This is a genomic window from Bacillus sp. BB081 (assembly GCF_008368895.1).
Classification (GTDB): Bacteria; Bacillota; Bacilli; order Bacillales; family Bacillaceae_G; genus Bacillus_A; species Bacillus_A wiedmannii.
Genome location: NZ_QOZX01000021.1, coordinates 1 through 57,671, shown reverse-complemented (window position 1 = coordinate 57,671; position 57,671 = coordinate 1). Strand labels below are relative to the sequence as shown.

At 35.2% G+C, this 57,671-nt stretch carries 51 protein-coding genes, 3 pseudogenes, 4 riboswitches and 1 other annotated feature (1 of these 59 running past the window's edge); of the genes and pseudogenes, 37 read left to right on the top strand and 17 right to left on the bottom strand.

The features are described 5' to 3' along the window. On the top strand, positions 1 to 565 hold the 3' portion of the coding sequence (locus DN394_RS12095; protein ID WP_060486889.1) for an L-fuculose-phosphate aldolase. Its footprint begins 77 nt before the window's first position; the window shows 565 of its 642 coding nt (coding positions 78-642); its start codon lies off the left edge, out of view; the stop codon is at positions 563 to 565. 46 nt (positions 566 to 611) lie between these two features. On the opposite strand, the gene DN394_RS12090 is transcribed toward DN394_RS12095, so the two are convergent. Genes DN394_RS12090 through DN394_RS12080 form a run of 3 tightly spaced genes read right to left on the bottom strand, consistent with a single transcriptional unit; the run spans position 612 to position 3,622 of the window. Then, complete coding sequence (locus DN394_RS12090; protein WP_046953737.1) at positions 612 to 1,619, bottom strand: FecCD family ABC transporter permease; 1,008 nt, start codon at positions 1,617 to 1,619, stop codon at positions 612 to 614. Beyond that, complete coding sequence (locus tag DN394_RS12085) at positions 1,616 to 2,656, bottom strand: FecCD family ABC transporter permease (RefSeq protein WP_002096896.1); 1,041 nt, start codon at positions 2,654 to 2,656, stop codon at positions 1,616 to 1,618. Before DN394_RS12085 ends, DN394_RS12090 begins: the two co-directional genes overlap by 4 nt. A gap of 48 nt (positions 2,657 to 2,704) precedes the next feature. After that, the gene (locus tag DN394_RS12080; protein ID WP_098705545.1) at positions 2,705 to 3,622 is read right to left on the bottom strand and encodes an iron-hydroxamate ABC transporter substrate-binding protein; all 918 of its coding nucleotides are present in this window, start codon (positions 3,620 to 3,622) and stop codon (positions 2,705 to 2,707) included. Between the two features lie 331 nt (positions 3,623 to 3,953). On the opposite strand from DN394_RS12080, the gene DN394_RS12070 reads away from it, so the two are divergent. Beyond that, a complete protein-coding gene (locus tag DN394_RS12070) occupies positions 3,954 to 5,003 on the top strand; it encodes an NAD(P)/FAD-dependent oxidoreductase (RefSeq protein ID WP_046958876.1) in 1,050 nt (349 codons plus the stop codon). 260 nt (positions 5,004 to 5,263) lie between these two features. Here the strand turns inward: DN394_RS12070 and DN394_RS12060 are convergent, their stop codons facing one another. After that, the gene (locus tag DN394_RS12060; RefSeq protein WP_046953739.1) at positions 5,264 to 5,632 is read right to left on the bottom strand and encodes a hypothetical protein; all 369 of its coding nucleotides are present in this window, start codon (positions 5,630 to 5,632) and stop codon (positions 5,264 to 5,266) included. A 180-nt stretch (positions 5,633 to 5,812) separates the two neighbouring features. Here DN394_RS12060 and DN394_RS12055 point away from each other — a divergent pair, with 180 nt between their 5' ends. From DN394_RS12055 to DN394_RS12025, 7 genes and pseudogenes are all read left to right on the top strand, one after another. Beyond that, positions 5,813 to 6,052 carry a helix-turn-helix domain-containing protein gene (locus DN394_RS12055; protein ID WP_002006755.1) on the top strand — a complete coding sequence of 80 codons (240 nt, stop codon included), beginning with the start codon at positions 5,813 to 5,815 and terminating at the stop codon, positions 6,050 to 6,052. A 235-nt stretch (positions 6,053 to 6,287) separates the two neighbouring features. Continuing rightward, the gene (locus DN394_RS12050; protein ID WP_097907552.1) at positions 6,288 to 6,809 is read left to right on the top strand and encodes a spore coat protein; all 522 of its coding nucleotides are present in this window, start codon (positions 6,288 to 6,290) and stop codon (positions 6,807 to 6,809) included. A 20-nt stretch (positions 6,810 to 6,829) separates the two neighbouring features. Beyond that, positions 6,830 to 7,279 carry a hypothetical protein gene (locus tag DN394_RS12045; protein ID WP_060486893.1) on the top strand — a complete coding sequence of 150 codons (450 nt, stop codon included), beginning with the start codon at positions 6,830 to 6,832 and terminating at the stop codon, positions 7,277 to 7,279. 163 nt (positions 7,280 to 7,442) lie between these two features. Further along, positions 7,443 to 8,111, top strand: a complete 669-nt coding sequence (locus tag DN394_RS12040; protein WP_149293824.1) for an LSm family protein — start codon at positions 7,443 to 7,445, stop codon at positions 8,109 to 8,111. A 237-nt stretch (positions 8,112 to 8,348) separates the two neighbouring features. Beyond that, the gene (locus tag DN394_RS12035) at positions 8,349 to 9,614 is read left to right on the top strand and encodes an S-adenosylmethionine decarboxylase related protein (RefSeq protein WP_149293823.1); all 1,266 of its coding nucleotides are present in this window, start codon (positions 8,349 to 8,351) and stop codon (positions 9,612 to 9,614) included. 209 nt (positions 9,615 to 9,823) lie between these two features. Then, positions 9,824 to 9,985: pseudogene (locus DN394_RS12030) on the top strand (ATP-binding protein); the annotation flags it as partial. Between the two features lie 224 nt (positions 9,986 to 10,209). Next, positions 10,210 to 10,590, top strand: a complete 381-nt coding sequence (locus tag DN394_RS12025) for a hypothetical protein (RefSeq protein WP_097917472.1) — start codon at positions 10,210 to 10,212, stop codon at positions 10,588 to 10,590. A gap of 27 nt (positions 10,591 to 10,617) precedes the next feature. Here DN394_RS12025 and DN394_RS12020 read toward each other — a convergent pair whose 3' ends face one another. After that, positions 10,618 to 11,250: a cyclase family protein gene (locus DN394_RS12020; RefSeq protein WP_046953743.1), complete on the bottom strand. Its 633-nt coding sequence runs from the start codon at positions 11,248 to 11,250 to the stop codon at positions 10,618 to 10,620. An 84-nt stretch (positions 11,251 to 11,334) separates the two neighbouring features. Beyond that, positions 11,335 to 11,447: riboswitch (SAM riboswitch) on the bottom strand. A 149-nt stretch (positions 11,448 to 11,596) separates the two neighbouring features. Here DN394_RS12020 and DN394_RS12015 point away from each other — a divergent pair. Both DN394_RS12015 and DN394_RS12010 read left to right on the top strand, forming a co-directional pair. Further along, positions 11,597 to 12,706, top strand: a complete 1,110-nt coding sequence (locus tag DN394_RS12015; protein ID WP_149293822.1) for a PRK06851 family protein — start codon at positions 11,597 to 11,599, stop codon at positions 12,704 to 12,706. Between the two features lie 121 nt (positions 12,707 to 12,827). Then, positions 12,828 to 13,610, top strand: coding sequence for a nucleotidyltransferase domain-containing protein (locus DN394_RS12010; RefSeq protein WP_149293821.1), 783 nt, complete (start codon positions 12,828 to 12,830; stop codon positions 13,608 to 13,610). 15 nt (positions 13,611 to 13,625) lie between these two features. Here the strand turns inward: DN394_RS12010 and DN394_RS12005 are convergent, their stop codons facing one another. Beyond that, positions 13,626 to 14,927 (bottom strand): MFS transporter, encoded by a 1,302-nt coding sequence (locus DN394_RS12005; RefSeq protein WP_149293820.1) that lies wholly within the window; start codon positions 14,925 to 14,927, stop codon positions 13,626 to 13,628. Positions 14,928 to 15,105: 178 nt separating this feature from the next. Then, positions 15,106 to 16,632 (bottom strand): FAD-dependent oxidoreductase, encoded by a 1,527-nt coding sequence (locus tag DN394_RS12000; RefSeq protein ID WP_149293819.1) that lies wholly within the window; start codon positions 16,630 to 16,632, stop codon positions 15,106 to 15,108. A 582-nt stretch (positions 16,633 to 17,214) separates the two neighbouring features. Between DN394_RS12000 and desB the strand changes: the two genes are divergently transcribed. Then, positions 17,215 to 18,300, top strand: coding sequence for a Delta(10) desaturase DesB (gene desB, locus DN394_RS11995; RefSeq protein ID WP_098110029.1), 1,086 nt, complete (start codon positions 17,215 to 17,217; stop codon positions 18,298 to 18,300). 52 nt (positions 18,301 to 18,352) lie between these two features. Here the strand turns inward: desB and DN394_RS11990 are convergent, their stop codons facing one another. From DN394_RS11990 to DN394_RS11980, 3 genes are all read right to left on the bottom strand, one after another. Continuing rightward, positions 18,353 to 19,045 (bottom strand): amino acid ABC transporter permease, encoded by a 693-nt coding sequence (locus DN394_RS11990; RefSeq protein WP_000461606.1) that lies wholly within the window; start codon positions 19,043 to 19,045, stop codon positions 18,353 to 18,355. 93 nt (positions 19,046 to 19,138) lie between these two features. Beyond that, complete coding sequence (locus DN394_RS11985; protein ID WP_000823733.1) at positions 19,139 to 19,933, bottom strand: ABC transporter substrate-binding protein; 795 nt, start codon at positions 19,931 to 19,933, stop codon at positions 19,139 to 19,141. A gap of 121 nt (positions 19,934 to 20,054) precedes the next feature. Continuing rightward, positions 20,055 to 20,777, bottom strand: a complete 723-nt coding sequence (locus DN394_RS11980) for an amino acid ABC transporter ATP-binding protein (protein ID WP_060486899.1) — start codon at positions 20,775 to 20,777, stop codon at positions 20,055 to 20,057. Between the two features lie 180 nt (positions 20,778 to 20,957). On the opposite strand from DN394_RS11980, the pseudogene DN394_RS29975 reads away from it, so the two are divergent. After that, positions 20,958 to 21,338: pseudogene (locus DN394_RS29975) on the top strand (HAMP domain-containing protein); the annotation flags it as partial. A gap of 369 nt (positions 21,339 to 21,707) precedes the next feature. Next, positions 21,708 to 22,280, top strand: a pseudogene (locus DN394_RS29970) (methyl-accepting chemotaxis protein); the annotation flags it as partial. Between the two features lie 31 nt (positions 22,281 to 22,311). Here the strand turns inward: DN394_RS29970 and DN394_RS11970 are convergent. Beyond that, positions 22,312 to 23,646 carry an FAD-binding oxidoreductase gene (locus tag DN394_RS11970; protein WP_149293817.1) on the bottom strand — a complete coding sequence of 445 codons (1,335 nt, stop codon included), beginning with the start codon at positions 23,644 to 23,646 and terminating at the stop codon, positions 22,312 to 22,314. Positions 23,647 to 23,889: 243 nt separating this feature from the next. Here DN394_RS11970 and DN394_RS11965 point away from each other — a divergent pair, with 243 nt between their 5' ends. The 4 genes from DN394_RS11965 to DN394_RS11950 all read left to right on the top strand — a co-directional run bounded on the left by DN394_RS11965 (position 23,890) and on the right by DN394_RS11950 (position 31,475). Next, the gene (locus DN394_RS11965) at positions 23,890 to 25,554 is read left to right on the top strand and encodes a glycoside hydrolase family 13 protein (RefSeq protein WP_046953754.1); all 1,665 of its coding nucleotides are present in this window, start codon (positions 23,890 to 23,892) and stop codon (positions 25,552 to 25,554) included. Between the two features lie 205 nt (positions 25,555 to 25,759). Further along, complete coding sequence (locus DN394_RS11960; RefSeq protein WP_149293816.1) at positions 25,760 to 27,397, top strand: PTS transporter subunit IIBC; 1,638 nt, start codon at positions 25,760 to 25,762, stop codon at positions 27,395 to 27,397. A gap of 4 nt (positions 27,398 to 27,401) precedes the next feature. Continuing rightward, positions 27,402 to 28,193 (top strand): endonuclease/exonuclease/phosphatase family protein, encoded by a 792-nt coding sequence (locus DN394_RS11955; protein ID WP_149293815.1) that lies wholly within the window; start codon positions 27,402 to 27,404, stop codon positions 28,191 to 28,193. 306 nt (positions 28,194 to 28,499) lie between these two features. Then, the gene (locus DN394_RS11950) at positions 28,500 to 31,475 is read left to right on the top strand and encodes a YhgE/Pip domain-containing protein (RefSeq protein ID WP_098110034.1); all 2,976 of its coding nucleotides are present in this window, start codon (positions 28,500 to 28,502) and stop codon (positions 31,473 to 31,475) included. 41 nt (positions 31,476 to 31,516) lie between these two features. Here DN394_RS11950 and topB read toward each other — a convergent pair whose 3' ends face one another. After that, positions 31,517 to 33,706, bottom strand: coding sequence for a DNA topoisomerase III (gene topB / locus DN394_RS11945; protein ID WP_149293814.1), 2,190 nt, complete (start codon positions 33,704 to 33,706; stop codon positions 31,517 to 31,519). Between the two features lie 428 nt (positions 33,707 to 34,134). Continuing rightward, positions 34,135 to 34,244, top strand: a riboswitch (TPP riboswitch). A 72-nt stretch (positions 34,245 to 34,316) separates the two neighbouring features. Here topB and thiM point away from each other — a divergent pair. The 3 genes from thiM to DN394_RS11930 all read left to right on the top strand — a co-directional run bounded on the left by thiM (position 34,317) and on the right by DN394_RS11930 (position 36,806). Then, positions 34,317 to 35,123 (top strand): hydroxyethylthiazole kinase, encoded by an 807-nt coding sequence (thiM, locus tag DN394_RS11940; protein ID WP_097917461.1) that lies wholly within the window; start codon positions 34,317 to 34,319, stop codon positions 35,121 to 35,123. 16 nt (positions 35,124 to 35,139) lie between these two features. Beyond that, a complete protein-coding gene (gene thiE, locus DN394_RS11935; RefSeq protein ID WP_149293813.1) occupies positions 35,140 to 35,799 on the top strand; it encodes a thiamine phosphate synthase in 660 nt (219 codons plus the stop codon). A gap of 71 nt (positions 35,800 to 35,870) precedes the next feature. Beyond that, the gene (locus DN394_RS11930; RefSeq protein WP_149293812.1) at positions 35,871 to 36,806 is read left to right on the top strand and encodes a DUF3089 domain-containing protein; all 936 of its coding nucleotides are present in this window, start codon (positions 35,871 to 35,873) and stop codon (positions 36,804 to 36,806) included. Positions 36,807 to 36,864: 58 nt separating this feature from the next. Here DN394_RS11930 and DN394_RS11925 read toward each other — a convergent pair whose 3' ends face one another. Continuing rightward, positions 36,865 to 38,178, bottom strand: coding sequence for an anaerobic C4-dicarboxylate transporter family protein (locus DN394_RS11925; protein WP_149293811.1), 1,314 nt, complete (start codon positions 38,176 to 38,178; stop codon positions 36,865 to 36,867). 283 nt (positions 38,179 to 38,461) lie between these two features. Continuing rightward, positions 38,462 to 38,546: riboswitch (cyclic di-GMP riboswitch) on the top strand. A 142-nt stretch (positions 38,547 to 38,688) separates the two neighbouring features. On the opposite strand from DN394_RS11925, the gene DN394_RS11920 reads away from it, so the two are divergent. The 6 genes from DN394_RS11920 to DN394_RS11895 all read left to right on the top strand — a co-directional run bounded on the left by DN394_RS11920 (position 38,689) and on the right by DN394_RS11895 (position 45,432). Continuing rightward, the gene (locus DN394_RS11920; protein ID WP_149293810.1) at positions 38,689 to 40,428 is read left to right on the top strand and encodes a methyl-accepting chemotaxis protein; all 1,740 of its coding nucleotides are present in this window, start codon (positions 38,689 to 38,691) and stop codon (positions 40,426 to 40,428) included. A 61-nt stretch (positions 40,429 to 40,489) separates the two neighbouring features. After that, positions 40,490 to 40,591, top strand: a riboswitch (TPP riboswitch). Positions 40,592 to 40,691: 100 nt separating this feature from the next. Further along, complete coding sequence (locus tag DN394_RS11915; protein ID WP_149293809.1) at positions 40,692 to 41,012, top strand: MTH1187 family thiamine-binding protein; 321 nt, start codon at positions 40,692 to 40,694, stop codon at positions 41,010 to 41,012. Next, positions 40,984 to 41,757 (top strand): ABC transporter permease, encoded by a 774-nt coding sequence (locus DN394_RS11910; RefSeq protein WP_001057159.1) that lies wholly within the window; start codon positions 40,984 to 40,986, stop codon positions 41,755 to 41,757. Before DN394_RS11915 ends, DN394_RS11910 begins: the two co-directional genes overlap by 29 nt. Then, positions 41,754 to 42,752, top strand: a complete 999-nt coding sequence (locus DN394_RS11905) for an ABC transporter substrate-binding protein (protein WP_098953933.1) — start codon at positions 41,754 to 41,756, stop codon at positions 42,750 to 42,752. The genes DN394_RS11910 and DN394_RS11905 overlap by 4 nt, the downstream gene beginning before the upstream one ends. Next, entirely contained in the window at positions 42,749 to 43,498 is a 750-nt protein-coding gene (locus DN394_RS11900; protein WP_098953934.1) for an ABC transporter ATP-binding protein, read from the top strand. Before DN394_RS11905 ends, DN394_RS11900 begins: the two co-directional genes overlap by 4 nt. 395 nt (positions 43,499 to 43,893) lie before the next feature. After that, positions 43,894 to 45,432 carry an ABC-F family ATP-binding cassette domain-containing protein gene (locus DN394_RS11895; RefSeq protein WP_097994454.1) on the top strand — a complete coding sequence of 513 codons (1,539 nt, stop codon included), beginning with the start codon at positions 43,894 to 43,896 and terminating at the stop codon, positions 45,430 to 45,432. Between the two features lie 452 nt (positions 45,433 to 45,884). Here the strand turns inward: DN394_RS11895 and DN394_RS11890 are convergent, their stop codons facing one another. Continuing rightward, positions 45,885 to 47,909, bottom strand: coding sequence for a glycosyl hydrolase family 18 protein (locus tag DN394_RS11890; RefSeq protein WP_149293808.1), 2,025 nt, complete (start codon positions 47,907 to 47,909; stop codon positions 45,885 to 45,887). Between the two features lie 522 nt (positions 47,910 to 48,431). Between DN394_RS11890 and DN394_RS11885 the strand changes: the two genes are divergently transcribed. The 8 genes from DN394_RS11885 (at position 48,432) to DN394_RS11850 (ending at position 52,336) form a co-directional block, all read left to right on the top strand. Beyond that, positions 48,432 to 48,803 (top strand): DnaJ family domain-containing protein, encoded by a 372-nt coding sequence (locus tag DN394_RS11885; RefSeq protein ID WP_046958849.1) that lies wholly within the window; start codon positions 48,432 to 48,434, stop codon positions 48,801 to 48,803. Positions 48,804 to 48,813: 10 nt separating this feature from the next. Then, entirely contained in the window at positions 48,814 to 49,128 is a 315-nt protein-coding gene (locus DN394_RS11880; RefSeq protein WP_001091335.1) for a thioredoxin family protein, read from the top strand. A gap of 13 nt (positions 49,129 to 49,141) precedes the next feature. Beyond that, on the top strand, positions 49,142 to 49,393 hold the full coding sequence (locus DN394_RS11875; protein ID WP_000394367.1) for a hypothetical protein: 252 nt from the start codon (positions 49,142 to 49,144) through the stop codon (positions 49,391 to 49,393). A 125-nt stretch (positions 49,394 to 49,518) separates the two neighbouring features. Next, positions 49,519 to 49,662 (top strand): hypothetical protein, encoded by a 144-nt coding sequence (locus DN394_RS11870; RefSeq protein WP_000817984.1) that lies wholly within the window; start codon positions 49,519 to 49,521, stop codon positions 49,660 to 49,662. A gap of 80 nt (positions 49,663 to 49,742) precedes the next feature. After that, a complete protein-coding gene (locus tag DN394_RS11865; RefSeq protein ID WP_001254436.1) occupies positions 49,743 to 50,324 on the top strand; it encodes a TetR/AcrR family transcriptional regulator in 582 nt (193 codons plus the stop codon). Positions 50,325 to 50,390: 66 nt separating this feature from the next. Beyond that, a complete protein-coding gene (locus tag DN394_RS11860; RefSeq protein ID WP_149293807.1) occupies positions 50,391 to 51,623 on the top strand; it encodes an MFS transporter in 1,233 nt (410 codons plus the stop codon). Between the two features lie 56 nt (positions 51,624 to 51,679). Continuing rightward, a complete protein-coding gene (locus DN394_RS11855) occupies positions 51,680 to 51,931 on the top strand; it encodes a helix-turn-helix transcriptional regulator (protein WP_074651450.1) in 252 nt (83 codons plus the stop codon). Positions 51,932 to 51,943: 12 nt separating this feature from the next. Continuing rightward, the gene (locus DN394_RS11850) at positions 51,944 to 52,336 is read left to right on the top strand and encodes a hypothetical protein (RefSeq protein ID WP_075311917.1); all 393 of its coding nucleotides are present in this window, start codon (positions 51,944 to 51,946) and stop codon (positions 52,334 to 52,336) included. A gap of 44 nt (positions 52,337 to 52,380) precedes the next feature. Here DN394_RS11850 and DN394_RS11845 read toward each other — a convergent pair whose 3' ends face one another. Further along, positions 52,381 to 53,664 carry an MFS transporter gene (locus DN394_RS11845; RefSeq protein WP_000738835.1) on the bottom strand — a complete coding sequence of 428 codons (1,284 nt, stop codon included), beginning with the start codon at positions 53,662 to 53,664 and terminating at the stop codon, positions 52,381 to 52,383. A 107-nt stretch (positions 53,665 to 53,771) separates the two neighbouring features. Next, positions 53,772 to 55,085: an alkaline phosphatase family protein gene (locus DN394_RS11840; protein WP_097994455.1), complete on the bottom strand. Its 1,314-nt coding sequence runs from the start codon at positions 55,083 to 55,085 to the stop codon at positions 53,772 to 53,774. Positions 55,086 to 55,239: 154 nt separating this feature from the next. Here DN394_RS11840 and DN394_RS11835 point away from each other — a divergent pair, with 154 nt between their 5' ends. Further along, positions 55,240 to 55,533 (top strand): YesK-like family protein, encoded by a 294-nt coding sequence (locus DN394_RS11835; RefSeq protein ID WP_000383868.1) that lies wholly within the window; start codon positions 55,240 to 55,242, stop codon positions 55,531 to 55,533. A gap of 93 nt (positions 55,534 to 55,626) precedes the next feature. Beyond that, positions 55,627 to 55,833: a binding site (T-box leader), on the top strand. A gap of 47 nt (positions 55,834 to 55,880) precedes the next feature. Continuing rightward, positions 55,881 to 57,311: a proline--tRNA ligase gene (gene proS / locus DN394_RS11830; RefSeq protein ID WP_046958843.1), complete on the top strand. Its 1,431-nt coding sequence runs from the start codon at positions 55,881 to 55,883 to the stop codon at positions 57,309 to 57,311. Between the two features lie 115 nt (positions 57,312 to 57,426). Here the strand turns inward: proS and DN394_RS11825 are convergent. Beyond that, on the bottom strand, positions 57,427 to 57,671 hold a 245-nt coding region (locus DN394_RS11825; RefSeq protein WP_142331012.1), incomplete at its 5' end, for an LPXTG cell wall anchor domain-containing protein.

Sequence of the window (57,671 nt, the reverse complement as noted above, 5' to 3'; positions counted from 1 at the left end):
TGGGGGTAATATTAGTATCTTCGATCGTGAACGAGGTCTTGTTGCGATTAGCCCAAGTGGTTTAGAGTATTATGAAACAAAACCTGAAGATGTAGTTATATTAAACTTAGATGGTGAAGTGGTAGAGGGAGAGAGAAAACCGTCAAGCGAGCTCGATATGCACCTTATTTATTATAGAAATCGTGAAGATATAAATGCGCTTGTGCATACACATTCACCTTATGCGAAGACGATTGCATCATTAGGGTGGGAGCTTCCTGCTGTATCATATTTAATTGCTTTCGCAGGCCCGAATGTTCGCTGTGCACCGTATGAAACATTTGGTACGAAGCAACTAGCAGATGCTGCTTTTGAAGGAATGATTGATCGCCGTGCCGTTTTACTTGAGAACCACGGTTTAATTGCAGGTGCAAATAACATAAAAATGGCGTTTACTGTTGCAGAAGAAATTGAGTTTTGTGCGCAAATTTATTATCAAACGAAAAGCGTCGGAGAGCCGAAGCTATTGCCAGAAGATGAGATGGCGAATTTGGCGAAGAAGTTTGAAGGGTATGGACAGCAGTAGAATGAAATAAAACCCCCCTCAAGAAAAAATCTTGAGGGGGGTTTCTTTACGCCTTCTTAAGCAACAAATACATAAAGTAAGGGGCACCAATTAAAGCAACGACAATACCTGCTGGGATGCCATTAGGTTCAACGATGTTTCTTCCGATTGTGTCAGCAAGTAGCAATAGCCATCCGCCGATTAAAAGGGCGATAGGCATGAAAATTTGATGTCTTGGACCTACTAAAGATTTCGCGATATGAGGAGCCATTAGTCCGATAAAGCTAATTCCTCCTGTTACGGAAACAGCTGCAGCTGCAAGCGCGACGGCTGCAACTAATAAGTATCTGCGTTCTTTTTCAATTTCAATTCCAACACCGATTGCGACTGGTTCGTTTAATGCTAGAATGTTTAATCGATTTGCTTTATAGAAAACGAACGGAATTAATACGATTAACCATGGGAGCATTGCTAAAACGAAGATCCAGTCATCTCCCCAAATATTTCCGGCAATCCATTTTGAAATAAAGTCTACTTTCATACGATCTGCGGATGAAATAAGGACAATCATCGTTCCAGATAGTGCAAATGCAAAACCGATACCGGTTAATGTTAATCGCACCGGCTGAAGTCCAGTTGATTTACTATATGAAAATACGTAGATTAGAACAGCTGTCAGAAATGCCCCGATAAATCCAACGACAGGTAGTAAGTAAAGAAATGAACCTACATCTATTGGAAAGTATAAAAAGAAAATAGCAACAGCAACACCGGCCCCAGAGTTGATTCCGAGAATACCAGGTTCAGCTAAATCATTTCGAGTAATTCCTTGCAGAATAGCCCCTGATAAAGCGAGAGCCATACCAGCTAATAATGTAATAACAATTCTAGGTAGTCTTAAAGAGTATAAAACAAACTCCTCTTTAAAAGTCCCTTGTCCCATTAATGTTGGGAGTAGTCGATCATAGGATAAAGATGCTGAACCAAGTCCCATTCCAACTACAATGGTGGTGATGGTCAGTATTAGTAAAGCGAGTATAATAAGACGTTGTTTTCTTAGAATAGATTGCATCATGAGAATGTTTTTCCTCCTTTACGTACGACGAATAGGAAGAATGGTAGCCCTACAATTGCGACAATAGCGGCAACTGGTGTTTCGTATGGAGCGTTAATAGTACGTCCGATTGTATCTGCAAGTAGCATAAAGGAAGCTCCAGCAATTGCTGACATCGGTATAACAAATCGGTAATCTGGACCGACAATTGGGCGTACCATGTGAGGTACCATTAAACCGATAAATGCCATATTTCCGACAAGCGCTACAGAAGCACCAGCAAGTAAGATAATAATGATAAATAGAATGGTTTTAATAACAATAATTTTTTGACCTAGTCCAATAGCCACTTCTTCACTAAAACTAAGAACTGTCAATTTTTTTGCTAGTAAGATAGCGATAAAGATACTAATTGAAATGACTGGAATAATAATTTTCAATTGGCTCCAAGTAGTTCCAATTACGCCCCCAGCAGTCCAAAGCGATACATCTTGTGAAATTTTGAAGTAAATGCCGACTCCTTCTGAAATTGCGAGTAGAAATGCTGAAACGGCAGCACCGGCTAATACAATTCGAAGAGGGGATAGCCCGCCTTTTTTCACCATACCAATTCCAAATACCATAATTGCGCCAATTGCAGCACCAATAAAGCAAGCAAATGTTAAGTAAAGATAGCTGATGGAAGGATTGAAAGCAAGTGTCAGTGCAAGCGCAGCATTTGCTCCACCAGATAGCCCTAATAATCCAGGATCTGCAAGTGGATTTCGTGTTAATCCTTGCATAATTGCTCCAGAAACAGCAAGTCCAGCTCCTACAAAAATAGCAGCAACTTCACGTGGCAAACGTATTTCGCGAATAATAGATATTTTGTCCCCTTTAGCGGAGGAAGTAAGTGCTAACCATACGTCTTTTATTGAAGTATCTGCAGCACCTAATACCATTGCTACCATAAAAATAAGAAAGAATGCAATTATACTCAAAATTAGTTTGTATGTAAAAGCTATAGAACGTGGATTGTCGTGATCTTTTGTCATTCGTTTCACATCTTTTCTGTTCATAGAATAAAGGAAGAGGAATTCTTAAATTAAGAATTCCTCATGTTTGTATTATTTACCAAGAAAGCTCTTCTTGAAGAAGTCTAGTTGGAAATCTAATGTAAGTGGATCATTGAAATAGAATTCCATCATGTTTGCTTCGTATACGCGATTATTTTTTACTGCTGGGATGTTTTTATATGATTCTGTCTCTTGGAATGAGTTATCAGTATCTTTGTTTTTACTTACGATTAAGTAATCACCAGCAAATTCAGGTAATACTTCAGTAGATAATGCGTAGTAACCTTCTTTTAATGCTTTTTCTTTTACTTTTTCAGGCATTTTTAATTTCATTTCTTGGTACAGAATTTCTGTTCCACGGCCCCAGTTCTCGCCGTATACATAAAGCTGTTTGTTGAAGTTTTCTACAACAGAAACTGTTGCATCTTCACCGATTTTTGCTTTAATTTCTTTACCAGCGTCTTGTGCACGTTTCTTGAAGTCATCAATCCAAGTTTTTGCTTCTTTTTCTTTGTTTAATAATTTACCGATTTCTAAATGCTGAGTTAAGTAATCAACTTTTCCGTAAGTGTACGTTACAGTAGGAGCGATCTTCTTTAACTTATCAACATTTTTAATATTTGATAAACCAATGATTAAATCTGGATTTAGTTCAGCGATTTTTTCAACATTTTCATCTGATACTTCAGCAACATCTTTCAGTTTGCTATCAAAGCGTGGGTTTTGTTTAGACCATGAATCTACCCCAACAAGATTTACATTTAATGACATTACGTTACCAGCGAATGATGATAAAACAACAACACGTTTTGGATTTGCAGGAACTTCTACTTTACCATTTTCAGATTGGTATGTAATTGTTTCTGATTTACTACCTTTTGCATCGTTCTTTTTGTCTGTAGAGCCATTGCTACAAGCGCTCATAACAAGAACGAAAAGAACTGTTAGTGAAATAAATAACTTTTTCATTGTTTTTCTCCTTTAACATAGATGATATGTGTATATAACAATTTGTTTAACTGCAATCTGTTTGAAAGAGTAGTGGTAATACAAAATACTTATTAAAAATCTTGAATATGAGATTTTACAATATAGTATTAACCATATTAGTGAAAGAAGATGTAATCTCAAATTTGCTAATTATTAACAAAATGATAATGATTATCACTATTGATTCTTTAAATAATATAATTTTATATAGATGTATTGTCAATAGTAATTTTGATTGTAAATTTTGCGGAAACAGGTTATATTTTATTGAGAATGATAATCAATGACTAGTAGCTGAGGAGTGACACGAATGAATCAAGAAGAATTGTTTGATGTAACTGTGATAGGCGGAGGACCTGCAGGGCTTTATTCAGCTTTTTATAGTGGACTCAGAGAGATGAAAACGAAAATAATAGAATTTCAACCACAGTTAGGTGGAAAAATACATGTTTATCCAGAGAAGATGATTTGGGATGTAGGAGGGCTGCTGCCAGTTACAGGTGATAAATTAATTGAACAACTTGTACAGCAAGGGCTAACATTTAAGCCAGAAGTGGTATTAAGTACAAAAGTAGAATCGATTATTCGTAACGAAGATGGCACTTTTACGTTAAAAGCAAGCACTGGAGAAGAACATTTTTCAAAAACAGTTATCGTCGCAACTGGAAGTGGTATATTGAAACCTCAAAAGTTATCAATTGAAGGTGCTGAGCGATTTGAAGTATCTAATTTAAATTATACAGTGAAATCTTTAAAGCGTTTCAAAGGTAAGACGGTCATTATTTCCGGCGGAGGAAATTCTGCTGTTGATTGGGCAAATGAATTAGAACCAATTGCGAAAAAAGTGTATGTAACATATAGAAAAGAAGAATTATCTGGTCATGAAGCACAAGTAAAACAACTGCTGAACAGCTCGGCGGAGTGTTTCTTTAATACATCGATTACAAAACTCATTGCTGGTGATAATCATGAAGCGATCGAATATGTAGAATTAACGAATCATGAAACAAGTGAAATTTCACATTTACCTATTGATGAAGTGATTATTAACCATGGATATGAACGTGACATTACGTTATTAGAAAATAGTGAGTTAGACGTTGCAATTATAGATAATTATTATATTGCAGGTAATGCGAATAGTGAGTCCTCTGTAGATGGATTATATGCTGCGGGAGATATTTTAAAGCACGAAGGGAAATTACACTTAATTGCGGGAGCATTCCAAGATGCTGGAAATGCTGTAAATAAAGCGAAACAATTTATTCAACCTGATGCAAGTGAGTACGGAATGGTTTCTTCGCATAATGAAGTATTTAAGAAGAGAAATCGTGAATTGATCAAGCAGATGATGAAATAATAAAGTGAAACTGTAATCAGTGGGGCCATTCTCCGCTGATTATGGCTACGCACTAATATAGCGGGATAAAGAAACAAGTAACCCCCATTTACTTCTCTTTTCGAGTGACGAGAGAGGTAAATGGGGGTTTTCCTGTTTACTATATTTTCAATCATTGTAATGACACCGGTTTCATCAGTTCATGTGATATGAACGTTTTATTTATAAATCTTCCTAGAAAACAATGAAGCTATGTTTTGCTGCCGCAGAACAGTATTACATTATGCTGTCCCTTTAGCTCGTTCGTTAGGAAATGGCATATTTAATATAGAAGCAATGTACTGTTTTCCATGCATTCGAGCTAATGATTCTAATATTTGACGGACGCGTTTTGTAAGATGTCCTTGTTCCTTTATAGCTTCACAATATGCGTCATAGAAAGCGTATTTAGCCCAAAGGAAATCATCTTGTTGGAATAAAAAATGATTTTTGTACCATTCCCCAATTGTATGGTAACAATTGTTTTCATGTATTGCTGCGCTTTGAGAAAGAATACGATCAGATAAAGATGTAGTTAAATGAGAAATTGTGTTTTCTGTTTCAAATTGTAATGTTTTTTCTAACATTGTAATGATGTGACGAGTAGCCATATGTTAACTCTCCTTTGTGTAAATGGGTAATACCATTCTATATTTAAAAAATCCTTACTATATTATTATACAATATATGGAATGCATCCACCTTCTTTTTAAATTGCATTTACAAAATCTTTTTTATTTGTTTACAAAAATAAAGTAAGATACAGTATATATGAAAAAAATAATAAAGGAATGAACGCGTTGTATATAACAGTAGAAGAAGCTGCGGAGTATTTGAATTTACCAAAGTCGTATATTGAAGAGCTAATTCAGCAAAAGAAAATTCGTGCACTATTTGATGGAGAGCAATATTTATTAAATAAAGAACAATTCAATACACATTTAGAACAAATGGAGAAATATAAGCAATTAGTGGAAGATATATTGAACGAACCAATTCCAGAAGATATGGATGTTAAAGACGAAGATTAAACTATGGGAGATCCCGTATGAAGATATGCAGAAATGTATCTTCATACGGGATTTTTTGTTTAAAGATATCAAAAGCCTAAGGAGCGTTTAGCATTTCTTCGAATTTTGATAGGTAGTAGTCTACCATGTTAAAAGCATATTTTTTTCTAGCTAGGACAAACATAGAGAACGTAACCTGTACAGATACATATACTATCAGTGCAAAAGCTTATAAATTAATGGAAGGGGTTTTCTCGTGAGTTTATTTCATTGTGATTTTTTGAAAGACTTAATTGGATCTTATGTGAGAGTAAACAGGGGTGGTCCAGAATCTCAAAAAGGAACAATAATATCAGTATGTCCGGACTACTTCGTATTGCAGAATGAAAAAGGTGAGCTTTATTACTATCAACTTAGTCATCTAAAAAGTATTACAAAAAATGCGAAAGACTGTGGATCAAGTGATTGCGATTGGGAAGATTGCGCATGTGCAGAAGACTTTGAAGCACTACTTCAAAGCTTCAAATATTGCTGGGTGAAAATTAATCGCGGTGGTCCAGAGAAAGTAGAAGGCATCTTACAAGATGTTTCGTGTGATTTCGTGACATTGATCGTAAAAGAAGAAATTATATTAGTTGCAATAAAGCATATTAAAAGCGTTAACTATAATGCATTAGCATGCGGAGAGAGCGATGAGAGCGACGATAGTAGTAAGGAAAGTAGTAGTAATAATTCAGGTCGCGCTCGTGCACAAAGACAATCAAGTAGAGGAAGATAATAAGAAAGGGGGATACGAAATTGGAGAGCGTATTATGCTGTGAGCAAATTAAGTGTTTAGTCGGTGAGACTGTAAAAGTAAATCTTCGTGGACCAGAGAGTCGAGTGGGGGTACTTGTATCGTTAGGAAGAGATTACCTTACATTACAACTTCCTCTTGGTGAATTAGTATATTACCAACTAAAGCATGTGAAGAGTCTAGTTAAGAAAGTGAAAGAAAGTAAATGTGGCGATTGCTATAGCTCATGTTTCTGCTCTGATGAGGATACTTTTTTGGATATATTAAAAGACTTGAAGTATAAGTGGGTAAAGATTAATCGTGGCGGTCCAGAATGTGTAGAAGGTTTGTTAAGTGAGGTACACCATGACTGTATTACACTAGTAAACGGCGATGAAGTTATTTATGTAATTAAGTCTCATATTAAGAGTGTGAGCCAAGTAGTGAAATGTAAAAAGAATGAAGAAGAATAATGTTTGATAAATAAGAGGGGCATTATGGTTGAAGGTGAAGAACGATTTCTTATTTCGGATAGTATGAAAAGGAAGTCCTTACTCTTAAGACGGAACATTGCCCCTGATTATTTTTTGGAATGGAGAATAGGAAAGCAAAAAATTTATAGGAAGGAGGATATAGATGAATGAGTTAAACAAAAATATTGGAGAAAATATATATGTTAAACTAATCGGTGAAAAAAGATTTAAAGGTGTATTAATAGACGTAGGAAATGATATTGTTGTTCTTTACAATGGACAAGACTACGTATATATATCTTTATACCATGTACAATATTATAAATTTTTAAGACCATATGATGAGGAAATATCAAAACCAGATGTTGATTCTGTAATTAAGAGGGAATCGCCTTCTATTTCTTTGAGAAAAGTATTAAGCACTTCTAAAGGGATTTTTACAGAGGTTTATGTAGCAGGAAATGCTCCAATACATGGTTATGTTACAAGTGTAATGAACGATTATATTGTTTTTTATAGTCCAGTTTACAAAACAGTATATATATCTTTAAAGCATTTGAAATGGTTAATTCCGTATAAAGAAAATCAAGTCCCGTACGCCCTCAATAAAAATGAACTCCCCGTGAATCCATTAAATATTACGTTAGCTAGAACATTTGAAGAACAGCTTATTAAAATGTCCGGCAAAATCATGGTGTTCGATTTAGGTGAGGAATCTAATAAAATCGGAAAGATGGCAAAGATTGATGAAGGGCATATTGAAATATTAAAAGCACGTGATGCAAAAATGTATGTGAATATTCAACATGTGAAATCTGTCCATTGTCCGTAATCTAGTTGAAAGGGCTGGCTTTTTCTTTTATATGTAGAAGAAAAGGTCGAGCCTATTTGTTTAGCTCGATTTGAATATGAGAGGGAAAATGAATTGAATATAAATGTGTTAGTGTGACCTTTGAAGAGGAAATCTTGTGCAAAATTATAAAAAATATGTACGAGCCATTTTTTTATATATTCAATTTATTTTTTTGTGGGAGAACTGCTCAACTAATATATTAAAGGGGTTTTGTTTGTGGAGCAGTTTCCAAATTCGTTATCGATTACATTACTTGGTAGTGCTGGTGGAGCAGCAAAAGCAGTTTTAGCAATTTTAAATCAAGCGATAGCAAATGAAAAAGACCCGATTTATGAAGCGATAAAGAATGTTACATTTCATTTGGTTGATATAAAACAAAAAGATAGGGCTTATTATGGTGAGTTGTTTCCAAATTTGAAAGATCAATTGTTTTTATATGAAATCGACCTTCAAGATGTAGTGAAATTCAAACAACATTTGAAAGAAAAAAGTACGGGTGTTGTTATTGATGTTTCGGGTGCAGATACGATCAGAGTCTTAAGCTGTTGTAATGAACTTGGAATTTTTTATATTAATTCAGCTTTGGAAAATGAGGCAGTAGATCAGGACGATAGTTTAATCGGCTTTCAGCTTACGGAAAGATATACGAGGTTTGAGAAGGAGAAAGAGAAATTTACAAATACAAAAGCAATTATAGGCTCAGGTATGAATCCAGGTGTTGTTCAATGGATGGTCGTTGAACTTATGAAGGAACGTCCACAGGAGAAGCCAAGAGCATGCTATATAGTAGAACATGATACGTCATTTTTGAATGATACAGCACTGATAAAGCCTCATACACTTTATGCTTCATGGGCAGTAGAGCGATTTCTAGATGAAGCGATATGGAGTTATCCGATGTATATGAGTCATCATCGTCCCCTTTATTTTTATGAAGATGTATATGCTTCAGAGTATAAAGTAAAGTTAGGAGAGAAAGAGTTTTATGGTTGTTTAATGCCACATGAGGAAGTTTTAATTTTAGGAAAAAACTTCAATATGGAAGTGGGTTTTCTTTACCGAATTAATGAGTATACGACTAATGTAATTAGACAGAACTTAGATCAAGTAGAAGATTTATGGAGTTGGAATCGTAAAGTATTTAATCCAGCCGAAGAAGAGATTGCGGGCGAGGATCTAGTAGGTGTACTACTCGTTTATGAAAATAGTGAGACATATATGTATAACGTGATGAATAGCAGTCAAGTTTTTCATAAATATAAAACGAATGCGACTTACTTCCAAGTAGGATGCGGAATTTATGCTGGTTTGTGTAGTTTACTTTTCGATAACTTTAAACAAGGTGCCTATTATGTAGAGGAATTATTATTAAATACAGAAAGTAAGTATGGAGAATATTTAAATTTATATATGAAGAATTTTGTAGTAGGGGGAAATGATTTTACGGATGGATTGCTACATGATCGGGTAAGATGGATATAAGTTGTGACGAAAAGGAAGGGGAAATCTCCTTCCTTTTCGTATGATAAGGTTACATCTTACCCTGAAAGCAATTTCATACTTATAATTTAAGGAGATAATATGTAGGGCTTTTGTATTGAGTATGAGGAGTATTTATATGAACAAATTTAAAAGCTTGATATATGAGGAAAGAGAAGCTTTTAAAGTATTTAAAAAAATTAACGGATTTGTTAGAGAAAATCGATAAAGCTTTTTACAAAACAAAGGAGAATGGTACGGGACTGGGGTTAATGATTACATATAAAATCATTGAGGAACATCAAGGAAGTATCGCGATTCAAAGTAGCATGGGAATAGGAACGAAAGTGGAAATTTTTTTACCGACAGCATAATGTGCTAGAGAAAAATATTTTTCAGAAAAGTGTTCTTGTTGTGTAAATATAAACATTTTATAAAATGTTTCAAGAAGGGTTTTTTTTATAAAATACTTCGTTTATAATGGAGGAAAATATCGACATGAGATTTGTTATTCATGTAACGGTTCGGTAGTGTTAGGGAAAGAAGGGGTGCACGCGCATCCTTTTTTCTATGCAGATATTATGAAAGAGGTGGTATGATGGAATTAACATTAAATTCGACTGTATGTTTACACACGATTCAATTTCGAAAAGAGCAAAAGAATTATATTGTAAAAGATACAATTACAGGAGAAAAATATGAAATGCCGCCACTTTGGATTGATGCATTGGCAATGATGCGTGACGGTTTTTTATTGGGGGAAATTGAGGAGAAATTAAAAGAAGAGTATCCAGACGAAGAAATAAATATGTTAGTATTTACGAGGCAACTGTTAGAGCTAGAGCTTGTCGGAATGGTAGATGGGGAAGAAATAGCTTGTACAAAGAAGAAAGAGAAAGATTATTTAGCTTGGTTACGTCCTCGTGTTGAGCAATTCTTTCTTAGTTTAAATAAAAAAAATAGAAGCAAAGGTCAATGATGATCTTTGCTTTTTTGTATAGTTTGTTTAAAAAATTACAGCGAATGCTCTTGCAAAAGCACCGTCGCTATCTTTAATTTTTAAAGGTGCCGCTGAGAAAAAGAAACGTTTCGTGTGAATGGCATCTAAGTTTGTTAAGTTTTCGATTAAATAAATATTATTCCCAAGTAGTATGTGATGAATTGGCGATGTTTCTGTCGTTACCTCATCAGGAGAGATGAAATCTAAACCGACAGATTTTACTTTTAATTGAACTAGTTCTTCAGCTAATTCTTCAGAAAGATAAAAAGCTTCTTTCTCATATGCTTCTGTATTCCATTTCGTAGATAGATTGGAATGGAAAATGACAATATCACCTTCTTTTATGTCAGCGTTGTGTAATACTTCTTTAGGTAGTTTTCGTTCTTGTACATGAGTTACATCAATAAGAACAGCTTCGCCTACAAATTGATCTAGGGGTAATTGATCAATAGTCGTTGCGCCTGAAATGAAATGAGCAGGAGCATCACAATGCGTGCCAACATGAACGACAGAATGAAAATCTGTAACTTGATAGCCTGTCTCTTCAACGCTTGTAATGGCTCCTAAATTGATTTTTGGTGTTCCAGGGAATTGGGACATATTGTTTTCAAATGTTTGTGATAGGTCAATTACTTTCATTTTTAATACCTCCAATATATGTTTTGAAATAAAAAAACTCACCTTTCATAATCAAGAAAGATGAGTTTTGCACACAATAGTTACGTTTTATCTTTCAAAATGCAATGCATTTTGCAGGAATTAGCACCTATTCAGTTTGTATAAACTGAGGTTGCTGGGCGTCAAAGGGCCGGTCCCTCTGCCTCTCTTGATAAAGACATATTAAGTTTTTGTTTCTGAATATTCACTACTCTTAAATTGTAATTCATTTCCTTTTTTCGTGCAATACAAAATAGGTATTCACCCAAATAAAGTTGCTCGCATATTGTAGCTTATGTAAATAGAATGCTGCGAAGGAGTGAGTGCAGTGACAGGGAATGTATTGAATTATTACGCTGGTGGAAATACAGCTAGAGGATTTCATAATTTATACGACGAGAATTTAAAAGGGCTAAACAGGTTATTTATTTTAAAGGGTGGTCCTGGAACCGGGAAATCTTCTTTAATCAAAGCAATAGGTCGTGAGTGGGTTGAAAAAGGATATGATATTGAATTTTTACACTGCTCTTCTGATAATAAATCGGTTGATGGTGTAATTATCCCGAAGTTAAAAGTAGGAATTGTTGATGGAACATCACCGCATGTTATTGAGCCGAAAATGCCAGGAGTTGTTGAGGAGTATATTAATTTAGGGGGTGCTTGGGACTCAAATAAATTAAGAAAGCAGAAGGTGGAAATTGAACGATTTGTTTCAGAAGCAAGCAAGGCTTTTCAAACTGCTTACGCATGTTTTAACGAGGCACTAGTTATACATGATGAGTGGGAGAAAATATATATTAATAATATTGATTTTAATAAAGCAAATGAACTAACCGATCAGCTGATTCAGAAGTTATTTACAGATAAAGGCGGGAAACAATCGCTTGTGAAACATCGGTTTTTAGGGGCAGCTACACCGAAAGGAGCAGTTGATTTTGTTCCTAATTTAACAGAGGGATTACCACATCGTTATTTTATAAAAGGACGCCCAGGATCTGGGAAATCAACAATGCTTAAAAAATTAGCTAAGGCAGCAGAAGAAAAAGGATTTGAAGTTGAAGTATATCATTGTGGATTTGATCCAAATAGTCTTGATATGGTTATCGTAAGAGAATTAGGGTTTGCAATTTTTGATAGTACCGCACCACATGAATATTTTCCGAGCCGCGAAGGTGATGAAATTATAGATATGTATGCCTTGATTGTGACACCAGGGACAGATGAGAAGTATGCGACAGAAATTCGTGACGTGTCGATTCAATATAAAGCAAAAATGAATGAGGCGATGTCTTTCCTAGCGAAAGCGAAATCAGTTCGTGATAAATTAGAACGAATATATATTGCTGCTATGGATTTTTCAAAAGTAGATGCATATAAAGAGGAGATTCAAAAAGAGTTTGAACGAATTGCGGTTAGTGTAACAGAAAAGAACAAGTAAAAAATAAAGGATTTTAGTAGGCTGTCGGGAATTTTCTGACAGCTATTTTAGTATGTAGTAAAATTAGTAGTATATTTGTCGAATTTCCAAGGAAATAATCAAAAAATGGAGAGGGTATGAAATGAGAGAGAAAATTAGAGTGGAGTTAGCAAGAATTGAACAAGAGAATGATGTGAAAATTTTATTTGCAGTGGAATCAGGGAGTCGTGCTTGGGGATTTCCATCGAAAGATAGTGATTATGATGTTAGATTTGTCTATATGCATCCGGTAGAGTGGTATTTATCAATTCATGATAAACGAGATGTAATTGAGTATCCGATTAGTGATGATTTAGATATAAGCGGATGGGATATTAAAAAGGCATTACAGTTATTCGCAAAGTCAAACCCAGCTTTACTCGAATGGATTCGATCACCGATATTCTATTCGAAAAACTCTCATTTTCCAGAACAGCTTCAGCAAATGAGTGATAAGCACTTTGATCCAAAAGCAACGATATATCATTACTTACATATGGCTTCAAAAAATTATCGTGAATTTTTGCAAGGTGAGAACGTAAAATTGAAAAAATACTTTTATGTATTGCGTCCTATTTTAGCTTGTAAGTGGCTAGAGGAGAAAACAACTTTACCACCTGTAGAATTCGATCGATTGATGACAGAATTATCGTTAGAACGTAGCGTATTAGATGAAATTGAACAGTTGTTAATAAAGAAAAAGGCAGGTACTGAATTAGATGTTGGATTAAAAATTGAGGTGTTGAATCAATTTTTAGAAGAACAAATTCATTACTATCAGCAATATGTAAAAGGAATTGAAAAGGGATCAGGAATCGATATTGAGAGTTTAAATACATTGTTTCGAGATATGTTGTTTGAAGTATACGAAAAAGAGCACAAGTGAGTTTGTGCTCTTTTTTTATTTTGTAGGAATAAAGAAAACAGATATAGCTGCAAGAAGACCCGCGAATGAGAATAAGTAAAAATTCCATGCTAAGTCATATTGCATTGTCATAATAATACCGACAAGAATAGGACCAGCAATCGCACCAACTCGGCCAAGTCCAAGTCCCCAGCCTAAGGAGGTAGCTCGGATATGGGATGGGAAGTATTGTGTTACATATGCATTTAATATTTGAGTAATACCGACTGATCCAATTCCAGCAAGGCCGATTAAAAGATAAATGATTGTAACAGATGGTTTAATTGTTAATAGTCCAATACATATAGCTGCCATAAGATAGGAGATGCTAATAACAATTTTAGCCCCTATACGATCCGCGATTGCTCCAGCAAATAATGCACCGATTGCGGCAGTAATATTTAGCATAAGTAAAAATGATAGACTAGATCCAAGAGGGTATCCTGCTTGGCGCATCATCTGCGGTAACCAAGTGTTTAAACCGTATATTAAAAACATTCCCATTATATAAGTAATCCAAAAAAGCAGCGTCGCTTTTATGTACTCTTTTGAGAATAACGTAAGAAAGCCATTTTTTTTTCTTATATTAGGTGGGGCTTGATGAGTTTCCTCTTTTGCATTGATTTCAATTTGAAAACGATTAAGGATTTGGTCCACTTCTTCTTGGCGATTACGTGATAACAAAAATTGAATGGATTCAGGTAAATAACGAATGATGAAAGGAATGAGGAGTAGCGGAATCATTCCGATGCCAAACATAATTCTCCATCCGAAATCTTCTAACATAAACATAGACAAAATAGCACCTAACACGATACCTAAAGGATAGCCAGTAAACATAAGAGCATAAATAAAAGATTGTCGCTTTTTTGGTGAATATTCAACAGTAAGTGCTGAAGCTGTTGGAATAACACCGCCTAATCCGATTCCGCCGATAAATCGAGATAAACCAAATAATTCAGGGGAAGGAGCAAGTGCAGCAAGGCCCATTGTGATGGAGAAAAGTGCTAAACAGCATATAAGCGTCCATTTTCGTCCAATTAGATCTGTAATGGTTCCAACTAGAATAGCGCCAATAAACATCCCAAATAAAGCATAGCTAGCAATTGTACCAGCGTGTGCCGGTGAAAGTGCCCAGCTTTTGTCTTCTAGGAGCTTTGGCAGAACGGCACCGTAAATACCTAAATCATATCCATCAGCTAGAATGGCTAGCCAACAAATAAAAACAACAAGTTTTGTAATAGAGCTTGAAAAGATAGTTTTTGTAGATTCTAGATGAGGTGGAGCTGAAGTTTGCATAATATTCCCTCCTTTTATTTATAGATAAATATATTATTTTATTTGATGTTAATATTTCCCTTCTTATGTCGAAGTTTATCTGAAAAGGTTTTATAACAAATAAAGAAGTTCAACAGGAATCCTGTTGAACTTCTTTATTTATTTCAACATTATCAATTTGTTGAACTTCTTTATTTGTTTACTCATTATCAACTTGTTTTAACGGTTGATCTGCTGGACCTTCCATAACATCTCCCTCAATTGAAAAGCGGGAACCATGGCAAGGGCAGTCCCAAGTACAATCACCATTATTCCATTCAACTTCGCAGCCGAGATGTGTACAAGTTGTATCGACAATATGTAATTTACCATCTTTGTCCTTATAAGCACCTGCTCGTTTCCCATTAACATGTACGACAGATCCTTCACCAACTTCGAGATCTTCTGGCTTACGTAATGCGGTTTCAATCTTTCCTTCAATTAAATGTTTCGCAACATCAATGTTCTGGGAGAGGAATGTTTTTATATCTGGATTTGCATGGAAGCGTGATGGCGCATACAGTTCCTTATAGGGATTGTGGACTTTTAGAATGGAGTCCTTCAGTAAATGAGCGGCAGCAGTTCCAGTTGTCATTCCCCATTTACGATATCCAGTTGCAACAAATATATTTGGATTTCTTTCGTTAATATGTCCGATATAAGGAAGCTTATCTAGCGTGATTAAATCTTGTGCTGACCATCTATAGGGAACTTCATCTACTCCAAACGTTGCTTCCGCAAAAGAATACAGTGCTTCGTAATGAAGCATCGTGTTTATTCCTTGTCCTGTTTTATGACTTTCTCCGCCAATTAAAATTAATTGTTCTCCATTATTTGTTGTATAGCGTAAGGAGCGTTTTGGATCATCAATACTTAAATACATGCCACCTGGATAATCTGTTTTTGCTTTAATGGCAAGAGCATAAGAGCGTTCTGCGTACATTCGGGTAAAGAAAAAGCTATTCGCATCATAAAAAGGAAAATGTGAACAAGAGACAACATATTCACAAGTGATGCGATGTCCGCCCTTTGTAATGACTTGTGGATAATCACCTTTTTCCACATCAATAGCTGTTGTTTGTTCATAAACTTTTCCGCCCATCTCCACAAACTTTTCTAAAAGTGTTTTCAAATAAAGGAGGGGATGGAATTGTGCTTGGTTTTTCATGACAAGTGCAGATTGTACTGGAATCGGAATCGATAGAGATTGAACATAGTCACAAGGTATATTTAATTTTTGATAGGCTTCATATTCTTTCGATAAACTTCTTAATCCATTATCAGTAGTTGTATATAAATATGAATCTTCATTTGAGAAATTACAGTCGATTTTATATGTTTGCACAGTTTCATTTATGAATTGTAGAGCATGATTATTTGATTCATAGTAAAGCCTCGCTTTTTCCAAACCGAAATGATTTATTAGTTCATCATAAATAAGATCGTGCTGTGCTGTTACCTTTGCTGTTGTATGCCCAGTTGTTCCGTTTAAAATAAGGCCAGAATCAATTAGAACAACATCGATGCCTTCTTTCGCAAGTAAATAGGCAGTAGTAATACCTGTAATACCAGCACCGATAACAGCAACTTTCGTCTTTATATTTTCGGATAAAGGGGGAAAAGCAGGGATTTGAGTAGATTCAATCCAATAAGATAATGGGAATTGTGGAAATGTATCGCTTATCATTATAGAAACCTCCCGATTTTAGAACAATTTTCCTTTTAATATTTCCATAAGATATGAAATTCATGTGTGCTGTTTTAGAGAGAGTCTATTTTTATTAAAAGAAAGATAAAATTATTTCGATATAATTATTTGGTATTGTCGGTATGAAGAGATAGGAGTTGTGTAAAGATAGATTCAGGTGAGTTTATTTGTTGTTTACACAGAGATTTCTTGAATAAGGTAGAGTCTATAGTATGTCAGCATATGTATATGCATAATGGGTAAAACCTTATAAAATCTATGTTTTTTCTTTAGTGGAATAAAGTATGATTATAAAAATATAACCAACTTTTATTACTAGGTCATAAAAGTTGTTGACAATATGGAAATTCTATTGATATGATTCATCATGTGGAAAGGTTGATAGAGAGTAAAAAGAGAAATGTTTTTCATTGATAATAAAAGCGAAAAGATAAGTGACGATAGAGTGAGTATATTTTCCTTATACATAGATGCTTTTTAATCAGCTAGTAAAATCAATCTGGAAGCAAGAATTGATATATGTAAGTTGCGCAAGACGCGGCATAAGAAAGGGGCAAAAGGATGAAGGAGCTTCATACGTTTGGGTGGTATGCAGCACGTGTATCACCACATTTGCCGAAAAAAGCATTTAAACCAGTTCCTACACGTTTATTTGGTGGACTGGCTTATTTGCTTGTGGCATTGGCGGGGTTAATATCGATTGGTATATTTGAATTGAATGTGTGGGCGAATCTAGGAATTGCGATTGTTCTTGGATTATGTTTTGCTTCACTTGGATTTTTAGGACATGAAATTTTACATGGAACTGTTGTAAGAAAAGCATGGCTTCGTGATTTTTTAGGCGCGATAGCATTTATGCCATTATCAACTGGCCCGAAGCTTTGGAGAAAGTGGCATAATGCAACGCATCATGTTCATACACAACATGAAGAAAATGATCCAGATGCATGGCCTACACTTGAGAAACTGAAAAAGAGTAAGTTTTTAAGCTGGGTATATCACATGCCTCTTCATGTTCGTTCATTCTTTAGTTTTCTGTCACTAACCATTCAATTTACGTTACATTCGACTCGAATGTTCTTTCATTTTATAAAGGATTTTAAGTCATCCAATCAAAAATCTGTATGGCTTCAACTTCTTTTGCCTTGGACTGTTTGGATTAGTTTATTGTTTATTATGGGACCTGGAAAATGGTTATTTGCATATGTAATTCCATTGTTAATTGCTAACTTTATTGTAATGGCATATATCGCAACAAATCATCGCTTAAATCCAATTGTTCCAGTAAATGATCCGTTAGCGAACTGTTTATCAGTAACAGTGCCGCGCTGGGTAGACGTTTTACATTTCAATTTCTCATATCATACAGAACACCATTTGTTCCCTGCTATGAGCTCTAAATACTATCCGTTAGTAAAAGAGAAAATTAAAGAAATGTGGCCGGAACGCTATCATGAGATGCCAATGACAAAAGCTTTGGCAGCGCTATGGAATACACCACGTGTGTATTATCAAGGAAGTGAATTAGTGGATCCGCATAGAGAGCATTTCTATGGTTCTTTAGGAAATGGACTAGATCCTCATAATATTTCATATCGTGAGGAACATATAGAGGAAGAAGAGAGTATTAAAAAAGTAAATCAGTAAAAATTGATATATTTTGCAGTGAAAAAGCAAGCCATTTCAGGCTTGCTTTTTTTTATAAAGAGACTTCTTTTTTATTCTTTTTGCTAAATTGAACTGAATTTGTTTCTTTTCGTTGTAATCGTTTTTCTAAAAGATTAACAAAATAAGTAAATAGAAGAACAAGTACGAGGTAATATAAACCAACGATTATGTATGTATCTAATTGTTGGAAGTTACTTGCAGCAATTGATAAACCTGATCCCCATAATTCGGACAATCCTACATATGCAACGAGAGAGGAGTCCTTTAATCCAATAATAAACTGATTTCCTAAAGGAGGAAGAGATTGACGAAATGCTTGCGGTAATACAATACGGCGCATTGCTAAAGGGTAAGGCATACCTAAAGAACGAGCAGCTTCCAATTGTCCACGGTCGACAGATTGAATGGAACCGCGGAAAATTTCAGTAATATATGCACCGTTATGGATTGCTAAAGCAATTGCTCCTGCCCAAAAAGGAGTGAAGACAATAATCGATGTAATACCAAAATAGAGAATGGCAATTTGAACAATTAAAGGTGTACCACGAATAATGGCGATATATACATGAGCAATACTATTTAAAATCTTATTGTTAGAGATCCGAAAAAAAGCGAATAGTAATCCAATTAGTGAACCAAGTAATAGGGATGTTAGTGTTAATTGTAATGTGACAATAGTAGCCTTTAAGAGTGTGGGATAAGTAGACATAAAAATTTCAAACATATGTGTCACCTCATATTGAATGGATTTTGGTAGGGAATGAAATACCCCACATAAAAAGTGGGGCATAATGTATGAAACATTTGACTAGCTAATTTACTTCGTTTTTTCCTCTTCACCGAGAATATTACGCCCAAACCATTTTTTACTGATCTTTTCATACGTACCATCTTTAATGATTTCATCTAAAGCTTTATTTACTTTCTTAACCATTTCTTTATCATCTTTACGAATAGCAATTCCCATTTCATCAAGATTTAATGGTTTTCCAGCTTCTTTTATATTTGATTTACCTTCTTTGATCATACGTAAACCGACCATTTGATCAGTGATTACTGCATCAATACGTCCAGGCTCTAAGTCCATAAGTGCAGTAATATCGCTATCATATTCTGTGATTTGATCTGTATGTTTTGCAACAAGGTCTTTAAAGGTACTAGCTTTTACAACACCAATTTTCTTACCTTTCAAATCTTCTGGAGAAGAGATAGATGTATTCTTTTTAGCCACAAAAATTTGGGCACCAGAACGATAATAAGGATTGGAGAAACTAACAGCTTTTAAGCGTTCTTCTGTAATTGCCATACTGCCCAATATAGCATCATATTTTTTCGATTGTAGACCTTGAATTAGCGTTTCCCATGGATTTGTAATAGGGGTGGGTTTCATATTCATTTTTTTCGCAAGTGCCTCACCAATTTCCACATCAAAACCGGCAAGCTTTCCGTCATTTTCTTTATAGTTAAAAGGTTTATATAAGCCACTCATCGCATAACGAAATTCTTTTTCACCATTTGAAGAAGTAGTAGCACTTTCCTTACTACAGGCTCCTAGTATGAAGGATGTACATAATGTAATACTCGCAACAATGGTTAATAGTTTTCTTTTCATAAAACCCCTCCTATATATTGATCATACGGATGGTTTTAAGTATGTTACTGAGATATTTTATTTGGATAATTAGTTGTGCACCGTATGAATGTATTTCTTTTCATTTGAAACAGAAGTTACATTATAAAACGTTGCGTAAAAATTGTTTTGCTCGTTCATGTGATGGAGCTGAAAAGAATTGTGCTGGCGGAGCATCCTCTACAATCTTTCCGTCATCCATAAATATGACGCGATCAGCTACATCTCTTGCGAAATTCATTTCATGAGTAACAATAATCATGGTCATTCCTTCTTCAGCAAGTTCTTTCATAACTTGCAATACTTCTCCAACAAGTTCAGGGTCTAAGGCTGAGGTAGGTTCATCAAATAGCATAATTTTAGGATTCATAGCAAGAGCTCGTGCAATGGCAATGCGCTGCTTTTGACCACCCGACAGGAGGTGGGGAGTTACATCTGCTTTATCTTGTAGACCGACTTTTTGCAAAAGCTGATTTCCAATCTCTTTTGCATTTGCTGTTTCTAATTTCTTTACATGAATAGGTGCTTCTATGATGTTTTCTAGTGAGGTCATATGGGGAAAGAGGTTAAAGTGTTGAAAAACCATACCGACATTTTCACGGACTTTGTTTAAATTTGAATGCTGTGGATCAATTCGTTCACCTTGTAAGTGAATTTCACCTTCATCGTACATTTCTAAAAAGTTAAGACAGCGAAGTAATGTACTTTTACCGGAACCACTGGCACCAATTAAAACAACAACTTCTTTTTCTTTTACTTCTAAATCAATTCCTTTTAAAACATCAAGTGAGCCAAATGATTTTACTAGATTTTGAACCTGAATCATACAAACCCCCCCAGTCAAAATATATTTTACAAATGTTGCCCCTTATTTCTGTTATTAGTCATAAATTGTCAGAATCCTTTATTTTTTTCGGGTAATTTGATATTCAAAGAAATAATGATTTTAAAAATCCCTATATCTTTCTATAACGAAAATATGGATAATAATATATAGGTAGTACTTATGTTGCTTATAAAAAGGGGGAAAGAAGAGATGGAAAAAGAAAGGAAGACATTTTCCTTTGGCTTACGTACACAACTTATGCTATTTACTACAGTTTTAGCTTTTATTACATATTCAACAAGTATATTTTTTATTTACGTGATATACGATTATTTTCAAAGTTATGTAAGTCAAACTGTTTATAATATTATCGTTATGCTATTAGGTGTAGTATGGTCTGGAATTTTAGCGTATGGAGCAGCAATCTTTTTAATTAAACCACTTCGGAAGTTAGAGGAGGCGGCAAGGAAAGCGGCTGAGGGTGATATTCGTGAAGATGTTCCATTACCGAAGGCAGATGATGAGATTAAATCTTTAAGTGTTGCATTTAATATGATGCTAGGGAACTTAAGAGGTATGGTAAAAAATATTGATACTACATTTTCGTATACAAATAATCAAGTTCAGCAAATTAGAAGGCAAACGGGGGAAGCGACAAAGCAAGCACGAGGTGTGTCTGAAACCCTTGCAGAGATTTCTTCTGGCGCCGAGCAATCAGCAGCTTCCATTCAGGCGATTGTTTCTGCTGTTGATACAACAACTTCTATTGCGAGTGAAGTAGAAGAAAAAGCAAAACAGTCTGACGAGTTGTCTTTAGAAATGGTTCAAGCTTTAGGGCAAAGTACACGAGTCTTTACTTCTTTAATTCAAGGTATTCAAACATTGGCAAAAGAAAATGAAAATTCGATGCAAAATGTACAGAAGTTAGAAGAACGAATGAAACAAGTAGAACATATTGTTTCTGTTGTGAGCGAGATTGCTAGTCAAACGAATTTATTAGCACTGAATGCTTCTATTGAGGCAGCTCGTGCTGGAGAGCATGGAAGGGGCTTTGCAGTTGTAGCTGAAGAAGTACGTAAACTTGCTGATGAAAGCGATCATTCTGCAAGAAATATATCGCAGTTATTACGGAATATGCAAGAAGAGGTGCAACAAGTCGCATTGAAAATGACAGAGCAAGTGAACACAGCTAAAGAAGAGGCGAAACGTGGGGAAGCTACTGAATTAATTTTAAAAGAAATGTCATCAAGTATTATGGAAGTTGCTGATGCAACGAAGCAAATTAGTGGCTATATGAACGAACAAGTGAGTCATATTCATCAAACAGGAGCACAGACGAAGGCTGTAGCAGCAATTGCTGAGGAAACATCAGCTGGTTCACAAGAAGTAGCACGTGTGACGTTGCAACAATCTAAAAATATGATAGTAATCGATCAATTGTTAAAGGATTTAGAAAAGCAAGCAACGGACTTAAAACAAACAATTGAACGATTTTCAATGTAAAAAGGAAGAACAGCATTCTGTTCTTCCTTTTTTACGTATGAAAAGGAGGGATACTTTGTTGAAAACGAAAAACATTGCAAGGGTCATATATGGTTTTCACTTTACGCAATCTTTGAAAGTTAGGACCATAATAACTAGTTTGCCAATTTTTAATGTCGATATCGGGCCAATTGACATAGTCACCTAGTGTATAAGGATCTAAGCTTTCTCGTAAATCTTTAACCCAGTGTATATTGCGATTTTCTTCATCATCGCATTTCCAAGAGGTAATGTATTCTTGCGCAATAATTGCTTTACGATGGAAATAAGCTGTTTCAGTAGGGGGAATATTTTCAACAGCACCTACGAGCGATTGGTGCCAAATACTCGCATCTTTATTTGGAGCATGTGAAAGAAAATGTTGCATGATTTGAATTCCTTTAAGGGAAATAGGTTTATATACATAGGAACCGGAGCGTTTGAAGTTTTCAGGGATGTTACCACTATTAAAAAATTCAACAGCCTTTATATAAGGAACTTCATCTATAAAGAGAGAGGGGGTACCAGTTTCAAGAAGAGGAAATAATAAGGAATGGAGTTCAGAGGGAGAGCCAACAAATTCACCTTTTACTTCAATTTTATTTCGTTGCTTTGCGAATAATTCAATTGATGAAGTGAGTCGTTCGTCTATATAAGGCGCCCAGTTTTGCCACGCTTGAAATGCAACGATAAAATCTTCCCATTTCCATGTAATTGAGAAGATTGATACATTTTTTATAGGGTGCACTCGAAAAGTTAAAGAAGTAACAATTCCGAAGTTTCCACCACCACCACCGCGGCACGCCCAAAACAAGTTATGGTTTTCATGTTCGTTTGCGCGAATGATTTTTGCTCCAAATTTACCACACGCTTGTACTATTTCAACTTCTACTAATTGATCACATGTTAATCCAAATAAGCGTGAAAGCATACCGATGCCACCGCCAAGAGCTAATCCAACAATTCCAACGCTTGCACTTGTACCAGCCGGTATTGTCACACCAAAATTCCAAAGTTCTTTATAAACCGTGCCAAGATTTGCACCAGCTTCAATTGTTGCTGTTAATTTATCTGTATTAACAGTAATACGATGCATTTCACTCACATCAATAATAAGTCCTCTATTTAAAAGAGAAAAATTTTCATAGCTATGACGTCCGCTTCTTAAGCGAAATGGTACATGACGTTCACGTGCCCATTTTAAGGCGTTACACACATCATTTTTATTTTGGCAAAAAACAATAATACAAGGGAGTTTTGGAATGCTTAAATTTAAATTCATTCGGGCTACGTCATAGTCCGGGTCTGAAGGAACGACGATACGACCTGTTAATTTTGTTTGTTTCAATTTATCACTCCTTTCTAAAACAAGCAGTGCTTTTTATTAATATATGAAAAGTGTATGTAACGTGCGTGGACAAGAGCAGGTGAGGAATGAGATTTGCTTTTGTGAGAAATAAATAAAGCATAAGAATAAGGAATCTACATAGAGTTCAATGAAAACAGTTGCAAACTATTCATATTTTGTTATGATAGTGTTACGAAAACGTTTGCATAAAATTCTGATGGGATGCAAAAGGAGAGAATGACTATGAAAAAGACATGGTGGAAAGAAGCGGTTGCGTATCAAATTTATCCGCGTAGCTTTATGGATTCAAATGGTGATGGTATTGGAGATTTACAAGGTATTATTGCAAAACTGGATTATTTAAAAGATTTAGGTATAGATGTAATTTGGATTTGTCCAATGTATAAGTCACCTAATGATGATAATGGCTATGACATTAGTGATTATCAAGATATTATGGATGAATTTGGTACGATGGAAGACTTTGATGCTTTACTAGATGAAGTTCATAAGCGTGATATGAAGCTTATTATTGATTTAGTTATTAATCATACGAGTGATGAACATCCATGGTTTATTGAGTCACGTTCATCTAAAGACAATCCGAAGCGTGATTGGTATATTTGGCATGATGGTAAAGATGGTGCGGAACCAAACAACTGGGAAAGTATTTTTAATGGTTCGGCATGGGAATATGATGAAGTAACAGGACAATATTATTTACACTTATTCTCGCGTAAACAACCAGATTTAAACTGGGAGAATAAAGAAGTTCGCGAAGTGTTATACGATACAGTTAATTGGTGGCTTGATAAAGGAATTGATGGTTTCCGAGTGGATGCAATCAGCCATATTAAAAAAGAAGATGGTTTCAAAGATATGCCAAATCCAAAAGAACTAAAGTATGTACCATCTTTTGACAAACATATGAATGTGGATGGTATTCAACCTTTATTAGAAGAGTTAAAAGAAAATACGTTTTCTAAGTATGATATTATGACTGTTGGTGAAGCGAATGGCGTTAAGATTGAAGATGCTGAGCTTTGGGTTGGAGAAGAGCAAGGTAAGTTCAATATGGTATTCCAATTCGAACATTTAAGTTTATGGGATGCAGAAAAGAAGAAAGATCTTGATGTTGTAGGTTTGAAAAAGGTATTAACGAAATGGCAAAAAGGGTTAGAAAATAAAGGATGGAATGCTTTATATATTGAGAATCACGATAAGCCACGTATCGTTTCAACTTGGGGAGACGATAAACAATATTGGCGTGAAAGTGCAACAGCTCTTGGAGCAATGTATTTCTTTATGCACGGTACACCGTTTATTTATCAAGGACAAGAAATTGGGATGACGAACGTTCAATTCCCAAATATTGAAGATTATGATGATGTAGCAATTAAAAATTTATATCGAGAGAAAATTGCAGAGGGCGTATCACATCAAGATATGATGGAAATTATATGGGCTTCTTGCCGCGATAATTCACGTACACCTATGCAGTGGAACGATGAGATGAATGCTGGCTTTACAACAGGTGCATCTTGGTTTGGTATGAATCCAAACTATAAAGAAATTAATGTTGAAAAGCAAAAGAATGAAGAGAACTCTATTTTCAATTTCTATAAGAAAATGATTGCCTTGAAAAAAGAGCACGATGTACTGAATTACGGTACGTATGATTTACTTTTAGAAGATGATCCACAAATTTATGCATATACTCGTACATTAAACGATGAAAAAATTGTTGTAATTAGTAATATCTCAAAAGAGGTAGCTGTGTATAATGAGGGTTTATTTGCACTAGAACGCAAACGTTTGCTTTTAAATAACTATGAAGTTGTAGAAAATGAACAAGTAACTTCAATCACGTTAAAACCTTATGAAACAAGGGTTTATCGCATTTCATAATAAAAAAGGATGCTCTTAGAGCATCTTTTTTTATGAAAAAAAATAAATTTCTATTGCAAAGTGAAAACGCTTTTATTAAAATAGATTTATGAAAACGGTTGCGTAAAGATAAAAATAAAGTAGCATAAGGAATCGTTTTCATAATAGAAACAGAAATTATAATTTAAATCATTATGTTGTTATAAATAAAGGGGAGGAAGAACAGATGAAAATTACGTCTTTTGATTTTTGGCAAAAGTTCGGGAAAGCATTATTAGTTGTTGTAGCTGTAATGCCAGCAGCGGGTTTAATGATTTCTATCGGTAAGTTAATTGGGATGTCTGCTGGGGATATTAACGCAGTTCATACAATCGCTCGCGTAATGGAAGACATAGGTTGGGCAATTATTACAAATCTACACATCTTATTCGCAGTAGCAATTGGGGGATCTTGGGCGAAAGATCGTGCAGGTGGTGCATTTGCAGCGCTATTAGCATTCGTCTTAACAAACAGAATTACAGGAGCTATATTTGGCGTAAACGCTGAAATGTTAATGGATTCAAAAGCTACAGTTTCTTCAGTATTAGCAGGAGATTTAGTTGTAAAAGATTACTTCACTTCTGTACTTGGTGCACCAGCATTAAACATGGGAGTTTTCGTAGGGATTATCACAGGTTTCTTAGGAGCTAATTTATATAACAAATATTATAACTATAACAAACTGCCACAGGCATTAGCATTCTTTAACGGAAAAAGATTCGTACCATTCGTTGTAATTGTTTGGTCTACAGTCACTGCAATTGTATTATCACTTTTATGGCCGTTCATCCAAAGTGGATTAAATGAATTCGGTCGCTGGATTGCAGCATCTAAAGATAGTGCACCAGTTGTTGCACCATTTGTATATGGAACGTTAGAGCGTTTACTATTACCATTCGGTTTACATCATATGTTAACGATTCCGATGAACTACACAGAGCTAGGCGGAACATATACGATGTTAACTGGTTCAAAAGTTGGACAAATTGTAGCAGGACAAGATCCTTTATGGCTTGCATGGATTACAGACTTAAATAATTTACTAGCAAATGGAGATACGAAAGCATATAACGATTTATTAAATAACGTTGTACCAGCTCGTTTCAAAGCTGGACAAGTTATTGGCTCAACAGCAGCGTTAATGGGTATTGCTTTCGCGATGTTCCGTAATGTTGATAAAGAAAAACGTGCAAAATATAAACCAATGTTCTTATCGGCTGCATTAGCAGTATTCTTAACAGGTGTAACAGAACCAATTGAATTCATGTTCATGTTTATTGCTCCAGTATTATATGTTGTATATGCAATTACAACAGGACTTGCATTCGCATTAGCAGATTTAATTAACTTACGTGTTCACGCATTTGGATTTATTGAATTAATTACTCGTACACCGATGATGGTTAATGCAGGACTAACAAGAGATTTAATCAATTTCGTTATCGTTTCATTAGTGTTCTTCGGTCTGAACTTTACATTATTCAATTTCTTAATTAAAAAATTCAACTTACCAACACCAGGACGTGCAGGTAACTATATTGATAATGAAGATGAGTCATCAGAAGGAACAGGAAATGTACAAGATGGTTCATTAGCAACAAAAGTTATTGATTTATTAGGTGGTAAAGAAAATATTGCTGACGTAGATGCTTGTATGACGCGTTTACGTGTAACAGTAAAAGATTTAGATGTTGTTGCACCAGAAGCACAGTGGAAACAAAATGGTGCTTTAGGACTTATCGTAAAGGATAAAGGTGTACAAGCAGTATATGGTCCGAAAGCTGACGTATTAAAGTCAGACATTCAAGATATGTTAGGTGCGTAATAAGATGAAATTGCTAACTTTAAACTGTCACTCTTGGCAAGAAGAGAATCAAATGGAAAAGATAAAATATCTTGCTAAAGTCATTCGAGAAGAAGAGTACGATGTCATCGCATTGCAAGAAGTAAGTCAGTCGATACAAGCTGGAAATGTATGCGGTAACAAGAAAGAAGATAATTTTGGACTTTTACTATTAGAAGAGTTAAAAGCGTTACATGTAAAAGATTACAATATTACTTGGGATTTCTCTCATATTGGTTATGATGTGTATGAAGAAGGGTTAGCGATTATAACGAAGCATAATGTTGTAAAGGAAGATACGTTCTTTATTTCAGAAAATAAGGATACAACGTATTGGAAAACACGCAAAATTGTAAGTGCGACAATTGCTTATAATGATAAGAACATAACGTTTTACTCCTGCCACCTCGGTTGGTGGAATGATGAAGAAGAATCATTCAAAGATCAAGTTAATCGTTTGATGGGGCGTGTAGATAGTAATGAACTTTCCTTTTTAATGGGTGATTTTAATAATAACGCCCGTTTACAAGGTGAAGGTTATGAATATATGATGCAAAAAGGTTTGTATGACACATATGAACTAGCAATAGAGAAGGATGAAGGAACAACTGTCCAAGGTGAGATTGCTGGTTGGGATGAAAATAAACATAATTTACGAATCGATCTAATATTGTGTAACCAAAGTGAAAAAGTTCGTTCTTCAAAAGTCATTTTTAATGGTACGAACAGAAATGTAATTTCAGATCATTTCGGTGTAGAAGTACAAGTAGATATATAATAGAAGAAATCCTCACAGATGATGAAAAGCTGTGAGGATTTTTTTGAGGAATACAAGTATTGCCAAGAGAAAATACTTGTATTTTTTATGACATTTCCTATATATTTGTTATTATTGAATGTAAAACTAATTTGGTCATTTTGTATGCATACTTTTTTTACTTCGTTATATAATGAAGTAAGTGAAATATTTAATGGGAAAAATAGTGTATTTTCGTTTAATCCACGATGTAGAAAGTGATATAATTGCAAAATGTATGTATCATTTTCTAAAGAAGGAAAAATATATAATTAGGTGATAAATTCTATGAAACAAATTTGGCGTATTTATAAGACAGATTTACGGAATGTAGCTAAACATTGGGCTGCAATTGTTATTGTTTTAGGGTTAATGATTTTACCATCGTTATATGCATGGTTTAACATTAAAGCTTCTTGGGATCCTTATGGAAATACAAAAGAGGTTCCCATTGCCGTTTCTAACCAAGATGCAGGCTCTAATTTAAGAGGGAAAGATATCAATATCGGGGACGAGATTGTAGATTCTCTAAAGAAAAACAAGAATCTTGGTTGGAAATTTGTAGACCAAAAGCAGGCGATTTACGGAGTTGAGCGTGGGGATTATTATGCAAGTATTACAATCCCAAAAGACTTCTCTGAAAAAATTGCAACTGTTCTGGATGAAAATCCACAAAAGCCAGAACTTGATTACTATGTAAATGAAAAAGTAAATGCGATTGCACCGAAAATTACAGCAAAAGGTGCATCAGGTATTACGGAAGAAATTAGTAAAAACTTCGTTAAAACAGCAAACGGTGAGATTTTTAAAATCTTCAATGACCTTGGAATCGATTTAGAAACAAACTTACCAAGTATCGAGAAAGTAAAAGACCTTGTCTTTAAGTTAGAAGCGCAGTTCCCAGAAATGAATACATTAATGGATAAGGCGTTAGATGATGCAACTCGAGCAGAGGATATTGTGAAAGTAGCGCAAAAAGAGTTGCCGGTTGTAGAAAGTGTTATGAATGATGGGCAGGAAGCATTAGGGAATTTAGATAGGTTCTTTGCGAGAAATAATGAAACATTGAATCGTGCTCCGGGAACTATTAAGAATAATTTAATTGTAACGAAGCAGGGATTGGATGCTGCAGCGAAAATTACGGATTACTTAAAAAATCCTTCATTTGATTTTAATCTGACACTTCCAGATCCAGCTAAATTACCAGTGTTACCTAATATAACTCTTCCACAAATACCGCAAATACCAGAAATTCCAGCGTTACCGCAAGTGAATGGTGATGGGTATAAGAATATTGCTAAAAATATTGATCAAACTGTAAATAATGTTTTCAGCTCAATACGTGTTGGAACAACTTACGCACAAGGTGTTATAAACGGGTTACAAAATGGTAATTTTGATCCGGAAAAAGCGAAACAAGATCTTAATAATGTTTCTGAAACGCTGCAAGGACGTGCGGATAGTGTTTCATATGTAATTGATGTCTTTACTAAATTTAAAGAGTCGGCATCAACTGATTTTGGAAAAGAATTCTTCCAAAAGAGAATAGAAAGATTAACAAACCTTAAATCAGCTATTGAAAATGCAAATGGTGGCGTTAAAGATATTGCCAATATTATTGGTACAGGGCAAGAAGTGAAACAAGATGTAAGAGATGCTACTAATAAAAAGTTAGATTCAATAAATAACTTGGTAAATCAAGCAGAAGCAGATTATAATGCAACATTCGTAACTGATTTTGAAAAAGCAGTAAGTACAGCCGAGCAATTGAAAGATAAGGCTGAAGGTGTAAAAGAAGATGCGCAACAACTTAGAGGTAATTTAAATCAAGATATAAAAAAAGCGAATGAGTTAGTAAATCAAACCAATGAGGCATTAGACAATGGTAGAGAAAAGTACGATAAGGCTGTAAGTGATTACAGCAGATTAAAAACAGAACTTGGAAAAGCAAGAGAAGACTTAAGCAACGCAGGTGTTAATGGATTAGACTCTACAAAAGTAGCCTTAAATGATTTAAATGGACAGTTCAAAGCAGCATGGAATTTATTTAACGACATGATTCCAGTTCTGGAAAGTACAAATAAAGTTTTAGCAGATGTAAATAGTGATAAGAACACGAATAACACGATTTCTAAATTGAATAAAGTAAAAGATGGTCTTCAAAAAGGAATCGATTTAACTGATAAAGGAATTGACTCTATTAATAAAGGGCAAAAACCAGCAGCAGATGTGATTGAAAGTATTAATGAAGTATCTAAAAGTGTTTCGGGCCAAATTGGTGACATTTTAGCTAAATATGACTCAGAAATCACTCCAAATTTCAATGCAGCTATTGCTCGTACAAAAGAGATGTCTAAAAACACATCTCAAATTTTAAAAGAAGCAGACAAAAAGCTTCCAGATGTTAAAAAGTTACTAGAAGATTCATCAAAAGGCTTAGTAGACGGTAAAAAGAAATTAACAGACATTAAGGCTGACATGCCGGAAACTGAGAAAAAGATTAAAGACTTAGCAAATAAAATTCGTGATTTTGAATCTGAAGAGGATATAAAAGACATCATACGCTTATTGAAAAACGATGTTGAAAAGCAAAGTGATTACTTTGCGAATCCAGTCAATTTAAAAGAGAATAAATTATTTGCGATGCCGAACTACGGTTCAGCGATGTCACCATTCTATACAGTGCTTGCACTATGGGTAGGCGCATTATTAATGGTTTCATTATTAACGGTAGAAGTGCATGAAGAAGGCGCGAATTATAAGAGTCATGAAGTTTACTTCGGACGTTTATTAACATTCTTAACGATAGGTCTTTCACAAGCGTTTATCGTATCAATGGGAGATATATTCTTACTCGGTACGTACGTAGTCGATAAATTCTGGTTTGTGTTATTTAGTTTATTTATTGGCGGAGTTTTCGTTTGTATCGTATACTCACTCGTTTCTATTTTCGGAAACGTTGGGAAATCGATGGCGATCATTTTACTTGTACTGCAAGTAGCGGGATCGGGCGGAACATTCCCAATTCAAATGACACCAGCGTTCTTCCAAGCACTTTATCCGTTCTTACCATTCACATACGCAATTAGTGCAATTCGTGAAACAGTGGGTGGAATGCTTTGGGATATAGTAACTAGAGATTTACTTGTGTTAAGTGCTTTCGTAGTAGTTATGATTGTTGCTGCATTATTACTGAAAACACCAATTAACAAATCAAGTGAAAAGTTTGTTGAGAACGCAAAAGGAAGTAAAATTATTCATTAAAAATAAAAGGTTCCTACCGATAGTGGTAGGAACCTTTTTGTTTAATCAAATTTTAATTTCTTTAATGCTTCTGCGAACGGATTGTTTAATGGTTCTTCTTCTTTGTTCTGCTGTTTCATATATTTTTGAACGTCGCGTTTATCAGCTTTGCTTCCAGATTCCTTTTTACGTCTTTCTTGGAATGTGGATAATTTCTCGCGATAGCCACATTTACATGCAAAGATTTGTCCTGCACCTTCACCACGTAATTCTAACTTCTTCTTACATTGCGGACAACGAGCGTTTGTTGTACGAGATACATTTTTACGATGACCACATTCACGGTCTTGGCATACAAGCATTTTTCCTTTTTTGCCGTTTACCTCTAGCATTGGTTTACCGCAATCTGGACAAGACTTTGTTGAAATGTTGTCATGTTTATATTTTTTATCACTCGATTTTATTTCAGAAACAATTTCTTTCGTATAGTTCTTCATTTCTGAAATGAATACTTCTTTTTTCAGTTTACCCTTTGCGATTGCTTCGAGTTTTTGCTCCCATTCACCAGTTAGTGTAGGAGATTTCAGTTCTTCTGGCACTAAATCAAGTAACTGACGGCCTTTTGAAGTAATGTGAATATCTTTACCACGTTTTTCAAGTAAGAACGAATTGAATAACTTGTCGATAATATCAGCTCGTGTCGCTACAGTACCTAATCCACCAGTTGACTTTAACGTTTCAGCAAGTTGTTTGTTTTGCGTATCCATATATTTTGTAGGATTTTCCATTGCTGAAAGTAAAGTTGCCTCGTTAAAACGTGCAGGTGCCTTCGTTTGACCTGATGTTTGCATAATTAACTTTACAGTTAATGTATCGCCTTTTTCAATGTGAGGTAGAAGTTGTTCTTTTACGTCATCAGTTATATCATCATCTTCAAAGCGATTTTCATATACTTCTTTCCAACCGGCATGTAGAATAGTTTTTCCACGTGCGATGAACGTTTCATTGCCAACTTTTGTGCGTAACGTTAGTTGCTCGTATTCGAATGCTGGGAATAAAACGGCTAAGAAACGTTTTACAACTAAATCATAAATTTTACGTTCTTTATCTGTGAAGGCTGAGAAGTTAACGTATCCTTCTGTCGGAATAATTGCGTGATGATCACTTACTTTACTATCATCAACAAATGACTTATTAGACTTGATAGGCTTTTGTAGTACTTTATGTGCTAAAGGACGGTACTCTCCAACGCCACATGCTTTTAGACGCTCTGGAAGTGTTCCAACGATATCAGATGAAATATAGCGTGAATCTGTACGAGGGTACGTTAGCACTTTATGTTGTTCATACAATTTCTGCATAATGTTTAATGTTTCTTTCGCAGAGTAACCGAACTTTTTATTTGCATCACGTTGTAATTCAGTTAAATCGTAAAGGCCAGGGGAGAATGACTTCTTCTGTTTTTTATCAATTTCCACAACAGTGGCATTTTGTTTATCTAGATTTTTTACAATACCATCAATTTTTTCTTTATTAAAACTACGGCTATTACCGTTTGCATCTTGCCAAGTTAGTTTTAACTTATCAGTTGTTTGCGCTTCGATACCGTAGTAAGTTTGAGCTTTGAAGTTTTTTATTTCATCTTCACGACTAGCGATCATAGCGACAGTAGGTGTTTGTACACGGCCGCAATTCAGCTGGGCATTAAAGCGAGTCGTTAAAGCGCGAGTCGCGTTAAGACCGATGTACCAGTCAGCTTCTGAACGTGCGACAGCCGAAGCGTATAAATTGTCATATGCTTTACCTGGTTTTAAATTTGCGAAGCCATCTTTAATTGCTTTGTCAGTAACAGATGAAATCCATAAACGCTTAATAGGCTTCTGTATTTTAACTTTATCGATAATCCAACGTGCGACTAATTCGCCTTCACGTCCAGCATCTGTCGCTACAATAATTTCATTTACATCTTTTCTAAGAAGCTGACTCTTCACAGCATTAAATTGTTTACCAGTTTGTTTAATAACCGTTAATTTCAAACGCTCGGGTAGCATCGGTAAATCTTCTAAATTCCACTGTTTATATTTCACATCATAGCTTTCTGGATCAGCTAATGTAACGAGATGACCTAAAGCCCAAGTTACAATATATTTACTACCTTCAAGGTAGCCATTTCCTTTTTTATCGCACTTAAGTACACGCGCAATATCACGTGCAACGGAAGGCTTTTCAGCGATTACAACGCTTTTTACCATATTTAAAACATCCTTTCAAATTTCCATACGTTAACTATAGCATACATCTTCTTGAGATTCAGTTTCGCTCCAGATTTGAACGTTTTTTAGTGGTATGAACAAAAATTGTTTGAAATCAAATGATGGTGATAGAACATAATCTACACGATGATGAGACTATGAAAAAAAGATACTTATTTATCCCGCATTAACGGGCAGTAAGACCCCTACCTCAAAATTCAGCGGAAGCCAAGAAGTTAGATAGGGGATCAACTGCCCATAAAAGCCCGATTGGTTCAACTAATAATCAGTGGGGGGTGAACAAAACCCCCACTGATTAAAGTTTCACTTTATTATGCGTATTGTTTTATCAGTTGCTTCTATATGAAATAGAAAGGTAAAGAACTTGTTATTTTACTAGAATAAGAGTAGACTTTGAAGTAGATGAATAATAAGCACATGGGAGTTTGTGGATACAAACTGAGAGTATGACCAATCCGTCATTGACCATTTGAACCTGTTGGATAATGCCAGCGTAGGGAGAGTGTAAAAGCACATGTTCAGGCACTTTGCGTACGCGCAAAGTGTCTTTTTGTGTATCTCCCATCACTATAGTTAGGAGATGAAAAGGATGAATATGAAAGAAATTAGCAAAGTAGTGGATTTGGTGAGAGAGTCTAATCCACTCGTTCATAATATTACAAATGTTGTTGTAACAAATTTTACAGCTAATGGTTTGTTAGCGTTAGGAGCATCGCCTGTAATGGCATATGCAAAAGAAGAAGTGGCAGAAATGGCCAGCATTGCTGGAGCGTTAGTATTAAATATGGGGACACTTCGTCCTGAGGAAGTAGAAGCGATGTTACTTGCGGGTAAATCAGCAAATGTGAACAATGTACCAGTACTGTTTGATCCAGTTGGTGCAGGAGCAACATCGTATCGAACAGAAGTTGCGAGACATATTCCGGCCGAAATCGATTTAGCAATTATTCGCGGAAATGCAGCTGAAATAGCAAACGTTATTAATGAGAAATGGGAAATTAAAGGGGTAGACGCCGGTTCTGGAAATGGCAATGTCGTAAGTATTGCAAAACAGGCAGCAGATGAATTAAATACAGTTGCGGTGATTACTGGAGAAGAAGATGTTGTTACAGATGGAGAGCGAACTATTGTTATTCGAAATGGACATCCTATTTTAACGAAAGTTACTGGAACAGGTTGTTTACTAACTTCTGTAATAGGAGCATTTGTAGCAGTAGAAAAGGATTATGTAAAGGCAGCTGTAGCGGCATTAACGTTTTATGGTGTAGCCGCGGAACTGGCAGCTGCTAAGACAGTGGAAAAGGGACCTGGTAGTTTCCAAATTGAATTTTTAAATCAGTTAGCGAATACCACTTCGGGTGATATTGAGAAGTATGGGAAGATTGAGCTTATATAGTAAGGAGGGGAACTAGATGTCGCGTATTACAAAGGCTGAAATGTCTAGATTATTATCAGTATATTTTATTATGGGAAGTAACAATTGTGCGAAGGAGCCACTACAAGTATTGAGAGATGCACTTGAAGGCGGTATAACAATTTTTCAATTCCGTGAAAAGGGGGAAGGGGCTTTAACGGGAGAGAAACGTATTTGTTTCGCGAAAGAACTACAAGCAGTTTGTAAGGAGTACGGTGTACCATTCATCGTAAATGATGATGTGGAACTAGCTATGGAGTTAGATGCAGATGGCGTGCATGTTGGCCAAGATGATGAAGGAATTACTTCTGTTCGTGAAAAAATGGGTGATAAAATTGTTGGTGTATCTACACATACAATTGAAGAAGCACGCTGGGCAATTGAAAACGGAGCTGATTATTTAGGTGTTGGCCCTATTTTCCCAACGAGTACAAAAAAAGATACGAAAGCAGTTCAAGGAACGAAAGGTTTAGCTCATTTTAGAGAACAAGAAATTACAATACCGATCGTTGGGATTGGTGGCATTACAATTGAAAATACCGCGTCAGTTATAGAAGCAGGTGCGGACGGTGTTTCTGTTATTTCCGCGATTAGTTTAGCTGAATCTCCGTATGAAAGTACGAAGAAATTAGTAGAGGAAGTAAGTAAGAGTTTGTAGAAAAAAGCTATGTAGTATTAAAATGCTACATAGCTTTTTTGATATTAGTAATTAGAAATAGGGGGGATTATTTGAAACGAGAAAGGTTTGTAGTGTTGCAAAATGAGTTGTTTCGTTTATTTGGAAAAGGGGAATTTGATGCCATTTATAGATGTATAGATGAAACGGAAAGAGAATTTCCTGAAAGAATAGATAAAACGAGTTTTTGGAAAGCCTGTGCGTATTCAGTAGAAGGCAAGGGTGAAGAGGCGATTGCTATTTTAAATGGAGCTATGCAAAAAGGGGTTTGGTGGAATCCCCATACACTTATGTATGATGAAGACTTAAAGGCGCTACAAGATAAAGCGGATTTTAAAGTAATAGTAAAAAAGTGTGAAGAAATATTTAAAAAACAGCAGTTAACAGCTGACCCGAAGTTATTTACTTATGGAAATGAAAAAGCGAAGGCTGGTCTATTCTCTTTACATTGGAGAGGATCAAATATAAATGGTTTTGCACCATATTGGTGTGAAGAAGAAATACTAAGTGAGTATATGTTAGGTTTTTCTCAATCCTCACAAATATATGGAATGAACTCTTATAGCTGGGATAATCATGAAATAGCTATAAAAGACGTTATGAAAACTTTTAATGATTTTGTAAATAAATATAACTTGGAGGACATCATCATAGCGGGAGCTTCTCAAGGGGGAAATATAGCGATAGAGTTAGCGTTAAAGAATATGTTAGCGACTCAAAAATTTATTGCAGTTATACCTGCTATTCGAGATGTTAAGGCGATTGAAAGTATAGTTGTATCAAATGATATAACGAATGTAGAAGGATGTATTGTTACAGGAGACAAAGATCTATTTTACGAAAACACACTTCAATTAATGTCAATGTTCGAGGAATATAATGTGAACTGTAAATTAATTGTGAGAGAAGGCTTAGGTCACCTTTTCCCAGAGGACTTCACACAACTATTAAAGAACATAATGGAGGAATGGACGGCCAAAAGTATTTAAACAAACGTTTGATTAAAAAAGCACAAACCCTTTAAAAATGTAGGTTTGTGCTTTTTCTTTAAAACATAATTGATATTAAGAGCATTCCAATTCCGATAGAAGTGAATGTTGCGATTAGGCCTGGAATCATAAAGCTATGATTTAAAACATATTTACCAATGCCTGTTGTACCAGTGCGATCAAAGTTAATCGCAGCAACGATTGTTCCATAGTTTGGAATGAAGAAGTATCCATTTACTGCAGGGAACATAGCGATTAGTAGTGCTGGTGGAATACCGAGTGATAATCCAAGAGGCATTAAAGCGCGTACTGTTGCTGCTTGGCTATATAGTAAAATAGATAGAATGAATAATGCGATGGCAAATAGCCATGGTGCACTTGTTACTAGGTGCTGAATTGATCCTTGAATCATATTTAAGTTTCCGTTAAAGAAAGTATCTCCCATCCAAGCGATCCCCAAAATAGCAACAACTGCTGTTGCACCCGCTTTAAAGACGTTACCAGACACGATGCTTTCTACATTTGGTTTACAGAAAATAATAATAAGAGCTGCGATCGTTAACATAACCATTTCAATTGTGTTTGGCATGGAAAGACGGGCTAACTTCCCATCAACTATCCATCCTGGACGAAGTGCTTCAAATGAACCGAGAAGTACGACAAGGAAAGTTCCTAATAGGAAAAGGATAACTGATAATTTAGCGCCTTTTACACCGACAAATTCTTTTTTCTCTTCAATCTTAGGGATCATTCCTTCTTTTAATCGTTTCAAGTATTCAGGGTCTTCCTTTAATTCTTTCCCCATTTTGCTAGCAACAAATGCAGCTACCATACAAGCGATGAAAGTAGAAGGGATACTTACTTTTAAAATATCTAATAAGGTGATTTTATAGTCAGCTAACATTGCTAGAAGTGCAACTGTTGCAGCTGATATAGGGCTAGCTGTAATTGCTTGTTGGGAAGCGATTACGGCAATTGACATTGGTCGTTCCGGTCTAATCCCAGATTCGCGAGAGACTTCTGCGATAACAGGAAGTACAGAATAAGCAACGTGACCAGTTCCTGCGCACAGTGTAAATAAATAAGTAACAATTGGAGCAAAGAATGTAATACGCTTTGGATTTTTTCGTAATGCTTTCTCAGCCAAATGAACAAGATAGTCCATTCCTCCAGCGGCTTGCAAAGCACCGGCAGCTGTAATTACTGCTAAAATCATAAGCATTACATCAATAGGAGGAGCTGTAGGTTGTAAGTGGAAGACGAAAACAAGTATTGCCATACCAACGCCACCCATTACTCCTAGACCAACTCCGCCTAGGCGTGCGCCAATAAAAATGCAGAGTAGTAACGTAAGAAATTGTAGCCAAAACATGATAAACTACCTCCGAAATTCATTAGTTAAGATATATTCGAATAATTTAATTTAAATGAAAATTGAAATAAATAATCGAAACAATCCTTGTATTATATACATTTTTTATTATATAACACAAGAAATGTAACATTCACGTACTTTGTTAAATTATTTCGAAAAAATAATACATCCAAATTTTACATGTGTATCTCTAAATAGGTAGACATTTTAATTTTTATGTTGTAATCTTTGATAGAGAATAATGTAATTCTCATAGAACTCCCATATCGTTCAACTCGTTCAGCGAGAAAGGCAAACTGATGGAAACATTAGGACGCAAAACTACAGGAGCTAAGGCCGAAAGGCTACGCTAGCCAGTTACCGGACGGATAGGGTTGGTCTTGACCAATGCTTTTTCATTGGTCTTTTTTTTATTTACAAACAAATGAGAACTGTTATCAATTGTTAATAAGGTTTATATTTTAATAGTTTTTCTTTATATTAAGTTAATTAAGAAAGGTGATGTTAATGAAAAAATATTGGCATAAGTTATCATTTCTCCAAAAAAATGTATTGTTAACTGTGTTAGTTATTTTGACGCTTGTTGGTACTATGGGAGCGTTAAGTTTTAACATGTTTCAAAATAGCATGATGTCTATATTTGAAAGGCATTCTTTTGAAACAGGAGATACGGTATTACATAAATTAGACGAACAAATAGTGAGAGATGTTACAAAAGACCCAGTGGCACAAAGAGAAAAGAGAGAGAAGTTAACAGAGAAATTAGATGAAGCAACGGAAGAATTGAATAGTGTTGGACAAACGTATATTGTTGGAGCAAAAGAAAATGAAAAAGGTGAGTTACTAATCGTCGATTTGTCTACAGACTTAGCAAATGTTGTTGAAGTAAGGCCGGGAGAATATTATAAACAACCAGATCTTTGGATGAAAGCATACGATAAGGTAATGAGCACGAAAAAAGCAAACATGACAGTAGTATATGAAGATCTATTAGGGTCATGGGTAACGATATTAGAGCCAATTAAAGATGGAGACGGAAATATTGTGGCAATTGTTGCAGCGGATGTAGATGCCTCTATTGTTCCTAGTACAAAGAAAAAATTCATTATACAAGGTTTAATGTTTATTTGTATTTCTGTTTTAATTGCAACTGTTATTCAATTCTTAATTGTACGTAACGCACTTGCCCCATTGCGAGATTTACGTGAAGGATTACGTAAAGTCGGTGAAGGTGATTTAAGTATTAAGTTAGAGGAAAGACCAGATGATATTGGTATTATTAATGCGTATTTTAATAATACCATCAAGAAGTTTAAAGGAATTGTAGATAAAGTGAAGCAGACAGCAGAACAGGTTTCCTCATCTTCACAAGAGTTGTCAGTGAGTACGAAAGAGAATAGCATGGCAGTCCAAGGAATCGCAAGTTCTATAGTTGAGTTAAGGGCTGGCGTTCAATCACAAGAAACTTCAGTACCAAAGTATTTAGGTATTGTATATGAAATGGAAGATAAGATGGAAGAGATAACTAATATTGCAAAACAAATGGCGAAAGAGTCTGAAGGTACGAAGCATCATTCAGTAAAAGGAAATGGTGTTATTGAACAGACGATTAATCAAATGAATATAATACAAAATGCAGTACAAGATTTATCTTCTATCATTCATTCTTTGGAAACAAGATCAAAAGAAATTAGTGATATTGTAAATGTAATTACAGGTATTTCAAATCAAACGAATTCGCTAGCTTTAAATGCTTCTATTGAAGCTTCACGTGCTGAGGCAACCGGAAAGGGATTTGCCGTTGTTGCTGATGAAGTGCGTAAATTAGCAGAGCAGACGGAAGCATCAGCAAAAGATATAGCGAAATTAATAGGGGAAACACAAGTTGAAACGGAAGAAGCTGTTGTTTCAATACAAAAAGCTTCAAAAGAAGTAGAATCCGGAATTAAACTTTTTCAAAGTAGTGGTGTTTTCTTTGAAAAAATTTCAAAATCAGCACAATCTGTTACAAATCAAGTTAGAGTTGTTTCTAGAAATTCAAGTGATATATTGCAAAATAGCCAAAATATTGTTCGTGTTGTAAATGAACTATCACTTATTGCAAATAAGTATGCAAATAGTAGTAATAATATTGAAGAAAGTATGAAAGAACAGGAAATGTCTGTACAAGATATTGCTGAATTAGCTAGTTCTTTAAGCTGGCTTTCACAGGAGTTACAAGAGTTAATAGGGGAATTCAAAAGTTAAATGAAATGATTATACGTGCTTTTGTTTGTTCAATAAAATAAATCATGCTACAATGAAAACGAATTAAGGACCGGGGAGCCAATTGGCTGAGAGGATGTAAACAAACATCGACCCTCAACCTGATCTGGATAATGCCAGCGTAGGGAGTTACTTAAAGTGATGTAGCATATGTTATTCTATAATAACTTGCATACAAGGCTTTCCTACGCAGTAGGAAAGCCTTTTCTTGTTTTAATATTTCATTTTATAAGGGGGATTTTACTATGTCACAACAAGTTACAATTTCATTTTCAGTAGTACCACAAGCGAAGAACAAAGATGTGTATTCTGTTGTTGATAAAGCAATTGAGGTTGTACAACAATCGGGAGTTCGTTATGAAGTAGGGGCAATGGAAACAACGCTGGAAGGAGAATTAGATGTACTTCTTGATATCATTAAACGTGCGCAACAAGCTTGTGTGGATGCTGGAGCAGAAGAAGTGATTACTTCTATTAAAATCCATTATCGTCCAAGCACTGGTATAACGATAGATGAAAAGGTTTGGAAGTACCGTGATGAATATGCAAAACCAGAAGCAATCTAAAATAATTACAACAATTTGGCTTATCCTTCTCATAGCGATATGGGAAGGATCTGTTTCATTATTTAAAATTGAACCGTGGATTTTACCGAAGCCTTCTGCCATTGTTCAAGAATTAATTGGAATGAAAGATTTACTATTACCGAATACGATGCAAACGTTACAAGAGGTTCTGATCGGACTGTTTTTTGCGATTTTAATTGGGACAAGTATTGCAATTATTATGGATGTTATCCCTTTATTTCGTATTTTAATAAATCCGTTGCTTGTTATTTCGCAAACGATTCCAATCGTTGTACTTGCACCGTTATTTATTATTTGGTTTGGATATGGAATGCTACCGAAAGTAATGGTAGTAATACTCGTTTGTTTCTTCCCGATTGCGCTTAGCATTTTAGAAGGTTTTCAAACGGTAGATAAAAATATGTTGAAGTTGTTGCAAACGATGAAGGCAACGAAATGGCAAGTTTACCAGAAAGTAAAGTTTCCAGCAGTGCTGCCATACTTTTTCTCAGGTTTAAAAATTGCAGTTACATATAGCGTAATGGGAGCAATTATTGGGGAATGGCTCGGTGCAAGCGAAGGATTAGGGGTTATGCTTACAAGGGCTACAAAATCCTTTTTAACAGCCCGAGTATTTGGTGTGGCAGCAATTATTGTTATGGTGACATTATGTCTGTATTTTATCGTGGAGTTTATGGCAAGAATAACAGCACCATGGATATATAGAAAGGACGGCAGAAAATGAAAAAAGGTTTAAAAGTTATGTTGGCTGCCTTATTAGCAGTAGGTGTGGCTGGATGTAATCCGGCGAAGAAAGAAGAAAGTGCAAGTAAAGATCAAAAAGTAAAAGTAGTATTAGATTGGTTTCCGAATACGAATCATACTGGCCTATATGTAGCGCGAGCGAAAGATTATTATAAAAAGCAAGGATTAGATGTAGAAATTATTCAGCCAGGTGATAATGTGACAGCGGAGCAAATGATAGCTTCCGGAAAAGCTGACTTCGCAATAAGCGCACAAGAAAATGTAACGTTGGCTCGTGTGGAAGGTATTCCTGTTGTATCTGTAGGGGCAATCATTCAACATAACACTTCAGCTTTTGCATCACTTAAAAAAGATAATATGACGTCACCAAAAGATTTTGAAGGTAAACGTTACGGCGGCTGGGGAGGACCAGCAGAAGAAGCAACGTTGAAGACAATCATGGAGAAGCATCAAGCTGATTTTAATAAAGTTGAAAAAATCATCTTAGGACAAACAGATTTCTTTAAATCAATCGGTCGTGATGCAGACTTTGAATGGATATATTACGGATGGGATGGAATTGAAGCGAAGCGCCAAGGAAAAGAGTTAAATACGATTATGGTGAAAGACTTAGACCCAGCGCTTGATTTCTATAGTCCTGTTATTATTACGAGTGAAAAACATACGAAGCAAGATAAAGACTTTGTGAAAAAGTTTATGAGTGCAACGACAGAAGGTTATAATTTTGTAATTAAAGAACCGAAAGAAGCGGCTGATATTTTAATTAAAGCTGTTCCAGATGTAAATAAAGATTTAGTACAAGAAAGTCAAAAATGGTTAAGTACGAAGTATCAAGATGATGCAAAAGCATGGGGAGTACAGAAGGAAGAAGTTTGGACAAATTACATGAATTTCTTATATGATAACAAAGTTATTAAGAAGAAAATTGATGTGAAAGATGCCTTTACAAATGAGTTCCTTCCAAGTGAAAAATGAGTGGATTACAAATAAAAGAGATTGTAAAAGCTTTTGATGGAAAGAATGTATTAGCAAATATTAGTGCTTCTATACGAGAGGGAGAGTTCGTTTCCTTTGTAGGACCGAGTGGTTGCGGGAAAAGCACATTATTAAATATGATTGCAAATGTTGAAAAACCAACAAGTGGGAATATAACGTATAAGGATACGCACGTACAAGAGCAAGATGTTGTAAGTTATATGCCGCAACAAGATTTATTACTACCGTGGCGATCAGCTTTGCAAAATATAGTGTTGCCATTGGAAATTGAAGGTAAACCGAAAAAACAAAGGCTAACAGAAGGAATGGAAGCATTAAAGCAGTTTCAGCTAGATGAATATGCAGACCATTATCCAGATGAATTGTCTGGTGGTATGCGTCAAAGGATTAGTTTTCTGCGCACATATTTATGTGAAAAGCCAATTATGCTACTTGATGAGCCTTTTGGAAAATTAGATGCCTTTACAAAAATGGAAGTACATAGTTGGTTTTTAAACTCTTGGCACCAAGAGAAGCAAACAATCGTTATGGTTACACATGACTTAGATGAGGCAATCTTACTTTCGGATCGCGTATTTATTTTATCTCAAAGACCAGCATCAATAGTTGGAGAGGTACAAGTGAAATTACCTAGACCAAGAACGATGGATATGTTAACATCACTTGAGTTAAAGAAGGATAAGGAAGAAATTCTGAGAGTATTAGCTCCTTATATGAAAAAATAGAAAAAGCTCTTACCAGATTTAAATATAATTGCTGGTAAGAGCTTTTTTTTATAGAACATGAAAAGAATGAGGAGGAACAAAAGAAAAAATAGAGAATAGAATATAACAGAGTAGTTTATACTCTTAATATAACAAATGTTAAAGGAGTGAAAGGATAAAATGACTTTATCAACTGTTCTTCAAATGGTTTTAGCTTGATACGGGAGAAGTCTGCCCATTTTTAACAATTAAGCTAAATTGAAGACAGCAGGTAAAGAACCTTAATCCTTTTTTACGATAATATGTAATGGGTAAGGTGTATTCACCTTACCCATTTTTTATATGCACAATTAAATAAGGCTTTTTACTGTAGCTCTCTATTTAGCTTATGAACCATAAGTAGAGGAGAGAAAAAAATGAGTATATTAACAGTAGAAAATTTAAGTCATTCGTATGGTGAGAAAACCATTTTATATAATGCGTGTTTTCGACTATTAAAGGGCGAGCATGTTGGGTTAGTTGGGAAAAATGGAATTGGAAAATCAACATTGTTAAGGATTTTAACAGGAGAACTTATACATGATGACGGAAACATTGAATGGTTTCCACATGTGAAGGTAGGTTTTTTACAGCAGCATATGGATTTACAAGAGGGGATAACAATTGAAGGATACTTACAAAGTGCATTTTCTAGTTTGTATGGGATTGAATGCGAAATGTTAAAAATTGCTGAAGAAATGAATGGAGCAGGAGAAGTAGAAAAACTGTTAGTAAAGTATGGAGAATTACAAACTATATTGGAAAGCTCTAATTTCTATCAAATTCATACAGAAATTGAAGAAGTAGCAATCGGTTTAGGTTTATTTGAAATAGGGTTGAAAAAGGATGTTTCAAAGTTAAGTGGAGGACAGCGAACAAAGTTATTACTTGGGAAGCTTCTTTTAGAAAAAGCTGATGTTTTATTGCTAGATGAGCCAACAAATTATTTAGATACAGCCCATATAGAATGGTTGCAATCGTATTTGAGACTGTATGAAAAAGCTTATGTGATCATTTCGCATGACGAAGTATTTTTGAACAGTATTACGAATGTTATTTATCATCTAGAAGAACGGAAAGTGAAGCGATACGTAGGAAATTATGAAAAATTTGTGCAAAGTTATCAATTGCAAAGGAAACAATTACAATCGGCGCGTGCGAAACAGCAAAAAGAAATTGCTCAGTTAGAAACATTTATTCAAAAAAATAAAATTCGAAAAGCGAAACAGGCCAAAAGTCGAGAGAAAGTATTGGAGAAAATGCAAAGGGTTGAAAAGGTTAATCATGTACCTCGATCCCGTTTTGATTTCAATGTTTATGAGGAGCCAGTTAGTCGCATATTACAGGCTGAAAAACTAAGGATAGGATATAGTTCTCCGTTATGTCCAGAATTGAATTTGCAAGTAAAAAAAGGAGAAAAGATAGCGATTGTTGGTCATAATGGAATTGGAAAAACGACAATGTTAAAAACGTTATTAGGTCAAATAAAGCCGCTAAGCGGTTCAATTTCTGTTGGAGAACGAGTAAATCCTGCTTATTTTGCGCAGGAGGAGTTTGCTTCAGAAACAACACCATTAGAAAAAATTTGGGCAGAACGACCAGATATGACAAAGAAAGAAGTACGCCAAGCATTAGCGAAGTGTGGATTGAAAGAAGAACATGTATTAAAACCTATTCGTTTATTAAGCGGCGGGGAACAAACGAAAGTACGTTTATGTGAACTTATCGTAACGAAAAGCAATGTTTTAATTTTAGATGAACCGACTAATCATTTGGATACAGAAACAAAGAAGTCTTTGCAGGAAGCGTTACAACAATATAAAGGAACAGTTTTACTTGTCTCACATGAGCCTTCTTTCTATGAAGCATGGATAACAAAAGTATGGAATATAGAAGAATGGGACGCTGAACGATAGGAATAAAGAAAAGGCATTAGCTTGTATAAGCTAATGCCTTTTCTTTGTGATTAACATGATTTTCGAGAACTCTTACATGAGAATTGTATGAAGAAGCACTCTTATGGTGCGCTTATAAGCGTGCTTTTTCTTATGTTATGTTTATATTTAGATGCCTTTCCCTAACAGGCGACTATCTTTCTTTATATATATAGATAGTTTGAAATGGAATAAAAATAATTCCTATATGTAAAGGATAATGTGATTAGTATAGGAAGACAATAGAACTTAAAGGGAATTCATGTAAAATTCAGATGAACTTCACATGAACTTCATATTAGAAACTAAGTATAATTATAATAGGTTATTGTAATATCAATTTGTGATTTTTCATAAAATTAAAAGTTTGAATTTAGGATAGAGCACTTAAACCTAAATTCAAACTTTAATGAAATAATTAATGGAGGTTACGCTTAGTTTTCGCTAATGGATGCATTTACAAGTTCGGCGGGAGTGCCTGTTCCTACCCCTCCGATTGTAACGGATCCATCAGGAGGAATTTCACCATTCCATCCTGCATTCGTAATTACGTAATGATTATTTATTTTACTACTAATTTTAGAATCCCAAACTTGTGTTAAATTTCCGTTATAATCAAATTCTAATTTCCAGTTTTTAATAGAGGTCGTTCCACTATTTTTAATTACAATCGAGAAGTTGTAACCACTTCCCCAATTTGAAGTGACTGAAAAGGTAGCATTCCCATTTCCAGCAGGAGGTGTTGTGTTAGTATCGTCTGTTTTTACAATAATAGAAGTAGGCTGTGATTTATTCCCAGCAGCATCCTTTGCTATTACTGAAAATGTGTATTCTGTATTAGATTTTAAGTTTTTAATTGTAATGCTATTTGTTGTTGTGACCCATTTCTCTTCTCCGGCAGTAATTTCATATTCCGTAACTCCTACGTTATCAGTAGATGCAGTCCAGTTTAATTGAACGGAGTTTGAATTTTTATTTGTAACAGCAATATTTTTTACGTTTGTTGGGGGCTCAGTATCTTTTTGAGTAATAGGTCCACCAAGTAATTCTTTTACTAACGTATCAAGCAATTTTGGTCCACTGCAACTATATTTTGGACTTGTACGGCAATCCCCGCTTAGTTCCCAAAACATTGCGCCACTTAGACCCTTTGTCTTTATATAGTCTGTTTTATATTTCATAGATTCGTTGTCATCATAGCTAATAAACGTGCCTGTAGTCGCATTATATAAATAAGGTACTTTCACTACATCGTTCCAGTGGCGAACAAAACCATTTTTATTAACATAATTAGCTGCTAAATCACCATAATCGTACACACCTGTGTCACCGGTAGAATAATCATCCCAAGTACCTTTAGAAGCGAGCTTTCCGTCACTACCTGGTTTACAAGGTTGGTATTGCCCATTATTTTCTTTTCCGCAATTTTTCCATCCACGTCCGTAAAAAGGTACACCTAATACGAGTTTATCCGCTGGAACCCCTTCATTTGTATAAATGTCTATCGCACCATCTACATAAAATTTTGTATCCGCTGTTGGGTCATTTGGATCTTTGTATAGTGCTGCATTATGGTTAGAAGTAGCTTCCCATCCACCGTGGAAATCATATGTCATAATATTAATCCAATCAAGTATTTGAGAGATCTTCTTTAGCTCTGTATGATCCGCATAACGTTGGCTTGCACCTGATGCGATTGTTAGTAAATATTGTTTCCCATCTTCTGCAGTAGCTTTCGTTAATGCATTTCGAACATCTTGAAGGAGTAGGGTAAAGTTTTGCTTATCTTCAGGACGATAACTACCACCAGGAATCGTTTCAACGCCCGGATATTCCCAATCTAAATCAACGCCGTCAAATCCATATTCACGAAGAAAAGCTACTGTAGATTCAGCGAATACTTTTCTTGTTTTTTCATCAGCTGCCATATCAGAAAAGCGGTTAGACCAAGTCCAGCCACCAACTGAAATAATTGTTTTTAAGTGAGGATACTTAGCTTTTAATCGTTTCAGTTCTCCGAAATTTCCACAACGGGCGTATTTATCACAATCTTCCCAAGTTGTACCTGATCCCGGATAAGATTTTGTGACATCAGCCCATGGTTCACCGAGTACGAGAGTGCCATTAGGAACCTCTTTATTTTGCAGTGGTACACCAGACTCTTTACAGTTCCACGTTTGTTTATTTGGATTATCGGGGTGAGTAGAAGGGTTTCCATGTTTTCCATTCCAGCAAATATCAGCGAAAGCATAGTTTAAATGAGTTAGCTTTGATGCATCAATGTCTGCAACTTGATAATTACGCCCGTAAATACCCCATGAAGGAAAATACCCAACAATTTTTTGACCTTGCTTTGGTGAATCTGCTAATGCAACATTTGGAGTAATAAAGTTTGTGAGAAAAAGAGGTAAGAAGAGTAGTAGGGATAGTAATAGCAGTGTGAATTTTTTGGAGCTCATAGTCATTTCTCCTTTCAAAATAAAAGATATATTTAAAGGCATGCGCCAGTAAACCAAAGTGAATCTAGACGTATGAAACGTCTAGATAAAGTGAAACTTTAATCAGTGGGGGGCTTCATCCCCCACTGATTATCAGCCCTCACCAATCGGACTTTTATGGGCAGTTGATCCCCCGCCTAACTTCTTTGCTTTCGCTAAATTTTGAGGTGGGGGTCTTACTGCCCATTAAAGCGGGATAAAAATGATCAGACATCACGAAGTCTATACAAGGGAGCTGGGGGTGATTAAATCGTAGCAAATGTAAGATTTAGTGTAAACGCTTTATTTGATTCAAAAAGATTTTCTCAATATGAAATGGCTCTAACACAGACTACACATGGAAATAAAATATTGATTAGGGAGGAAAAGGCTCCTTGTAATTAAATTTGAGAAAAAATTGTATGAAGTCAATTTGGAATAGCGTAGCAAGATGAGAAAATATCATGTAAAATAATAGTAAAAATATGTAAAGGAGCGAATGGTGTGGATGTCTTTTTGAACATTGCTGAAGAAAAAATTCGACAAGCAATACGGAATGGAGACCTTGATCATATTCCGGGAAAAGGAAAACCACTACAATTAGAAGACCTTTCAATGGTACCTCCAGAACTTAGAATGAGTTATAAAATCTTAAAAAATGCGGGTATGATTCCACCAGAAATGGAACTACAAAAAGATATATTAAAAATAGAAGATTTAATTGCATGCTGTTATGATGAAGTAGAGAGAAAAGAATTACAAGAAGAGTTAACGGCAAAAACGCTGCGTTTTCAGCAGGTAATGGAAAAGAGAAAGATTAAAGAGAGTTCAGCTTTTCGTATGTATCAGGATAAAGTATTTCGTAAATTACGCTAAGAGGGATAAGATGAATACATTTAAAACGATAGAAGCGTTAGCGACATATATTGAAGAACAACAATTAGTACTTCTGTTTATTAAAACAGAAAATTGTGGTGTTTGTGATGTTATGTTAAGAAAAGTAAATTGCGTATTAGAGAATTATGATTACGTAGAGAAAGTAGAAATATTACTACAAGACATGCAAGAGATCGCAGGGCGATATGCAGTATTTACAGGGCCAACAGTTTTATTATTTTATAATGGAAAAGAGATCCTTCGTGAATCGCGCTTCATTTCACTTGAAAATTTAGAGAGAACCATTCAATTATTCGAAGATTAAGGGAGGCTTTTATATGGAATTTATTATTGTCATACTATTATTTGTTGTAGTTGGAACGATCGTAACGGCAGTTCGATCAAACAAAAAGAAGGTAAATCTTACGAAACAAAATAACATTCATAATTCATCTAACAACTCATCACCATTATTTTTCTTTGCTGGATCTGATAATGATAGCTCGCATGGAGGTTCACATGATTGTGGAGGATCTTTCGGTGGAGATAGCGGAGGCAGCTGTGATGGCGGCGGAGGTGGCGGTGATTGATGAAAATGCGCCTTATATAGGCGTATTTCTTTTTAAACAAACGTTTGATTAGTTGGCTTACATATGCATAAAAACAGTTAAACAAACGTTTGATTAATATTTTTAACGTACTAAGGGGAATAGAAATGAAAAGGGAACCGAAAGTGAAAAATAAGGGGAAAGTAGTGTTATTTTTATTAGCTGCGGGAGGCGTATTTCTTGTTAAATTAGGATTTAAAATTGGAATAATACATATGATTCGAACGTGGTTTGAAAGTACGTTTTCTTAAATAAGGAATATAGCCTCTTGTAATAGAGGTTTTTAATTTGTTATTATTAGACTGAACGGTCGGTTTAAAGAGGTGTAAATATGAGAAGAAGTGCAGAAGAGATAAAGAAAGAAATTGCATATAAAGCAGAAAGTCTGTTTTCACAGAAGGGTTATGCAGCTACATCTATGGAAGAGATTTGTGAAATTACAGAGCGAAGTAAAGGAAGCATTTATTATCACTTTAAAAGTAAAGAAGAATTATTTTTATTTGTAGTAAAACAGCATACGTATGATTGGCTTGAAAAATGGAATGAAAAAGAGAAGTTGTATAGTACGAATACTGAAAAACTATATGGTCTCGCGGAATATCATGTCGAGGACATACAGCAACCAATTTCAAATGCAATAGAGGAATTCTCTATGAGCCAAGTTGTAAGTAAAGAGATTTTGGATGAACTATTGGCTTTAACTAGAGAATCATATGTTATGTTTGAGAAACTAATTGAAGCAGGTATACAGTCTGGAGAGTTTCGTGAAGATAATACGCGCGACCTTATGTATATTGTGAATGGATTATTATCAGGGCTTGGAGTACTTTACTACGAGTTAGATTATAAAGAGCTGCAACGTATTTATAAAAAGGCAATAGATGTATTGTTAAAAGGAATGGCAGCTGAATAATAAGTCAGTTGCTTTTCTTACAAAATAAATTAGACCGAACGGTCGGTTTATGAAAGGGGAATGAAAATGAACGCTTTATTTAAAAACCGAGCATTTATGCTCGTTATGGCATCTGATATTTTACAACAATTTGCAATTTGGATCAGAAATATGGCTCTTTTATATTTCATAATGGAACGAACGAATAATGATCCAGTTTCCGTTTCATTGTTATCGGTTATGGAATATGCACCTATTTTTATTTTTTCGTTTATCGGTGGTGCGCTAGCTGATCGCTGGAATCCGAAAAGAACGATGGTTGCTGGAGATGTATTAAGCGTACTGTCTATTATAGGGATTGTCTTGTTGTTAAAGCTGGATTATTGGCAGGCTATATTTTTTGCAACACTCATTTCCGCGATTGTAGGCCAATTTTCTCAGCCATCATCTTCGCGTATATTTAAGCGCTACGTAAAAGAAGAGCAGGTAGCAAATGCGATTGCATTTAACCAAACATTACAGTCATTATTTATGATTTTTGGACCAGTGGTAGGATCGCTTGTGTATACACAACTTGGTTTATTTACGTCACTATATAGCTTAATCATTTTATTTTTGTTATCTGCTATTGCTCTTTCGTTTTTACCAAAATGGGTGGAACAAGAGCAAGTGGCGAGAGATTCATTAAAAAATGATATAAAAGAAGGATGGAAATACGTTCTTCATACGAAAAATTTACGTATGATTACGATCAATTTCACCGTTATGGGCTTAGCTGTTGGACTAACGAATCCATTAGAGGTATTTCTTGTAATAGAGCGCCTTGGAATGGAAAAGGAAGCAGTTCAATATTTAGCCGCAGCTGATGGGATAGGTATGTTAATCGGTGGTATTGTTGCTGCAGTTTTCGCTTCAAAAGTGAACCCGAAAAAGATGTTTGTATTCGGTATGAGCATATTAGCAATGTCATTTTTAGTAGAAGGGCTATCTACATCATTTTGGATTACTAGTTTCATGAGGTTTGGAACAGGTATTTGTTTAGCTTGTGTTAATATCGTTGTCGGTACGCTTATGATTCAACTTGTACCAGAAAATATGATTGGAAGAGTAAATGGAACAATTTTACCACTGTTTATGGGGGCAATGTTAATCGGAACTTCACTAGCTGGAGGATTGAAGGAGATGACCTCACTAGTTACTGTATTTTGTATAGCAATGGCACTTATTTTATTTGCGATAGGGCCAGTTCTACGCATGCAAATAAATAAAGAAGATGTCGCTAATAAAGAGGAACTAACAAATTCGTTAGCTTCGAAATAATCATTGTAAGGGAGCAGGATTACTCCCTTTTCTTGTGGCAATCTTTTGACAATGACATGCCCCAACTATATACTGATGATGTAAAAACGAGTTTACAGGTTAGGAGAAATGGTGTGAAAAATCAAATCTATGAATTACGCACTGAAAACAATATTTCACAAGGTGCATTGGCTGATAAGTGTAAAGTTTCTAGACAGACGATAAATGCAATTGAGAATAATAAATATGATCCAAGCTTAGCGTTAGCATTCCGTTTAGCTGAAGTATTAGGAACAACTGTTGATAAACTATTTTTGTATAAGTTGTAGGGGGAGTAGTTGTTGGGGAAAGAGAAAATAAGCTTTGTAGTTACGGCATTAGTAGCTATAAGTACGTTAGTGTTTGCACTTTATTATTGGTTAACTGAACTTCAAGTAAACTGGTATGCACTATTTATGTGTAGCATCGCATTACATTATATGTTTAAAAGTTTGGCATCGCATAATGTGGAAGGGACAACGGAGGAGAAAGAAGATGTAGAAAAACATGTATTAAAAATAAGTGCAAATGTTACGTATTATGTACTTGTTGTATTAATTTTTGGTTTGTTTTTCGCATCGGTAGGTTTTAATAAATGGATTGATTTTCATAACATACCGCTTTTGTTTGCGTTATGCGCTGCGATAGTTGTAAAGCCGGCTGTAGAATTTTTAATTGTAAGACGTTATCGCTAAAAATAAAGAAAAGATCCTCTTCTCATGAGAAGAGGATCTTTTTCTTATAGCGTTTTAGTTTTTGGACTAGGTGGTGTAACGGATGTATCATTTTCGGGAACTCTAGTTAGTAAGAATCCACCGATAACGAACAGTACAATAATACTAAGGACACCAGCGTTGGTTTTTCCTGTTAATTGCGTTGTAACACCGACTAATACTGGACCCATAATTGCCGCGAATTTACCAAAGATATTATAAAATCCGAAGAATTCATTTGCAGATTCTTTTGGTACTAGTTTTGCAAAATAGGACCGACTAAGTGCTTGAATACCACCTTGAGAAGTGGCAACTAACATTGCTAAAATCCAGAAATCGAGTGTCGTTTTTAAGAAATAAGCATATATGCAGATAATGATATAAATAATAATACCGACGTATAGCATTTTTTTACCTGTAAATGTTTCTGATAACTTTCCGTATAATAAGGCGAATGGACAAGCAACAATTTGTGTGACAAATAAGATGATTAATAGATTCGTTGCACTAATACCGAGATCTGTTCCGTAAGCGGTAGACATAGTAATAATTGTATCGACCCCGTCAATGTAGAAGAAGTAAGCGATTAGGAACATAAATACAGTTTTATATTCTTTAATATTTTTAAAAGTATCAGCAAGGCGTTTGAAGCTCATTGCAATTGGTCTTGGATGACGTTCAATATAATGTGTTTGCTCTACATTTTTTAGCATTGGAATTGTAAATAATCCCCACCAAAGAGCTGTTATTGCGAACGAAATTTGACTAGCAATGCCGACTGATAAAGGGATAGTTCCTTTTTGAGCAAGAATAATAAGAGCGATACAACCGATAAAAGGAATTGTGCTTCCAATATAACCTAATGCAAAGCCTCTTGTAGAAATTCGGTCCATTCTATCTTTAGAGGTAACATCTACTAAAAATGCATCATAAAAAATGTTTGCTCCCGCAAAACCGACTAATGCGAGCATATAGCAGCCTAGTAATAAGTACCACTGAGATGTTGGGACGACTGCTAGCATACTTGTAAATACAATACCGAGTCCGAAGAAGAATGTGAAAAATCGTTTTTTAAATCCTTTATAATCAGCAACTGTGCCGAGAATAGGAGCAAGTATAGAAATTAAAAGTGTAGCGAAAGAGTTTGCATATCCCCAATATGCTGTTGAAGTTGCACCAGATAGTCCAGCTTCTTTTGCAGCTGCTTTAAAGTAAATTGGGAATAATGCAGTTGTAATGACGAGCGAATATACCGAATTCGCCCAATCGTATAATATCCAGCTTTTTTCTTGTCTGGACATTTTTTTCATATAATGTTCCCCCTTAAATTGTTCTACTAACAGTGTACAAAAATAAAAATTATAAAAAGAGAAACAGTGATGATTTTTACATAACTTTTACATATATACACAGTTCTTTACAATTGAAGTAAATCCTCTGCAATTGATCCGTCTGTTTCACCTAAGTGTAAACCGAGTAGTCTAGCGATAGTTGGACCTTCATCAATAAGTCTCATGTACGGGATGGTAACGCCGCTTTTTATCCCTTTCCCAGCAGCGATAAAAATTGTTTCATAGTTAGGTTTTGTTGGAGAGTATCCATGCGTACCAAATGTATATTTTTTACTAGGCGTAACGTCTTTTTCATTAATCTCTTTTATAAAATCTCCTGTATAGTTTTCAGTGAAATAATACTCTTCTCGCGCTTCTAACATAAATAAACAATTACCATCGGCACCGCAGTCTTTTGCAGCTTCATCATGAAGCATAAATTCAATACCGTTTTGTTTATTTTGAAGTAGTTCTTCAAGTAGTAGTTGTACTTTTCGAATTGTATCTGTATCATTTTTGTCTTTCACATATACATAGGCAGAGCCGTCGCAACTTTGGCAATAGGCCTTCCAGTCTATTAATTTTCCTTTTGAGTTTATAGATATAAGCCCTTTTTGATGAAATAGTACATTTAATTGAATGGCTTTGTTTTCACTTAAAGCGCTATGATCACCAAGAGCGATAATTGTACTCTCTTCGTATAGATTACTGTCTTTTAAAGCTTGAATAATTTTCCCTAGCCGTTCATCATGTCTATGAATTGCGGCTATTGTTTCTTTGGATTCAAAGCCGTAATAGTGTCTTTGGGTGTCTAAATCGGTGAAGTGTACAAACATGACATTCGGCTTTTTCGTCTGAATTGTATGCACAGCGGAAGCGAGTACGAAATCATCGAGTTCAGGCTGTGATAAGCCATTTCGTATATGACCAAAACGCTGATTCAAATCTAATTGATATAGCGGGCTACCGCTAAATAATGAAACTAAAATTTGATTTTGCCACGGTCTATTTGGAAAAATTTCAGGTAAATTGTAATCAATATTTGCTCTGCCGGTAACAGGCCATAGAAGGGCAGCTGTCGTTAAATTTGCTTTACGTGCTTCATCGTATAACGTTGTTCCTTTAATGGATTTTCGGTACCAATGCCAATCTGGTGAATCACGTCCAGGTTGAAGTAACGTATTGCTAACTACGCCATGTTTATTAGGATAGTTTCCAGTAACGATTGTTGAGTGGCTTGGATATGTTACAGAAGGATAAATAGGTTCAACTTTTTTCGCAATCGCGCCCTTGTTTATTAATGTTTGGAAATTAGGAAGTTTTTGTAATATAGGAAAATCTAAAGCTGATAAGCAATCGAAAGATAAAATAATGACATGATTTGTTAATGCTTTATCCATAAAGTTCCCTCCTGATTATATAAAACCTATTCTTATATATTACTATTAATACCTAGTAATAAAAATATATTTCTAGGTAAAAATTTATTATTTATTTTCAGAAAAATTAAACATATAATTAAGTATAAGGAAATGAATGGAAGGAGGGAATACTATGGATTGGCTAGATGGATTTAGTATCTTTTACATCATTGGCGGAATTACGATTATCCTTGTATTTGCTATTTCGTATTTACTAAAGAAACGGTTTCCAAACAAACAGTTCGATATTATATTTGCACTTAGTTTAATACTTCTTTGCTTAGCATCCTTTCCCGTCACAATGATGGTTATTGGTGGATGGGAAGGAATGGGATATGGATTTATTGGTTTCTTCGTTCTACTTGGTACACTTATCGGTATGATTGCACATCAACTTGTAAAAATCTCGCGAAAGAGCTACGTATAAAACTGCAGAAAATGAAAAGAATATATAAAAATGAGAAAATTAGCTATTGTTTAAAAAAAGAATTTGTATTATGATAATCAACAAATTTATTTCGTTATAACGATGAAAAAGGACTAGTACATGTTCAACCTTTTTAGCAGAGAGAGAATCCGCCAGGCTGAAAGATTCTTAAAAAGGCGATATGGAACCTACCTTTGAGTTCTGCATATGCAGCGGGAAATTCCCGTTATCAAAAAGAGAGCATATACAATTTTTGTGTATGAATCAGGGTGGTAACGCCGGCAAAGCTCGGTCCCTATTTAGGGGCGCGGGCTTTTTTGTATTTTCTAAAAGGAGGAAGACTGACTATGGCAAAAGAACAAGTGCAAGCCATTACGAAGATGGAAGAGGACTTTACGCAGTGGTATACCGATATTGTAAAAAAAGCTGAACTTGTTGACTATTCAAGTGTAAAAGGGTGTATGATTCTGCGTCCGTACGGTTATGCCTTATGGGAGAATATGCAGAAAGTGATGGATGAAAAGTTAAAGGAAACTGGTCATGAAAATGTGTATATGCCAATGTTTATTCCAGAAAGTTTATTGCAAAAAGAGAAGGATCATGTTGAAGGATTTGCTCCTGAAGTAGCATGGGTTACGCATGGCGGGGATGAAAAGTTAGCGGAAAGACTTTGTGTACGTCCTACATCGGAAACCTTATTCTGTGAGCATTTCTCAAAGATTGTTCAATCATATAATGATTTGCCAAAGTTATATAATCAGTGGTGTTCAGTAGTTCGTTGGGAGAAAACAACGAGACCATTCCTTCGTACAACGGAATTCTTATGGCAAGAGGGTCATACAATTCATGAAACAGCAGAAGAATCGCAAGCTGAAACGTTACATATTTTAAATCTATATGCTTCTTTCTGTGAAGATTACTTAGCGATACCAGTAATTAAAGGGCAAAAAACAGAAAAAGAAAAGTTTGCGGGAGCAAAGGCAACTTATACGATCGAAAGTTTAATGCATGATGGGAAAGCACTTCAAACAGGAACATCTCATAACTTTGGAACGAATTTCTCTGAAGCATTTGATATTAAGTTTTTAGATCGTAACGGTAAGTGGCAATATGTACACCAGACTTCGTGGGGTGTATCAACGAGAATGATAGGTGGACTTATTATGGTCCATAGTGATAATAACGGACTTGTAATGCCGCCAAAAGTCGCTCCAGTACAAGTTGTTATTGTACCTATTGCTCAGCATAAAGAAGGTGTGTTAGAAAAAGCAACAGAGTTACAAGGACGTATTCAGAAGGTTGCGCGTGTAAAAATAGATGCTAGCAATAAAACACCGGGCTGGAAATTTAATGAGTATGAAATGAAGGGAATTCCAATTCGATTAGAAGTTGGTCCTAAAGATATTGAAAAGAATCAAGTTGTACTTGTAAGAAGAGATACGAAAGAAAAAGAATTTATATCAATGGATCAATTAGAAGAACGCATTCCATCATTACTTGAGGAAATTCATCATTCTTTATTTAATAAAGCAAAAGTATTTCGCGATGAGAATACGTATAGTGTGACGAATTTCGAAGAGATGAAAAAAGCAGCTGATGAAAAGCAAGGGTTTATTAAGGCGATGTGGTGTGGAGAACTAGCTTGTGAAGAGAAATTAAAAGAAGAAGTTGGAGTATCTTCACGTTGTATGCCTTTTGAGCAAGAACATTTAGCTGACGAATGTATTTGCTGTAGTAAAGAAGCAAAGCACATGGTCTATTGGGGAAAAGCATATTAATACTCTTTCTTATAGATGCCAAAAGGACTTTGGGTTGCATAATAAACTGCAATCCAAAGCCCTTTTTAGTTTTATATTGGTTTCATGTATTTTTTAGATGGAAGGATGTTGGTCTTTATTTTGCATTTTTACGGCGAATAAACAATAACATACCAATTAGGAATGTTGAAAGTCCTATTAAAATAGATGCAGGATAATGCGCTGCAGTATTAGGTAACTTATCACCTTGTTTTGTCGCATTATCTTTTACGTTACCACCTTGTGAACTGCTATCCCCTTTAACTCGATTGCCATCTTGGGAGCCTTTGCCATCTTGCAAACTGCTATCGCCCTTAACTCGATTGCCACCAGAACCGTTGC

Bases quoted from the DNA above. Each gene is read 5' to 3' on its own strand.
- DN394_RS12090 (WP_046953737.1), bottom strand. From the start codon at position 1,619: ATGATGCAATCTATTCTAAGAAAACAACGTCTTATTATACTCGCTTTA.
- DN394_RS12085 (WP_002096896.1), bottom strand. From the start codon at position 2,656: ATGAACAGAAAAGATGTGAAACGAATGACAAAAGATCACGACAATCCA.
- DN394_RS12080 (WP_098705545.1), bottom strand. From the start codon at position 3,622: ATGAAAAAGTTATTTATTTCACTAACAGTTCTTTTCGTTCTTGTTATG.
- DN394_RS12070 (WP_046958876.1), top strand. From the start codon at position 3,954: ATGAATCAAGAAGAATTGTTTGATGTAACTGTGATAGGCGGAGGACCT.
- DN394_RS12060 (WP_046953739.1), bottom strand. From the start codon at position 5,632: ATGGCTACTCGTCACATCATTACAATGTTAGAAAAAACATTACAATTT.
- DN394_RS12055 (WP_002006755.1), top strand. From the start codon at position 5,813: ATGAACGCGTTGTATATAACAGTAGAAGAAGCTGCGGAGTATTTGAAT.
- DN394_RS12040 (WP_149293824.1), top strand. From the start codon at position 7,443: ATGAATGAGTTAAACAAAAATATTGGAGAAAATATATATGTTAAACTA.
- DN394_RS12025 (WP_097917472.1), top strand. From the start codon at position 10,210: ATGGAATTAACATTAAATTCGACTGTATGTTTACACACGATTCAATTT.
- DN394_RS12020 (WP_046953743.1), bottom strand. From the start codon at position 11,250: ATGAAAGTAATTGACCTATCACAAACATTTGAAAACAATATGTCCCAA.
- DN394_RS12010 (WP_149293821.1), top strand. From the start codon at position 12,828: ATGAGAGAGAAAATTAGAGTGGAGTTAGCAAGAATTGAACAAGAGAAT.
- DN394_RS12005 (WP_149293820.1), bottom strand. From the start codon at position 14,927: ATGCAAACTTCAGCTCCACCTCATCTAGAATCTACAAAAACTATCTTT.
- DN394_RS12000 (WP_149293819.1), bottom strand. From the start codon at position 16,632: ATGATAAGCGATACATTTCCACAATTCCCATTATCTTATTGGATTGAA.
- desB (WP_098110029.1), top strand. From the start codon at position 17,215: ATGAAGGAGCTTCATACGTTTGGGTGGTATGCAGCACGTGTATCACCA.
- DN394_RS11990 (WP_000461606.1), bottom strand. From the start codon at position 19,045: ATGTTTGAAATTTTTATGTCTACTTATCCCACACTCTTAAAGGCTACT.
- DN394_RS11985 (WP_000823733.1), bottom strand. From the start codon at position 19,933: ATGAAAAGAAAACTATTAACCATTGTTGCGAGTATTACATTATGTACA.
- DN394_RS11980 (WP_060486899.1), bottom strand. From the start codon at position 20,777: ATGATTCAGGTTCAAAATCTAGTAAAATCATTTGGCTCACTTGATGTT.
- DN394_RS11965 (WP_046953754.1), top strand. From the start codon at position 23,890: ATGAAAAAGACATGGTGGAAAGAAGCGGTTGCGTATCAAATTTATCCG.
- DN394_RS11960 (WP_149293816.1), top strand. From the start codon at position 25,760: ATGAAAATTACGTCTTTTGATTTTTGGCAAAAGTTCGGGAAAGCATTA.
- DN394_RS11955 (WP_149293815.1), top strand. From the start codon at position 27,402: ATGAAATTGCTAACTTTAAACTGTCACTCTTGGCAAGAAGAGAATCAA.
- DN394_RS11950 (WP_098110034.1), top strand. From the start codon at position 28,500: ATGAAACAAATTTGGCGTATTTATAAGACAGATTTACGGAATGTAGCT.
- topB (WP_149293814.1), bottom strand. From the start codon at position 33,706: ATGGTAAAAAGCGTTGTAATCGCTGAAAAGCCTTCCGTTGCACGTGAT.
- thiM (WP_097917461.1), top strand. From the start codon at position 34,317: ATGAATATGAAAGAAATTAGCAAAGTAGTGGATTTGGTGAGAGAGTCT.
- thiE (WP_149293813.1), top strand. From the start codon at position 35,140: ATGTCGCGTATTACAAAGGCTGAAATGTCTAGATTATTATCAGTATAT.
- DN394_RS11925 (WP_149293811.1), bottom strand. From the start codon at position 38,178: ATGTTTTGGCTACAATTTCTTACGTTACTACTCTGCATTTTTATTGGC.
- DN394_RS11920 (WP_149293810.1), top strand. From the start codon at position 38,689: ATGAAAAAATATTGGCATAAGTTATCATTTCTCCAAAAAAATGTATTG.
- DN394_RS11915 (WP_149293809.1), top strand. From the start codon at position 40,692: ATGTCACAACAAGTTACAATTTCATTTTCAGTAGTACCACAAGCGAAG.
- DN394_RS11910 (WP_001057159.1), top strand. From the start codon at position 40,984: ATGAATATGCAAAACCAGAAGCAATCTAAAATAATTACAACAATTTGG.
- DN394_RS11905 (WP_098953933.1), top strand. From the start codon at position 41,754: ATGAAAAAAGGTTTAAAAGTTATGTTGGCTGCCTTATTAGCAGTAGGT.
- DN394_RS11900 (WP_098953934.1), top strand. From the start codon at position 42,749: ATGAGTGGATTACAAATAAAAGAGATTGTAAAAGCTTTTGATGGAAAG.
- DN394_RS11895 (WP_097994454.1), top strand. From the start codon at position 43,894: ATGAGTATATTAACAGTAGAAAATTTAAGTCATTCGTATGGTGAGAAA.
- DN394_RS11890 (WP_149293808.1), bottom strand. From the start codon at position 47,909: ATGAGCTCCAAAAAATTCACACTGCTATTACTATCCCTACTACTCTTC.
- DN394_RS11880 (WP_001091335.1), top strand. From the start codon at position 48,814: ATGAATACATTTAAAACGATAGAAGCGTTAGCGACATATATTGAAGAA.
- DN394_RS11875 (WP_000394367.1), top strand. From the start codon at position 49,142: ATGGAATTTATTATTGTCATACTATTATTTGTTGTAGTTGGAACGATC.
- DN394_RS11870 (WP_000817984.1), top strand. From the start codon at position 49,519: ATGAAAAGGGAACCGAAAGTGAAAAATAAGGGGAAAGTAGTGTTATTT.
- DN394_RS11865 (WP_001254436.1), top strand. From the start codon at position 49,743: ATGAGAAGAAGTGCAGAAGAGATAAAGAAAGAAATTGCATATAAAGCA.
- DN394_RS11860 (WP_149293807.1), top strand. From the start codon at position 50,391: ATGAACGCTTTATTTAAAAACCGAGCATTTATGCTCGTTATGGCATCT.
- DN394_RS11855 (WP_074651450.1), top strand. From the start codon at position 51,680: ATGCCCCAACTATATACTGATGATGTAAAAACGAGTTTACAGGTTAGG.
- DN394_RS11845 (WP_000738835.1), bottom strand. From the start codon at position 53,664: ATGAAAAAAATGTCCAGACAAGAAAAAAGCTGGATATTATACGATTGG.
- DN394_RS11840 (WP_097994455.1), bottom strand. From the start codon at position 55,085: ATGGATAAAGCATTAACAAATCATGTCATTATTTTATCTTTCGATTGC.
- DN394_RS11835 (WP_000383868.1), top strand. From the start codon at position 55,240: ATGGATTGGCTAGATGGATTTAGTATCTTTTACATCATTGGCGGAATT.
- proS (WP_046958843.1), top strand. From the start codon at position 55,881: ATGGCAAAAGAACAAGTGCAAGCCATTACGAAGATGGAAGAGGACTTT.